Source organism: Burkholderia sp. ZZQ-2, from assembly GCF_050768715.1.
In the GTDB taxonomy this organism is placed as follows: domain Bacteria; phylum Pseudomonadota; class Gammaproteobacteria; order Burkholderiales; family Burkholderiaceae; genus Burkholderia; species Burkholderia cepacia.
On the sequence record NZ_LDVA01000177.1, the window covers coordinates 1 to 47164 of the forward strand.

Annotated in this window: 43 protein-coding genes and 1 tRNA gene; 25 read left to right on the forward strand and 19 right to left on the reverse strand. The window is 65.9% G+C overall.

The features are described 5' to 3' along the window. From ABY44_RS11420 to ABY44_RS11440, 5 genes are all read right to left on the reverse strand, one after another. On the reverse strand, nucleotides 1–522 hold a 522-nt coding region (locus tag ABY44_RS11420), incomplete at its 3' end, for a DUF1176 domain-containing protein (protein WP_431641203.1). Nucleotides 523–779: 257 nt separating this feature from the next. Next, entirely contained in the window at nucleotides 780–1592 is an 813-nt protein-coding gene (locus tag ABY44_RS11425; RefSeq protein WP_060173054.1) for a nucleotidyltransferase domain-containing protein, read from the reverse strand. A gap of 55 nt (nucleotides 1593–1647) precedes the next feature. Next, nucleotides 1648–2871 (reverse strand): RtcB family protein, encoded by a 1224-nt coding sequence (locus tag ABY44_RS11430; protein ID WP_060173055.1) that lies wholly within the window; start codon nucleotides 2869–2871, stop codon nucleotides 1648–1650. Nucleotides 2872–2933: 62 nt separating this feature from the next. Beyond that, a complete protein-coding gene (locus ABY44_RS11435; protein WP_060173056.1) occupies nucleotides 2934–4073 on the reverse strand; it encodes a slipin family protein in 1140 nt (379 codons plus the stop codon). Nucleotides 4074–4331: 258 nt separating this feature from the next. Further along, a tRNA-Cys gene (locus tag ABY44_RS11440) sits at nucleotides 4332–4404 on the reverse strand. Between the two features lie 335 nt (nucleotides 4405–4739). On the opposite strand from ABY44_RS11440, the gene rtcR reads away from it, so the two are divergent. Continuing rightward, nucleotides 4740–6359 (forward strand): RNA repair transcriptional activator RtcR, encoded by a 1620-nt coding sequence (gene rtcR / locus ABY44_RS11445; protein ID WP_060173057.1) that lies wholly within the window; start codon nucleotides 4740–4742, stop codon nucleotides 6357–6359. 5 nt (nucleotides 6360–6364) lie between these two features. Then, the gene (locus ABY44_RS11450) at nucleotides 6365–6952 is read left to right on the forward strand and encodes an SUKH-3 domain-containing protein (protein ID WP_230948803.1); all 588 of its coding nucleotides are present in this window, start codon (nucleotides 6365–6367) and stop codon (nucleotides 6950–6952) included. A gap of 25 nt (nucleotides 6953–6977) precedes the next feature. On the opposite strand, the gene ABY44_RS11455 is transcribed toward ABY44_RS11450, so the two are convergent. Next, entirely contained in the window at nucleotides 6978–7568 is a 591-nt protein-coding gene (locus ABY44_RS11455; protein ID WP_060173058.1) for a nuclear transport factor 2 family protein, read from the reverse strand. Nucleotides 7569–7696: 128 nt separating this feature from the next. On the opposite strand from ABY44_RS11455, the gene ABY44_RS11460 reads away from it, so the two are divergent. Beyond that, nucleotides 7697–8239, forward strand: a complete 543-nt coding sequence (locus ABY44_RS11460; protein WP_059484198.1) for a MarR family winged helix-turn-helix transcriptional regulator — start codon at nucleotides 7697–7699, stop codon at nucleotides 8237–8239. Between the two features lie 40 nt (nucleotides 8240–8279). Here ABY44_RS11460 and ABY44_RS11465 read toward each other — a convergent pair whose 3' ends face one another. After that, nucleotides 8280–9491: an IscS subfamily cysteine desulfurase gene (locus ABY44_RS11465; RefSeq protein WP_060173059.1), complete on the reverse strand. Its 1212-nt coding sequence runs from the start codon at nucleotides 9489–9491 to the stop codon at nucleotides 8280–8282. A gap of 255 nt (nucleotides 9492–9746) precedes the next feature. Between ABY44_RS11465 and ABY44_RS11470 the strand changes: the two genes are divergently transcribed. From ABY44_RS11470 to ABY44_RS11485, 4 genes are all read left to right on the forward strand, one after another. After that, complete coding sequence (locus ABY44_RS11470) at nucleotides 9747–10295, forward strand: flavin reductase family protein (RefSeq protein ID WP_081072743.1); 549 nt, start codon at nucleotides 9747–9749, stop codon at nucleotides 10293–10295. A 36-nt stretch (nucleotides 10296–10331) separates the two neighbouring features. Then, nucleotides 10332–11810, forward strand: a complete 1479-nt coding sequence (locus ABY44_RS11475) for a 4-hydroxyphenylacetate 3-hydroxylase family protein (protein ID WP_060173060.1) — start codon at nucleotides 10332–10334, stop codon at nucleotides 11808–11810. 48 nt (nucleotides 11811–11858) lie between these two features. Further along, complete coding sequence (locus ABY44_RS11480; RefSeq protein ID WP_060173061.1) at nucleotides 11859–12245, forward strand: hypothetical protein; 387 nt, start codon at nucleotides 11859–11861, stop codon at nucleotides 12243–12245. A gap of 71 nt (nucleotides 12246–12316) precedes the next feature. Continuing rightward, nucleotides 12317–13006 carry a DUF2848 domain-containing protein gene (locus ABY44_RS11485; protein WP_060173062.1) on the forward strand — a complete coding sequence of 230 codons (690 nt, stop codon included), beginning with the start codon at nucleotides 12317–12319 and terminating at the stop codon, nucleotides 13004–13006. Between the two features lie 19 nt (nucleotides 13007–13025). Here ABY44_RS11485 and ABY44_RS11490 read toward each other — a convergent pair whose 3' ends face one another. Together ABY44_RS11490 and ABY44_RS11495 are read right to left on the reverse strand one after the other, a co-directional pair. Next, on the reverse strand, nucleotides 13026–13790 hold the full coding sequence (locus tag ABY44_RS11490; protein ID WP_060173063.1) for a class I SAM-dependent methyltransferase: 765 nt from the start codon (nucleotides 13788–13790) through the stop codon (nucleotides 13026–13028). A 13-nt stretch (nucleotides 13791–13803) separates the two neighbouring features. Beyond that, a complete protein-coding gene (locus tag ABY44_RS11495) occupies nucleotides 13804–14430 on the reverse strand; it encodes a LysE family translocator (RefSeq protein WP_027790929.1) in 627 nt (208 codons plus the stop codon). 184 nt (nucleotides 14431–14614) lie between these two features. On the opposite strand from ABY44_RS11495, the gene ABY44_RS11500 reads away from it, so the two are divergent. From ABY44_RS11500 to ABY44_RS11510, 3 genes are all read left to right on the forward strand, one after another. Continuing rightward, nucleotides 14615–15415, forward strand: a complete 801-nt coding sequence (locus tag ABY44_RS11500; protein WP_027790930.1) for an AraC family transcriptional regulator — start codon at nucleotides 14615–14617, stop codon at nucleotides 15413–15415. A 122-nt stretch (nucleotides 15416–15537) separates the two neighbouring features. Continuing rightward, the gene (locus tag ABY44_RS11505; protein WP_060173064.1) at nucleotides 15538–15957 is read left to right on the forward strand and encodes a hypothetical protein; all 420 of its coding nucleotides are present in this window, start codon (nucleotides 15538–15540) and stop codon (nucleotides 15955–15957) included. 99 nt (nucleotides 15958–16056) lie between these two features. Next, nucleotides 16057–17049 (forward strand): LysR family transcriptional regulator, encoded by a 993-nt coding sequence (locus ABY44_RS11510; RefSeq protein ID WP_027790932.1) that lies wholly within the window; start codon nucleotides 16057–16059, stop codon nucleotides 17047–17049. 265 nt (nucleotides 17050–17314) lie between these two features. On the opposite strand, the gene ABY44_RS11515 is transcribed toward ABY44_RS11510, so the two are convergent. Continuing rightward, complete coding sequence (locus ABY44_RS11515) at nucleotides 17315–18247, reverse strand: LysR substrate-binding domain-containing protein (RefSeq protein WP_027790933.1); 933 nt, start codon at nucleotides 18245–18247, stop codon at nucleotides 17315–17317. Between the two features lie 108 nt (nucleotides 18248–18355). On the opposite strand from ABY44_RS11515, the gene ABY44_RS11520 reads away from it, so the two are divergent. Both ABY44_RS11520 and ABY44_RS11525 read left to right on the forward strand, forming a co-directional pair. After that, nucleotides 18356–19438, forward strand: coding sequence for a tartrate dehydrogenase (locus ABY44_RS11520; RefSeq protein ID WP_060173065.1), 1083 nt, complete (start codon nucleotides 18356–18358; stop codon nucleotides 19436–19438). Nucleotides 19439–19655: 217 nt separating this feature from the next. Continuing rightward, entirely contained in the window at nucleotides 19656–20966 is a 1311-nt protein-coding gene (locus ABY44_RS11525; protein WP_060173066.1) for an MFS transporter, read from the forward strand. Nucleotides 20967–21245: 279 nt separating this feature from the next. On the opposite strand, the gene argG is transcribed toward ABY44_RS11525, so the two are convergent. From argG to ABY44_RS11540, 3 genes are all read right to left on the reverse strand, one after another. Then, nucleotides 21246–22580 carry an argininosuccinate synthase gene (gene argG, locus ABY44_RS11530; RefSeq protein ID WP_021157353.1) on the reverse strand — a complete coding sequence of 445 codons (1335 nt, stop codon included), beginning with the start codon at nucleotides 22578–22580 and terminating at the stop codon, nucleotides 21246–21248. A gap of 328 nt (nucleotides 22581–22908) precedes the next feature. Then, entirely contained in the window at nucleotides 22909–23979 is a 1071-nt protein-coding gene (locus tag ABY44_RS11535; protein ID WP_060173067.1) for an FUSC family protein, read from the reverse strand. Between the two features lie 163 nt (nucleotides 23980–24142). Next, entirely contained in the window at nucleotides 24143–25675 is a 1533-nt protein-coding gene (locus ABY44_RS11540) for a sensor domain-containing diguanylate cyclase (RefSeq protein WP_060173068.1), read from the reverse strand. 600 nt (nucleotides 25676–26275) lie between these two features. On the opposite strand from ABY44_RS11540, the gene ABY44_RS11545 reads away from it, so the two are divergent. From ABY44_RS11545 to ABY44_RS11585, 9 genes are all read left to right on the forward strand, one after another. Continuing rightward, on the forward strand, nucleotides 26276–27811 hold the full coding sequence (locus ABY44_RS11545; RefSeq protein WP_027790938.1) for an amino acid permease: 1536 nt from the start codon (nucleotides 26276–26278) through the stop codon (nucleotides 27809–27811). A 264-nt stretch (nucleotides 27812–28075) separates the two neighbouring features. Further along, nucleotides 28076–28321: a DUF3717 domain-containing protein gene (locus tag ABY44_RS11550; RefSeq protein WP_042973317.1), complete on the forward strand. Its 246-nt coding sequence runs from the start codon at nucleotides 28076–28078 to the stop codon at nucleotides 28319–28321. 185 nt (nucleotides 28322–28506) lie between these two features. Continuing rightward, the gene (locus tag ABY44_RS11555; protein WP_021157347.1) at nucleotides 28507–29424 is read left to right on the forward strand and encodes a LysR family transcriptional regulator; all 918 of its coding nucleotides are present in this window, start codon (nucleotides 28507–28509) and stop codon (nucleotides 29422–29424) included. Nucleotides 29425–29533: 109 nt separating this feature from the next. Next, on the forward strand, nucleotides 29534–30379 hold the full coding sequence (locus ABY44_RS11560) for an alpha/beta fold hydrolase (protein ID WP_060173069.1): 846 nt from the start codon (nucleotides 29534–29536) through the stop codon (nucleotides 30377–30379). A gap of 443 nt (nucleotides 30380–30822) precedes the next feature. Next, complete coding sequence (locus ABY44_RS11565; protein ID WP_081072735.1) at nucleotides 30823–33717, forward strand: type VI secretion system Vgr family protein; 2895 nt, start codon at nucleotides 30823–30825, stop codon at nucleotides 33715–33717. Next, nucleotides 33717–34277, forward strand: a complete 561-nt coding sequence (locus ABY44_RS11570) for an NlpC/P60 family protein (protein ID WP_124534974.1) — start codon at nucleotides 33717–33719, stop codon at nucleotides 34275–34277. The genes ABY44_RS11565 and ABY44_RS11570 overlap by 1 nt, the downstream gene beginning before the upstream one ends. Next, nucleotides 34274–35176, forward strand: a complete 903-nt coding sequence (locus tag ABY44_RS11575) for a hypothetical protein (protein ID WP_060173071.1) — start codon at nucleotides 34274–34276, stop codon at nucleotides 35174–35176. Before ABY44_RS11570 ends, ABY44_RS11575 begins: the two co-directional genes overlap by 4 nt. A gap of 72 nt (nucleotides 35177–35248) precedes the next feature. After that, nucleotides 35249–35851, forward strand: a complete 603-nt coding sequence (locus ABY44_RS11580) for a hypothetical protein (RefSeq protein WP_155637932.1) — start codon at nucleotides 35249–35251, stop codon at nucleotides 35849–35851. Continuing rightward, nucleotides 35838–36809 (forward strand): sialidase family protein, encoded by a 972-nt coding sequence (locus tag ABY44_RS11585; RefSeq protein WP_060173072.1) that lies wholly within the window; start codon nucleotides 35838–35840, stop codon nucleotides 36807–36809. The genes ABY44_RS11580 and ABY44_RS11585 overlap by 14 nt, the downstream gene beginning before the upstream one ends. 106 nt (nucleotides 36810–36915) lie before the next feature. On the opposite strand, the gene ABY44_RS11590 is transcribed toward ABY44_RS11585, so the two are convergent. Further along, a complete protein-coding gene (locus ABY44_RS11590) occupies nucleotides 36916–37269 on the reverse strand; it encodes a hypothetical protein (protein WP_431641202.1) in 354 nt (117 codons plus the stop codon). 250 nt (nucleotides 37270–37519) lie between these two features. Continuing rightward, nucleotides 37520–38140, reverse strand: a complete 621-nt coding sequence (locus tag ABY44_RS11595; protein ID WP_027790942.1) for a TetR/AcrR family transcriptional regulator — start codon at nucleotides 38138–38140, stop codon at nucleotides 37520–37522. A 94-nt stretch (nucleotides 38141–38234) separates the two neighbouring features. Between ABY44_RS11595 and ABY44_RS11600 the strand changes: the two genes are divergently transcribed. Further along, complete coding sequence (locus ABY44_RS11600; protein ID WP_060173073.1) at nucleotides 38235–39476, forward strand: glycosyltransferase; 1242 nt, start codon at nucleotides 38235–38237, stop codon at nucleotides 39474–39476. 15 nt (nucleotides 39477–39491) lie between these two features. Here ABY44_RS11600 and hutC read toward each other — a convergent pair whose 3' ends face one another. The 4 genes from hutC to ABY44_RS11620 form a co-directional block, all read right to left on the reverse strand. Beyond that, nucleotides 39492–40187 (reverse strand): histidine utilization repressor, encoded by a 696-nt coding sequence (gene hutC / locus ABY44_RS11605; RefSeq protein ID WP_060065241.1) that lies wholly within the window; start codon nucleotides 40185–40187, stop codon nucleotides 39492–39494. A gap of 182 nt (nucleotides 40188–40369) precedes the next feature. Beyond that, the gene (locus ABY44_RS11610; RefSeq protein WP_060173074.1) at nucleotides 40370–41497 is read right to left on the reverse strand and encodes a porin; all 1128 of its coding nucleotides are present in this window, start codon (nucleotides 41495–41497) and stop codon (nucleotides 40370–40372) included. A 144-nt stretch (nucleotides 41498–41641) separates the two neighbouring features. Beyond that, nucleotides 41642–41956 carry a hypothetical protein gene (locus ABY44_RS11615; RefSeq protein ID WP_081072736.1) on the reverse strand — a complete coding sequence of 105 codons (315 nt, stop codon included), beginning with the start codon at nucleotides 41954–41956 and terminating at the stop codon, nucleotides 41642–41644. A gap of 208 nt (nucleotides 41957–42164) precedes the next feature. After that, complete coding sequence (locus ABY44_RS11620) at nucleotides 42165–42512, reverse strand: hypothetical protein (protein WP_230948805.1); 348 nt, start codon at nucleotides 42510–42512, stop codon at nucleotides 42165–42167. Between ABY44_RS11620 and kdpA the strand changes: the two genes are divergently transcribed. The 3 genes from kdpA to kdpB all read left to right on the forward strand — a co-directional run bounded on the left by kdpA (nucleotide 42511) and on the right by kdpB (nucleotide 47031). Next, on the forward strand, nucleotides 42511–44214 hold the full coding sequence (kdpA, locus tag ABY44_RS11625; protein ID WP_060173075.1) for a potassium-transporting ATPase subunit KdpA: 1704 nt from the start codon (nucleotides 42511–42513) through the stop codon (nucleotides 44212–44214). The two genes, ABY44_RS11620 and kdpA, sit on opposite strands and share 2 nt — an antisense overlap. Nucleotides 44215–44224: 10 nt before the next feature. Continuing rightward, complete coding sequence (kdpC, locus tag ABY44_RS11630; RefSeq protein ID WP_027790948.1) at nucleotides 44225–44923, forward strand: potassium-transporting ATPase subunit KdpC; 699 nt, start codon at nucleotides 44225–44227, stop codon at nucleotides 44921–44923. An 83-nt stretch (nucleotides 44924–45006) separates the two neighbouring features. Then, nucleotides 45007–47031: a potassium-transporting ATPase subunit KdpB gene (gene kdpB, locus ABY44_RS11635; protein ID WP_060173224.1), complete on the forward strand. Its 2025-nt coding sequence runs from the start codon at nucleotides 45007–45009 to the stop codon at nucleotides 47029–47031. Nucleotides 47032–47164 lie beyond the last annotated feature (133 nt).

Genomic DNA, 47164 nt, shown 5'->3' on the forward strand with positions numbered 1-47164 from the left:
GCCTTGCGTGTCGTCGATCAGCAGCAGCGCGGCGTTCAACCCCGTCAACGGCGTCCGGGCGGTTTGCGCCGACGCCGGATCGCCGAAGCTCAGCAGTTGCGCGTTGCGCGCCGCGGTGAGCCATGCGGCAACCGTTGCCGGATCGTCGGTGCGGATCCGGAACGGGTGTGCTTCGTCGTCGTCCGGTTTGCCGCCGAACGCATGCCACTGGGCCGCCATCGCATCGAACGGGCGGCCGTCCGCGCGTGCGGTGCGCAGGTCCAGCGGCGCCGACGCATAGAGGGCGAGCGAGGCTTGCGCGTCCGGGCCGGCATCGCGCGTCACGCGCAGGATGAGGCTGGTGCGCGAGTCGTCGATGTCGTCGGCATGGCTTTCGGCAATGCAACGATTGACGTTGTCGCAGACGACCGACCAGTTCTTGAAGTCGCGCTCGACCGGCGGCCGCGTGAGCGGACGGGCCTGGGCAACGATCGGGGAAACGGCGAGGAGGGCGGCGATGGCGAGCGAAAGGCGGTGCGACATGACGGTTCGTATCGACTGTGGATGGGCGGGCGCAAGACGTCGGACTGCAAGCGCATCGTCAGCAAGCGGGGCGGTCGAAGGCAGCGGCGCATGCAGGGGCGCGCTTTGCGGAACGGTTTCGAGTATACCGCCGCAATGGGCGCCGATCGCGGCGGCGGCGCGTCGTGTGCGGGCACGTACGTTGCTGGCCGGCACGGGGCGCACGTGCACGGATGCGCAAATGGCGCGATGCCCGCAGGCATCGCGCCGTTCGCTTTTCATCGTGCGTCGACCACGTCGCGCAGGAACGCGTCGAGCATCGCCACGTCGCCCCACGGCCGCTTGTATTCGCGATCGTGTTCGGCATCGGCGAGCATCGTTTCGACGAGCGCGTGGATCGCCGGCCGGCGCGGCCCGAATTCGCTTTCGTTCGCGCTCATCTTCAGCGCGAGCAGCGCGTCGAGCTCCGCGCGCACCGACGGCTCGTGCACGGTGCCGTCGACGAGCGCCGCGAAACGCATCGGCGGCATTCCGAGCCCCGCGTCGATCCAGCGCACCGCGAGCAGCGGCCGCAGCACGTACAGGTATTTCTTGTAACGCACCGTGTCGCCTTGCAGATAGCCGCGAAAGTTCTTCTTCGCCATCGCGAGGTAGTGATGACGCCCGCGCACCGGCGAGAAGAACGCCGACGCCAGCGACCTGAGCCGCGGCGCCCAGCGCGCGTCTTCGCGATACACGACGGGCGAGTCGAGCCATTCGAGCAGCGTCGGGTTCGAGCGGCGCAGCAGTTGCAGCGCCTTGCGCAGTTCCCAGCCGCTGACGTCCAGCTCGTCGTCGAGCGGCCGCTCGATCACGTCGCGTTGCGCTTCGACGCTCAGGTACCAGTCGCGCCGGTGCACATATACGAAGCGCACGTCGTAGTCGCTGTCCGGCGAGGCGAATCCCCAGCCGCGGCTGCCCGATTCGCACGCGAACAGCACGCTCACGTCGTGGCGGCGCTCGACTTCCGCGAGCTCCGCCATCACGCGCGCCCGCACGGCCGGGTCGACCGGGTGCGCACTGCGCACGGCAGTCAGTTGTTCCGTTTTCATGATTGTCGTTTCTCTCTCGTTGCGCGCGGCCGCCGGCCATCGGCCGCGCACCGCGCTATCCTTTCACGCACACCACCTGGCGCAGCGTATGCACCACTTCGACGAGGCTGCGCTGGGCCGCCATCACCGCGTCGATGTCCTTGTAGGCCATCGGGATTTCGTCGACGACGCCCGAATCCTTCCGGCATTCGACGCCCTGGGTCGCCTTCACCTGGTCGTCGACCGTGAAGCGGCGCTTCGCTTCGGTGCGGCTCATCGTCCGGCCCGCGCCGTGGCTGCACGAGCAGAAGCTTTCCGGGTTGCCGAGCCCGCGCACGATGAAGCTTTTCGCACCCATCGAGCCCGGAATGATCCCGAGCTGCCCCTTCTGCGCGGACACCGCACCCTTGCGCGTCACGAGCACGTCTTCGCCGAAATGGCGTTCGCGCTGCACGTAGTTGTGGTGGCAGTTCACCGCGTGTTCGTCGACCGAGAACGGCTTCGCGATCATGCCGCGCGCCGCGCCGATCACCGCATCCATCATCGCCTGCCGGTTGCGCCGCGCGTAGTCCTGCGCCCAGCCGACCGCCTCGACGTAGTCGTCGAAGTGGCGGCTGCCCTCGGTGAAATACGCGAGGTTGCGATCCGGCAGGTTCGCGATGTGCTGCCGCATGTCGGCCTGCGCGAGTTCGATGAACAGGCTGCCGATCGCATTGCCGACGCCGCGCGAGCCGCTGTGCAGCATGAACCACACGTGGTCCGCTTCGTCGACGCACACTTCGATGAAGTGGTTGCCGGTGCCGAGCGTGCCGAGATGCGCGTAGTGGTTCGTCTTTTCCAGCTTCGGATACTTGTCGACGATCCGCTGGAAGCCCGGTTGCAGCGACTTCCACGATTCGGTCACGGCGGCCGGCGTGCGGTCGCCCCACGCGCCCGGATCACGGCGGCCCGGCGCGCGGCCGTGCGGCACCGCGCGTTCGATCGCACTGCGCAGGCCCGCGAGCGAGTCCGGCAGGTCGGACGCCGTCAGCGTCGTGCGCGCGGCCATCATCCCGCAGCCGATGTCGACGCCGACCGCGGCCGGAATGATCGCGCCCTTCGTCGGGATCACGCTGCCGATCGTCGAGCCCTTGCCGAGGTGGACGTCCGGCATCACCGCGACGTGGCTGAAGATGAACGGCATCTGCGCGGTGTTGCGCAGCTGCGCGCGCGCTTCGTCCTCGACGGCGACGCCTTGCGTCCACATCTTCACCGGCTTGCCGTTCGCCAGTTCCATCACCTGGTAATCCATTGCACTCATTTGCTTCACCCGATTCCTTCATTCATGCGGCGCGGCACACTTGCGCCGCGCCGTTGCGCCCGTCAGGCGCCCTTGATGCTGACGAGTCCGTTCAGCACCTGGTCGAGACCGCCGAACACCGAGATGCGGTCGATCCGTTCCGCGACGCGCTCGAGCGTTTCCAGCTCCTTGAGCCGCAGCGCGGTCGGGTTTTCTTCCATCACCTTCGCGGTGTTCAGCAGCGAACGCGTGGCCGCCGTTTCCTCGCGGCGGCGAATCACGTTCGCCTGCGCGGACTTCTCCGCCTCGACCACCTGCGCGAGGATCGTCTTCATGTCGCCCGGCAGCACGATATCCTTCACGCCGACGCTGCGCACGTCCACGCCCGAGTTGCCCAGGCGTGCACGCACCTGCGTGATCACGACGTCGTCGATCGACTGCTTGTCTTCCAGCAGTTCGTCGAGCGAGCGTGTGCCGACGGCCGAACGCAGGGCGAACTGCAGCTCGCGATACAGGTGCTCGACCGGCTTTTGCAGCTGGCCGAACGCATGCAGCACGTCCGCATAACACCACGTCGCCGACAGGTTCAACCGCAGCGCGACCTTGTCGCGCGTCAGGATTTCCTGTCCGCCGACTTCGAGCGCCTGCACGCGCAGGTCGACGAGTTCGACCGCGATGTCGCGGTTGAAGCGCCAGAACGCCGAGACGCCCGCGTCCAGCAGCCGCTCGATCTTGCCGTCGATCTTCAGCACGCCGACGTGGTACGCCGGCACCTGCGCCAGCAGTACACCCGCCAGGCCCGCCACGCCGCGCGCCCGCAGCGCCGGTTGCGCGATGCGCTTCACGAGCGCGGCCGGCAGCATGCTGTCCTGCGCGAGATCGACGCGCTCGAGACGGTGCGCGGTCAGGCCGCGCCAGTACAGCCGGCGCGTGCCCGGCACCAGGATCTCGACGAGCACGTCGTCTTCGTAGCGCAGGCCGGCTTCGTCGTCGGCGAGATCCATCGCGACGAAGTGCCGGGCGAGCACGTCCTGTGCGTCGTGACGCAGGTAATCGGCCAGTGCCGCGTCGGCGAGCGGCGCGTCGAGACGCGCGGTCTGCACCGACAGGCGCTTGAACGGATCGAAGGCCTTGAACACGCCCGGTTCGAGCACCTTCACGAAATCGCCCTCGTTCATCAGCAGCGCGCGTTCGTTCTTTTTCACTACATGTCGCATCCACATATTCTTGTCCTTTTCTTCGATGACCGCCGGGTGACGCGCATCGTGCGGATCGCGGGGCGACGCAACCGGGCGGGCGGCGCGCAGGCCCGGCGCCGAAGTGCGCGGCGACGCATCCTGCTTCGCGTCGTCGTGCGCCTTCGCGCGGGCCGTGCGGCCGTCCGGCCGATCGCGCGGAACCGCAACCGGTCCGACGCGCGGCGGGCCTTGCGGCCCGCACCGGCGGGTACTGCTTTCATTACAAGGCTGTCCTTGCGGACAGCGTTCGAGCGGGATTCGAACCCGCTACACACCGGCTTGCGCCGGCTGCTCTACCCGAATGAGCTACCGAACGGAGGGCGCCCCGGGATTCGAACCCGGGCGAAGTTCCAGTACGCGCCCGTTTGCCTTCGTCTGCCCATGGCGGCATGCGCGACCGCGACGAACCAGGTTCGGCGGCGGCGCACCAGCAGGGCTTTGTGAACCCTGGCTCGCGGGCCAGCGGGACATCCGGCGCTTTCTATTTAGCGAGGAGCGTGCCAGCGGGCGGCGCAATGCACGAAATAAATCTCAAGTCATTGAAATGGAAGGGGAAATTATTTGTCGTGACGGGCGGCGCATGAAAATCCGGCCACGGCTCGATCCGAATATTCGATACAATCCGATCGTCTCTTATCTTGTGGGATAAACATGCGCAAGACCGTCGCGATCGGTTTTCTCGGTACCGTGCTCGACCAGGGTGGCGGCTCGCAGCGTCGCTGGCGCAACTGGCGGCCGACGATTTCGCTGTGCGAGCAGCGCGACATGCCGGTCGACCGGCTCGAACTGCTGCACGCGCCGAGCTACGCGCGTCTCGCGAACCGCGTGAAGCAGGACCTGGAGCGCGTGTCGCCGCACACCGACGTGCGGCTCGTTCCGATGGAGATTCGCGATCCGTGGGATTTCGAGGAGGTCTACGCGACGCTGCACGATTTCGCGCGCGCCTACCCGTTCGATCTCGACCGCGAGGACTACCTGATCCACATCACCACCGGCACGCACGTCGCGCAGATCTGCTGGTTCCTGCTGGCGGAGGCGCGTTACCTGCCGGCGCGTCTCGCCCAGACGGCACCGCCGCAGAAGACCGACGAGGGGCCGAGCGGGCCCGGCACGATGTCGGTGATCGATCTCGACCTGTCGCGCTACAACCGGATCGCGCAGCGCTTCACGCGCGAGCGCGACGAGACGGTGTCGTTCCTGAAGGCGGGCATCGCGACGCGCAACGCGCGCTTCAATGCGCTGATCGAGCAACTGGAGCGCGTGGCCGTGCGTTCGCGCGCGCCGATGCTGCTGGTCGGGCCGACGGGCGCCGGCAAGTCGTTTCTCGCGAAGCGCGTGTACGAGCTGAAGCGCGGCCGCCATCGGCTCGCGGGGCCGTTCATCGAGATCAACTGCGCGACGCTGCGCGGCGACGCGGCGATGTCGACGCTGTTCGGCCACGTGAAGGGCGCGTTCACGGGCGCGCAGTCGGCGCGGGCCGGGCTGCTGCGCGCGGCGGACGGCGGCCTGCTGTTTCTCGACGAGATCGGCGAACTCGGGCTCGACGAACAGGCGATGCTGCTGAAGGCGATCGAGGAGAAGCGTTTCCTGCCGGTCGGCGCTGACGTCGAGGCGACCAGCGATTTCGAACTGATCGCGGGCACGCACCGCGACCTGCGGCAGATGGTGGCGGCCGGCACCTTCCGCGAGGATCTCTATGCGCGGATCAACCTGTGGACGTACGAACTGCCGGGGCTGGCCGAGCGCCGCGAGGACATCGAGCCGAACCTCGAATTCGAACTCGACCGGTTCGGCCGCGAGCAGGGCGAGCAGGTGCGTTTCAATGTCGAGGCGAAGCGGCGCTACCTCGCGTTCGCCGCGTCGCCGCGTGCGGCGTGGGCCGGCAACTTCCGCGAGCTGTCAGCGTCGGTCACGCGGATGGCGACGCTGGCCGACGCGGGACGGATTACCGAAGCGCTTGCCGAACAGGAAGTCGAACGGCTGACGCGCACGTGGTCGCAGCCGGGCGGCGCGGGATCGTCCGAGGCATGCGTCGACGCGGTGTTCGGCGCGCGCGCGGCGGAACTCGACCTGTTCGACCGTGCGCAGCTCGAACGCGTGCTCGACGTGTGCCGCGTGTCGGCAAGCCTGTCGGAAGCGGGGCGCACGCTGTTCGCGGTGTCGCGGCAGAGCAAGAAGCAGCCGAACGATGCGGACAGGTTGCGCAAGTATCTCGCGCGGTTCGGGCTGGATTGGGAGGGGGTGAGGGGCGCGCTCGATGCGTCGAGGTGACGGGCATGCGCGATGCATTCCCTGCGTCGCGCATGGCGGATAGCGCGTGCGGTATCGTGCACGCAAACGTCGGGAGGGTGGTGGTGGTCGTGATTCCTTCGTCGGTCAAAGCGCTGTTTGCAGATTCGGGGTGGCGTGGCGATTCCGGTTGCCGTGTGTCATCCGGCGACGGCGAGCATCCGGGAGATGCAATCCTGCGCGAATTCGGCGGGCTGATCGTGGGCGCCTCTGCCAGCGGGCAAACCTGCGCGCGAATGGGGCTCGTCTTTCATGCGCTGGCGCGCAAGGATCACCAGATCGACGCGTGGGAACAGGCGCTCGGGACGACGATGATCGGCTTCGCCGAAGACGATCTCGGGTACGCCGAGTTTTATGTCGATGCGCAGGGCCGAGTGTTCTCGACCAATTGCGTGGTCGACGGTGTGTATCTGTGCGGATTCACGTTCGGCGAAGCGGTCGAGCGGACGCTGCTCGGGCGCGTCTCGATTCCGCTGTTGCTCGACCGCCGTGCAACGATTGCCCATTACGGCGAGGTTCTGACGATCGACGATCCGCGTGTGATGACGGTCCGTCAGCTCCTTGCCCGCGCGTGATGCGGCGACGCGCTTCGGCCGTGTTTCAACCGGCCGCCGCAGCCGCCGCTTCGTGAAACGGCGCCAGGAATGCCCATTCCGGCTGCGCGGCCGCGACATCCGCCAGCCCGCGCGCGAACGCGTGCGCCGGCAGCCACGGATACCCGAACGCCGCATGCAGCGCGTCGAGTTTCGTCGACTTCGGATCGTCGATCGTATCCATGCGCGCGATGTGAATGTGCAGCGCGGCGATCCGCGCACCGCCTTCGCTGTCGGGTGTGAACTGCCAGCGGTACGTGCCGTGCCCGATCCGCAACGCGCCCTTGTCCTTCTGCCGCATTACGACGAGCCACGACATCCTGCTGACGCCGTGTGGGTCGACTTCGGGTTCCGTGCAAACGTAATAGGTCCGGCACCGCTCGAACCGCTCGCCGAATTCCTCGACCAGGGTGCGTGCGATCGCGGCCGCGCCCGTCACGCGCGGCGGAAAATCGATGTCGTCGTTCGCGAGCGAAAAGCTCAGCTCGGCATCGGCCGCGAAGCAGTCGGCGATCAGCGCGGGCCGGTTCAGGTCCTTTGCGCGCAGATAGCATTCGAGCAGCGCGCGAACCGACGCGGGATGAAGCGGGAAGGGCATGGACGAGCCTCCTGTAGCGGGAAATGGGGCCACGCGCACCGGCCGGACCTGGCCAGGGGCGTATGTGCCTTTGCCGTATAATTTCGTTTCAAAGCTAAATTCGCATGACCGTACGGAGCGTCGAAGTCATGGCCAAGCAGCAAGAGGAGTCCGTTCTGACCATCACCAACCCGGCCTGCCTGATCGACGGCACGGACACGGAATTTCGCCACCTGATCAACGGGCTGCTGCCGTTTGCGGCCCGCCTGCTGTCGGTACGCGACGGCTTCGGCTCGCTGGTCGGCCTCACCGGCATCCAGTATTCGCTGCTCGTATCGGTTTCGCATCTTTCGCACGACGACGTCGTGACCGTCAACCGCCTCGCCGATCACCTGCACCTGAGCGGCGCATTCGTCACGATCGAGACGGGCAAGCTGAAGAAGCTCGGCCTGATCGACAAGCGCCCGGACCCCGACGACAAGCGCAAGATGCGTCTCACGGTCACGCCGGCCGGCTCGAAGCTGCTGAAGGCGCTCACCGATACGCAGCAGCGCATCAACAACGTGCTGTTCGAGGGCGTGACGAAGACCGAATTCAAGGCGCTCTGCTCGGTAATCGACCGCCTCGTCACCAACGGCGACCGCGCGACGCTCGATCTCGCGCACCTGATCGCGCGCCAGGAAAAAGGCTGACGCGTACGCGCCGCCAGCCCGCCTGACGCTTCGACCGCATTCAGTGCGCGGCCCACTCGATCGTATTCAGGTCGACCCCTTCGAGATGCATGTCCCACAGCGGGCTCAGCGCGCGCAGCTTGCCGACCGTGTCGCGCACCTGCGCAATCACGCTGTCCACTTCGGCTTCGGTCGTGAAGCGGCCGAGCGTGAAGCGGATCGAGCTGTGCGCGAGCTCGTCGCTGCGGCCCAGCGCGCGCAGCACGTACGACGGCTCCAGCGATGCCGACGTGCACGCGGAGCCTGACGATACCGCGACACCCTTGATCCCCATGATCAGCGATTCGCCTTCGACGAAGTTGAAGCTGACGTTCAGGTTGTGCGGAATCCGGCGGGCGAGATCGCCGTTCACGTAAACCTCGTCGAGCGTCGACAGGCCGGCCAGCAACCGGTCGCGCAATGCGCCGACCCGGCGGCTTTCCTCCGCCATCTCTTCCTTCGCGAGCCGGAACGCCTCGCCCATCCCGACGATCTGGTGGGTGGGCAGCGTGCCCGAGCGCATCCCGCGCTCATGGCCGCCGCCGTGCATCTGCGCTTCGATCCGCACGCGCGGCTTGCGGCGCACGTACAGCGCGCCGATCCCCTTCGGGCCGTAGACCTTGTGCGCGGTCACCGTCAGCAGGTCGACGTTCAACGCATTCACGTCGATCGGGATCTTGCCGGCCGCCTGCACGGCGTCGCAGTGGAACACGATGCCGTGCGCGCGGCACAGCGCGCCGATCTCCGTCACCGGCTGGATCACGCCCGTTTCATTGTTCGCGAGCATCACCGACACCAGGATCGTGTCGGCGCGCAGCGCCTGCCGCACCGTGTCGAGATCGAGCAGGCCGTCTTCCCGCACGTCGAGGTACGTGACGTCGAAGCCCTGGCGTTCGAGCTCGCGGCACGTATCGAGCACGGCCTTGTGCTCGGTCTTCACCGTGACGAGATGCCTGCCCTTGCCCTGGTAGAAGTGCGCGGCGCCCTTGATCGCGAGGTTGTTGCCCTCGGTCGCGCCGGAGGTCCACACGATTTCGCGCGGATCGGCGCCGAGCAGCGCGGCGACGTGGGCGCGCGCCTCCTCGACCGCCTGCTCGGCATCCCAGCCGTAGCTGTGGCTGCGTGAAGCCGGGTTGCCGAACTGCTCGTGCAGGAACGGCACCATTTTGTCGACCACGCGCGGATCGACGGGCGTCGTCGCGCTGTAGTCCATATAGATCGGACGGGATTGCATCGATGCGGCTCCGGAAAGCGGTGTCTCCCGCGGTGCGCGAAAGCACCGCGGAACAGGGTAGCCGCAGTGTACGTGGACATTCTCGGGCGCCGCGCAACACCCATCCCGCCAGTAGGGTTGTCTTTCAAACAAAGCTTTCTAGGTCAGGGTTTACGACAACTTGAACCCGCCTTTGTGTTTACATTTAATAAAAGCTAAATAACAAAGCTAAGTAACGATGCTTTGTTGGGCCGGATTCCGCAGCGGAATCCGGCGATGCAACCCAAGGAGGACGAGATGAGCGAGAACCATGCCGGAACCGGTGCGGGTGCCGACGCGCAGCGGCGCTTTCGCACCGCGCTGTCGATGTTCGCGACGGGCGTTGCGGTGATTACCGCCCCGCGCAAGGAGGGGGCGCCAATCGGTATCACGGTCGCGTCGTTCAATTCGGTGTCGCTGGACCCGCCGCTGATCCTGTTTTCGGTCGACCGTCGGAGCCTGAGCCTCGGCGACCTGGCCGGCGCGGGCGGCTATGCGGTCAACGTGCTCGACGAGACGCAACAGCACCTGTCGAACTGCTTCGCGAAAGCGAACGGCGACAAGTGGGGCTGGCGTACCGGCGCGGCCGATGACGACGGCGCGGTGCTGCTGCCCGACGCGCTCGCGACGTTCGAATGCGAGCCCTACGCGCAGTACGACGGCGGCGATCACGTGATCTTCGTCGGCCGCGTGACGCGGCACCGCGCGCGCTCCGAAGGGCGCCCGCTGATCTTCTTCGGCGGCCGCTATCGCACGCTCGACGGCATGCACGCGCCGTCTGCCTGAATGCAATCCACGTTTCATTCCACCCACGAGGACATCATGATCAAGAACGGAACCCAGCACATCGCGTCGCTGCGCGACGGGCGGCAGGTCTACCTGAACGGCCAGCCGGTCGGCGACGTGACCGCGCATGCGGCATTCCGCAATTCGATCCGCAGCTACGCGAGCCTGTACGACTACCAGGCGCGCGACGAGAACGTCGAGAAGATGACGTTCGTGTCGCCCGACTCGGGCAACCGCGTCAGCCGGATCTGGCAACTGCCGACCTCCTACGACGAACTCGTCGAACGCCGTGCCGCGCTGGAAGCGTGGTCGGAACTGCATTACGGCTTCATGGGCCGCTCGCCGGATCACGTCGCGTCCTGTCTTGCCGGCATGGTGATGGGCGCCGACGTGTTCGAGCAATACGATCCGGCTCGGGCGGGCGCGCTGCGCGACTACTACCGCTACGCACGCGACAACGACCTGTTCCTGACCTACGTGATCGTGAATCCGCAGGCGAACCAGTCGAAGGCCGCGCACGAGCAGGAGGACAAGTACCTCGCGGTCGGCATCGTCGATCAGGATGCCGAAGGCATCACGGTGCGCGGCGCGAAGATGCTCGCGACGAGCGGAATCATGGCGAACGAGGTGTTCTGCAGTTGCATCCAGCCGCTGCGCGAGGGCGACGAGATGTATGCGCTGTCGTTCGCGGTGCCGATGAACGCGAAGGGGATGAAGATCCTGTCGCGCAAGTCGTACGAGGAGAACGCGACATCGGTGTTCGACAACCCGCTGTCGAGCCGCTTCGACGAGAACGACGCGGTGCTGTATTTCGACGACGTGAAGGTGCCGTGGGAACGGATCTTCGTTGCCGGCAACACGGCGATGTGCGCGAAGCAGTTCCACGCGACGCCCGCGCACGTGTACCAGAACTACCAATGCCAGGTGCGCCTGATGACGAAGCTGCGCTTCCTCGTCGGGCTCGGCCTGAAGATCTCCGAGGTCAACGGCACGAATGCGTTCCCGCAGGTGCGCGAAACGCTGGGCCAGCTCGCGGCCGAAGCGTCGATGGTCGAGGCGTGGGTCTACGGGATGGAAGCGAAGGGCACCGTCGTCAACGGCTTCTACGTGCCCGATCGCAACATGCTGTACGGCTCGCAGGTCGTCACGCAGCAGCTCTATTCGAAGGTGCTCAACACGCTGCGCGAGCTCGCCGGCGGCGGAATGATCATGCTGCCGTCCAGCGTGCGCGATTTCGAGAACCCCGACCTGCTGCGCATCATCGAGAAGACGCAGAAGTCGCCGGTGTGCTCGTCCGAGGAGCGCGTGAAGTTCTTCAAGCTCGCGTGGGATGCGGTCGGCTCCGAATTCGCGTCGCGCCACAACCAGTACGAACTGTTCTACGCCGGCGCGTCGTTCGTCACGAAGGGGCACGCGTATCGCACGTACGACTGGCAGCGCGCGTCGCATCTCGTCGATTCGATGCTCGGCAGCTATTCGCTGAACCAGGAACTGTCGACGCCGCGCGCCGCCTGACGCGCCGCATCGCGTTCGACTCATCCGCTATCGCCACAGGAGAGACAGATGGCCATCAACAAGCTTCACGACGAATTCCATACGCTGGACATGCAGCGCGACTGGCAACTGCCGGAAGGCTATGACCCGGCATCCGGCGCGCAGGAACTGATCCTGTCCGGCGCGCTCGACACCGAGCGGAAGCGCGGCAGCCGCACGCGCTTGCTGCGCCTGCCGGCCGGGCTGCATACGAAGAAGCCGTTCGTGCACGACTACTGGGAAGAGGTGTTTCTCGTCGAAGGCGATCTGACCGTCGGCAACGACGAACACGGCAACGGCGGCACGCCGTTCAAGGGCTACACGTATGCGGTGCGCCCGCCCGGCGCATGGCACGGCCCGTTCAAGTCGAACGGCGGCTGCGTGCTGCTGGAGATGCACTACTACGACCCGGCCTGAGCCCGGCCATTCACGACACATCGCGGGCGGCGCCGCATCGCGCGTGCGCTGCCCGCTACGAGGAGCATTCGATGAAAACCATCACGTTTGCGATCGACGGTCGCGACGGCCGCACCGAGCGCGCGATCGCGATCGACACGCTCGTGATCGCGGGCTGGACCGGCCGCGACACGGTCGCCATGGAGAACCACATCCGCGAGCTGGAGGAACTGGGCGTCAAGCCCCCGGCGACGACGCCCGTGTTCTACCGCGTCGCGGCCGACCGCCTCGATCCGTCGCCCGCAATCCAGGTGTCGGGCGGGCAGAGCAGCGGCGAAGCGGAATTCGTGCTGGTGCGCGACGGCGGCGAGACGTTCGTCGGCATCGCGTCCGATCACACCGACCGCGAGGTCGAGACGTATGGGATCACGGTGTCGAAGCAGATGTGCGGCAAGCCGTGCGCGAACACGCTGTGGAAGCTCGACGACGTGGCCGGGCACTGGGATCAGCTCGTGCTGCGCGCCTACGCGACGATCGACGGCGAGCGCGTGCTGTACCAGGAAGGCAAGGTGAGCACGATGCGCGCACCGGACGACCTGCTAGCTCAGTTCGCGCGCCACGACGGCCGCTTCGTCGACGGCACCGCGATGCTGTGCGGCACGCTGGCGGCGATCGGCGGCATCCGGCCGGCCGAGCGGTTCGAGGTCGAGCTGGCCGACCCGGTGCTGGGCCGCACGCTGCGGCATGTGTATGCGGTGGACACGCTGCCGGTGGCGGGCTGACGCGGTCGGGAACGCGCACTCACGCGCGGCAGATCGCGATGATCTCCGCGCTGGTCGCAGCGTCGAACGGCGCGTGCTGCCAGTCGCCGTACCACTCGGCCGACGAGAATCCGGCCGCGATCACGCGCTCCCGCAAGTCGGGTTGAGTGATGAAGCGCAGCCGGCTCGTGTTCATCAGCACCGTGTCGTCGCGGCGGAAGCGGTAGTGCGTGTCGAACGTGACGATCGCGCCGTCCACGGAGCGCACCGCATGATGCAGGTCGACGATGCCCGATTCGCGCGATTCGACGCTGCGTGCCGAATTTGCCGGCGTCCATGCACGCCACGGCGCGATGCGCGGATTGCGGGTCTCGAACAGGAAGCGGCCGCCGTCGGCGAGCACGTACCGCGCACCGCGCAGCGTCGTATCGATTTCCGCGTCGGTCAGCAGGCACTGGAACGCATGCCCGGTCATCACGACCGCATCGAACGGCGGCGCGTCGGGCGGCAGGCCGTCGAGCCCGCACGCAAGCCAGTGGACCGCGTCGGCGCCCGGCTGGCGTCGGGCGTATTCGATCATCGCCGGCGCGGGATCGATCGCCACGACGTCGTGCCCGGCTGCCGCGAGCCGGCGCGCGAACGTGCCGGTGCCGCAGCCGAGGTCGAGGATGCGGCGGCGTGCGGCGCCGATCACGGACGCGTAGAACGCGAAATCCCGATCGCCCGCGTTGAACAGGTCGTAGACCGCGACGAGGCGCGGGTCGGTGTAGAGCGCTTCGCCGGCGGGCGTGGCGGCGGACGTCATGCGGCCGTGCGTGTCAGCGCTGCTGCACGGCCACGCGCAGCCCGAGCGCGATGAAGATCGAGCCGATGATCTTCCCCTGCCAGCGCGTGAGCCACGTGAGCCGCTTCACGATTCGGCCGAGCGGACGGATCGAGCAGGCGATCAGCGTCGTGTAGAGCGAGCTGAGCACGACGAAGATCAGCCCGAGCACCGCGAACTGCACGAACGTCGAGCCGCGTTCCGGATGCACGAATTGCGGCATGAACGCGAGGAAGAACAGCGCGGTCTTCGGATTCAGCACCTCGGCGGGAATCGCCTGCAGGTACGCCTTGAGCGGGGTGACGGGCGATACGCTCGGCAGCGACGGATCGGACGGCTTCTCCAGCAGCGCGCGCACGCCGAGATAGATCAGGTACGCGGCGCCGATCACCTTCACGACATTGAACGCGAGCGCCGACGTCATCAGCAGCGCCGACAGGCCGACGGCCGCGAACAGCGTATGCACGAAGTCGCCGCTGGCGACGCCGAGGCCGGTCAGGATGCCGGTCTTGCGGCCGCCCTGCACGGTGCGGCTCAGCACGAGCAGCACGGCGGGGCCGGGAATCAGGAACAGGCCCAGGACGACGGCCGTGAAGGTGGTCAGCGTGGTCAGGTCGAACATGACGGCTCCGGCAGGTGGGTGCGGCGGCGGCGAGGGATCGGGGCATTGTATTCGCATCGGCAGGCGGCTGCAGACGCCGCACGGGCATCCGTCCGGGCGGCAGGGCCGCGCCGGCGCCTTTCTGGTATAAGCACGAAAGGGCGCGCGGGCAGGGCGTCCGGCTTCCTCCATCGTCCACCGTTTCATGCGCCAGCTTCCTCCGACCACCGATCCCGCAGCGGATGACGAAGTCTTCCACGTGCCGCGTCCGCTCGTCGTGTTCGGCGGTTCGGTCGTCGAGCCTGAATGGCGGCTCGAACGGCACAGCCATCCGCAGGCGCAGTTGCTCTACACGTTGAGCGGCGTCATCTATTGCGAGATCGATGGCGGCGTGTGGAGCGCGCCGCCGCAATGCACGGTATGGATTCCGGGCGACGTTCCGCACGCGGCGCGCGGCTCGGCCGGCGCGACGTTCTACGCGGTGCTGGTCGAACCGGATGCCGCCCTCGACCTTCCCGCGCGCTGCTGCACGCTGTCGGTGTCGCCGCTACTGCGCGAACTGCTGCTGAAGGCGGCGAGCTTTCCGAACCTGTACGACGTCGACGGGCCGCAGGGGCGGCTGATGGCGACGCTGCTCGACGAACTCGTCGCCGCACCGGTCGAGGACCTGTACCTCCCGATGCCCGCCGATCGCCGGCTGCGCAAGCTGATCGACCATCTGCTCGCCGATCCGGCCGACAAGTCGCCGCTGGCCGAGCTCGCGCGGCGCGCGGGCATCAGCGAGCGCAGCCTGACGCGGCTCGCGGCGAAGGAGCTCGGGATGAGCCTCGGCGACTGGCGCCGGCGGCTGCACGTCGCGCTGTCGCTGCGGATGCTGACGACCGGCCGCCGCGTGCACCAGATCGCGATCGAGCTCGGCTACGAGAGCGCGAGCAGCTTCGTGACGATGTTCCGCAAGGCGACCGGCAAGTCGCCGACGCAATTCCTGACCGACCGGCAACGCTGAACCGCGCGATTCGCGCCATTCGGGCGCGATTGGCCGGATCGGGCAAGCGGTTGGCCGGGACGATAAATGACGCCGCGGGCCTCGATCCATAAAATGAGAATCGTTCTCATCTGGAGGCCGACATGCACATCACCACGACCGAATTCCCGTTTGTCTGGTTGCGTTACACCGGTTCGACGCACACCGACCCCGCCCGCCTGATCGCCGAACTCGACGCATTGCTCGCGCGTCGCGAACCGTTCGTTCTTCTGACCGACGATGCGCCGTCCGGCAATGAACGCGGCGCCGACGATCACGAGTTGCGCAAGCAGCTCGCGAAGTGGAGCAAGGCCAACCGCGCGCAGTCGCACGAATGGATCCCAGCGATGATCGCGATCGAGCCCGACGCCGCGCGGCGCGCGGCGCTCGACGCGTTCTCGGGCGCGTTCGAGAAGGTCTGGGGTTATCCGCTGAACGCGGCCGCCACCCGCGACGACGCACTCGCGCTGGCGCAACGGCTGCTCGACGACCCGGCGCGCGGCGCCGCGGCGGCGAACGGCTGAACCGTCTGCCGCGCCGGCGGCGCGGCGTTCCTCGATACGCATGCACGGCGGGCGCGCAAGCGTGCGCCGCGGCATGCGGCAAACATGCAGGGGTGTCCGGTGGACAATCCGATCCGCGCGATGCGCATCTTCACGCGCATCGTCGAAATGAACAGCTTTACGCGCGCGGCGCAGGCGCTCGGCATTTCGCGCGCCACCGCGACGCGGACCGTGCAGGAGCTCGAAACGGCGCTCGGCATGCCGTTGCTGGTGCGTACGACGCGCGCGCTGCGGGCGACGCCCGAAGGCGACGCGTATTACCGGCGCTGCGTGCGCATCACGGCCGACGTCGACGAGCTCGAGGCCAGCATTCGCGGCGCCGCGCTGCACCCGAGCGGGCCGCTGCGCGTCGAGTTGCCGGCGGCGGTCGCGGACGCGATCGTGCTGCCCGCGCTCGGCGAGTTCCATGCACGGCATCCCGATCTGGCGCTGACGCTGGGCGTATCCGGGCGCCCGGCCGATCGCATCGGCGACGCGATCGACTGCAGCGTCCAGCTTGGCGAACTGCCCGATTCGTCGCTCGTTGCGCGCCGGCTCGGCACGCTCGAGCGCGTGACATGCGCGAGCCCCGCGTATCTCGACCGCCACGGCGCACCGCGCACGCTCGACGATCTGGCCGTGCATCGTGCGGTCGGCACGTCGTCGGTTCCGGGGCAGCGTACGGCCGAACTCGATTTCCTCGTCGATGGCGCGGTGCGCAAGGTGCGGCTCGACGGGATCGTCAGTGTGGAGGACGAGCAGGCGTACCTGGCGTGCGGCGTGCATGGCCTCGGGCTGATCCAGCCGCCGCGCGTCGCCGCGCAGCCGCTGATCGACGCGGGGCGGTTGCGGGAAGTGCTGCCGCGCTGGCGGCCGGGTGCGATCGCGGTGTCGGCCGTGTACGTGAAGCGCCCGCATGTGTCGCCCGGCGTGCGCGCGTTCGTCGACTGGATCGTCGAGCGGTTTGAACGGGATCGGGAGGGCGTGGCCGTCGCGGGGGCCATGGCGCGACAGCTGGTGCCGGAAGTCGTCGAGATGAACGATCGCGAGGGGAGTCAGGTGGCAGTGGCGTGAACGAGGAGCGCTGAACGAAGGGCGGTCAATCGTTCGCCAGGCAAAATGCGGCGGCCATGTGCGCCTGCTCGGGGGCTGGTGCATCGAGATGCAAATATTCTGGCGATCGTGCGCCGTGTTTCGCCAGAATATTTGCCTTTTGATGCCGAGCCTGGCGAGACAAGCCCGTGTGCATGCGGAGCGAACCGTGGCCACGTGCGGGGCGATTCGGCCGTCGAGCGTCGTCGGTGCCGCACGCATATGGCGACGGCGGCTTGATCCGGCCTTACGGTTTTTCCTGCACCGTCCTCAACCGCCCCAGCTCCTCCGCCAGAAAATCCACGAACGCCCGAATCCGCGCGGACATCTGGTGACGCTGCGCATACACCGCATAAATGTCGGCGCCCGGCGTTTCGTGATCGGGCAGCACGACGACCAGGCGCCCGTCGGCGAGGTAGTCGCGCAGATCCCATTCCGCGCGCATCAGGATCCCGTGCCCGTCGAGCGCCCACTTCACGGCGATCTCGCCGTCGTTCGTCGTCAGGTTGCCGTTGATCCGCACGGCTTCCGTATAACGCGCCGTGCCGCGCCCGCTCGTCAGGCGCCAGACGCCGTAACCCTCGTCCCCCTGGCGGATGCCGATGCAGTTGTGCCGCGTCAGGTCGTGCGGCGTGCCCGGGGTGCCGTGCCGCGCGAGATACGCGGGCGCCGCGCACAGCAGCCGGCGGTTCGGTGCGAGCCGCCGCGCGACGACGCGCGAATCGGGCGGCTCGCCGAAGCGGATGCACACGTCGAACGCGTCGTCGGTGAGCGGCGGCGGCATCACCGACAACTGCAGTTGCACCGACACTTCCGGATACCGCGCGACGAAGCGTGAAATCGCCGGGCCGACGTGGCTGCGGCCGAAACCGAGCGTCGCATTCACGCGCAGCAACCCCTTCGGGCGCTGCTTCGCGCTGCCGAGCAACTCGCCGAGTTCGTCCATCTGGTCGAGGATCCGGCGCGCGTAGTCGAGATACACGTCGCCTTCCGGCGTCAGCATCATCCGCCGCGTCGTGCGGTTCACCAGCGTGACGCCCGCGCGCCGTTCCATCTGCGTGAGCCGCTTGCTGACGGCCGCCGCGGTCAGCCCGAGTTCGCGGGCGGCCGCGCTGAGGCTGCCGGAGGCGGCGAGCGTCGAGAAGAAGCCGAGATCGGCCGGCTGGACGGTATCCGCCATGACGGGATTCATGAATTCAAGTTAAAGATGCTTTGAGTCTAGCACCGGTTCCTGCACTCCTGGTTCGGTAAAGTGCCTCCACGCTGATGATCAACCGAGGATGTGCGCATGAAGACCTACCGTATCGCAACGATTCCCGGCGACGGGATCGGCAAGGAAGTGGTGCCGGCCGGCAAGCAGGTGCTGGAGGCGCTGGCCCGCGGCAGCGACCGCTTCGCGTTCGAGTTCGAGGATTTCGACTGGGGCGCCGATTACTACCGCGAGCACGGCGCGATGATGCCGGCCGACGGCCTCGACGCGCTGCGCGGCAAGGACGCGATCCTGTTCGGCTCGGCGGGTGACCCCGACGTGCCCGATCACGTGACGCTGTGGGGGCTGCGCCTGAAGATCTGCCAGGGCTTCGACCAGTATGCGAACGTGCGACCGACGCGCATCCTGCCCGGTATCGACGCGCCGCTGAAGCGCTGCGGGCCCGGCGACCTGAACTGGGTGATCGTCCGCGAGAACTCCGAGGGCGAATATGCGGGCGTCGGCGGCCGCGTGCACCAGGGCCATCCGATCGAGGCCGCGACCGACGTGTCGATCCTCACGCGCGCCGGCGTCGAACGCATCATGCGCTTCGCGTTCCGGCTCGCGCAGTCGCGTCCGCGCAAGCTGCTGACCGTGATCACGAAGAGCAACGCGCAGCGGCACGCGATGGTGATGTGGGACGAGATCGCGAAGCAGGTCGCGCAGGAGTTCCCCGACGTGACGTGGGACAAGGAGCTTGTCGACGCGGCGACCGCGCGCATGGTCAACCGGCCGGCGTCGCTCGACACGATCGTCGCGACCAACCTGCACGCGGACATCCTCAGCGATCTCGCGGCCGCGCTCGCCGGCAGCCTCGGCATCGCGCCGACCGGCAACATCGATCCCGAGCGCCGATATCCGTCGATGTTCGAGCCGATCCATGGCTCCGCGTTCGACATCATGGGCAAGGGGCTCGCGAATCCGGTCGGCACGTTCTGGTCGGTCGTGATGCTGCTCGACCACCTCGGCGAAGCGGAGGCCGCCGCAAGCGTGATGCGGGCGATCGAGGCGGTGACGTCCGACCCGTCGCTGCACACGCGCGATCTCGGCGGCAGCGCGACGACCGCGCAGGTGACGGCGGCTGTCTGCGAGCGTGTCGCGAACGCAGCGATCGCCGCCTGATGACACGGGCGGCGATGGGCGGGCGGGCCGCGACGTAGCGGCGGCGCGCGTGCGCAACCGGTCACCGGCTGTCGCCCGTTCATCGTCTCCCCGTTTTCCTGCCCGCGACTCGCGCATCCGACGCGAGCCGGGCGCCCGGGCGCCCCGGCGCCCGTTTCGCGGCGGCGCCGGCGAGCATTCATGGCAGAGCACGGCTCGACCTCGAAGGAGGAGACACATGCAAGCGGATCTGGAAACCCGCGTCGCGCGGAAACTGATGTGGCGCATCATTCCGTTCGTGATGCTGCTTTATTTCGTCAGCTTTCTCGATCGCGTCAACGTCGGCTTTGCCGCGATGACGATGAACAAGGCGATCGGCCTGTCGCCGACCGCGTTCGGGTTCGGCGGCGGCCTGTTCTTCATCGGCTACTTCCTGTTCGAAGTGCCGTCCAACCTGATTCTGCATCGCGTCGGCGCGCGCATCTGGATCGCACGCGTGATGATCACGTGGGGGATCGTGTCGGCCGTGTCCGCATTCGCGGCCGGGCCGACGAGCTTCTACGTGCTGCGCTTCCTGCTAGGCATGGCCGAGGCGGGATTCTTCCCCGGCATCATCCTGTACCTGAGCCTGTGGTTTCCCGCGAAGCAGCGCGCGGTGGCCGCCGCGTGGTTCATGGCGGCCGCGCCGATCTCGACCGCGATCGGTTCGCCGCTGTCGGGCGCGATCATGCAGATGCCGCCGATGTTCGGGCTCGCCGACTGGCAGATGCTGTACATCGTCGAAGCGCTGCCGGCGGTCGTGCTCGGCTTCGTCGTGCTCAGGTGCCTGACCGATTCGCCGTCGAAGGCCGCATGGCTGCGGGCGGACGAGCGCGACTGGCTGGTCGCGAAGCTGAAAGCCGAAGCCGATGCGCGCCACACGCATGCCGGGCATACCGCGGGCGCGTGGCAGGCGCTGCGCGATCCGCGCGTGCTGGCGCTTGCGCTGATCTATTTCGGCACGTCGGCGGGGCTGTACACGCTCGGCCTGTGGGCGCCGTTGATGGTCAAGCAGTTCGGCTTCACCGCGCTGCAGACGGGCCTGCTCACCGGCATCCCGAGCATCGCCGCGGTCGTCGCGATGATCGCCTGGGCGCGGCATTCGGATCGCGGCGGCGAGCGCACCTGGCACGTCGTGATTCCGTGCGTGCTCGCGTGCATCGGCTTCGTGTTTGCGGGGCAGGCGGGCACCGCGCTGCTCACCGTGCTCGCGCTGGTCGTCGTCAACATCGGGATCAGTGCCGCGAAGGCGCCGCTGTGGGCGATGCCGAGCGCGTTCCTGTCAGGTGCCGGCGCGGCGGCCGGCATCGCGATGATCAACTCGATCGGCAACCTCGGCGGGTTCGTCGGGCCGTTCGCGATCGGCTGGCTGAAGCACGTGACGGGCGGCTATGCCGCAGGGCTCTACGTGGTGGCGGGCACGCTCGCGGTGTCGGCGGTCGTCACGCTGATGCTGAGCCGCAAGGGTGCGAGGGAAGCGGCCGTGCCGAGCGTGCGGCATCACTCGTAGGCGCGGCCGGTGCGCCGGGACGCCGGGCCGCCGGGCCGGCGCGTATCGCGAGCACGCCCGGCTTCATGCATCGAGATGACTCGCAGCTTGCCATGACTGGCGCGGCGGTGCCGTGCCGCCGGTGCGCTACGCGGCGTGATGCAATTGCGGAAGGGGAAGCGGAAAGGCGGGGGAGAGGGAGGGAGCGGCAGGCTGCGTGCGTGAAGAAGAGGATCAATCCGCGCAGCCTGCCTGACCGTGCCGCATCCAGCGATGCGGCACGGCGTCGAGCGAGGCGACTTACTTGTCGTCGCCCTTGATCTGCGGCAGCGCCGATGCTTCGCCCGGCGTCAGCAGCCCGACTTGCGAATACACGCGCAGCTTGTCGCGCGTATCGGTGATGTCGAGGTTGCGCATCGTCAGCTGGCCGATCCGGTCGCGCGGCGAGAACGTCGATGCCACCTTCTCCATCGACAGGCGTTCCGGCTGGTACGTGAGGTTCGGCGACTTCGTGCTCAGGATCGAGTAGTCGTTGCCGCGGCGCAGTTCGATCTTCACTTCGCCGGTGATCGCGCGCGCGACCCAGCGCTGGGCCGTTTCACGCAGCATGATCGCCTGCGGGTCGAACCAGCGGCCCTGGTACAGCAGGCGGCCGAGACGGCGGCCGTTCTCGCGATACTGCTCGATCGTGTCTTCGTTGTGGATGCCGGTGACGAGACGCTCGTACGCGATGTACAGCAGCGCGAGGCCCGGGGCTTCGTAGATGCCGCGGCTCTTCGCCTCGATGATCCGGTTTTCGATCTGGTCGCTCATGCCGAGGCCGTGACGGCCGCCGATGCGGTTCGCTTCCAGCAGCAGCTCGACCGGGTCGGTGAACTCGACGCCGTTCAGCGCGACCGGCTGGCCGGCTTCGAAGCGCACCGTCACTTCTTCCGCGGCGATCTTCACGTCGTCGCGCCAGAACGCGACGCCCATGATCGGGTTCACGATCTTGATGCCGCTCTCGAGGCTTTCGAGATCCTTCGCTTCGTGCGTCGCGCCGAGCAGGTTCGAATCGGTCGAGTAGGCCTTCTCGGCCGACATCTTGTACGCGAAGCCGGCCTGGTTCATGAATTCGGACATTTCGGCACGGCCGCCGAGCTCGTCGATGAACGTCTGGTCGAGCCACGGCTTGTAGATCTTCAGATCCGGGTTCACGAGCAGGCCGTAGCGGTAGAAGCGCTCGATGTCGTTGCCCTTGTACGTGCTGCCGTCGCCCCAGATGTTGACGCCGTCTTCCTTCATCGCGGCGACGAGCATCGTGCCCGTCACGGCGCGGCCGATCGGCGTGGTGTTGAAGTACGTGACGCCGGCCGTCGTGATGTGGAACGCGCCGCTTTGCAGCGCCGCGATGCCTTCTGCGACGAGCTGCGCGCGGCAGTCGATCAGGCGGGCGCCGGCTGCGCCGTATTCGATCGCGCGTTTCGGGATCGCGTCGTAATCGTCTTCGTCGGGCTGGCCGAGGTTCGCCGTGTATGCGTACGGGACGGCGCCCTTGAGTTTCATCCAGTGCAGTGCTGCGCTGGTGTCCAGGCCGCCGGAGAAGGCGATACCGACCTTCTGGCCGGTCGGGAGGCTTTCGAGAATCGTGCTCATAGGAATTACCGTGGATTGAAGCCGGTGGGATCGTATTTCGCGGAATATGCGAGTATCGGCTGTCCGGGAGGTTGGGGCAAGGGTTGATTTTCGTCCGGAACCGTCGCCGGGCCTGTCGCGGCGGGCCTGACGGGCGGTTAACCGGGTGGAGAACGCCGCCCGGGGCGGCGCGAAATCACGGCAAATCAGGCGCCGATGAGCCCGGACGCCGGCCGTGTTTCCGGGGCCGGATCGGCCGAATGGTGGGGCTGCAGCGGTCAGGATGCCGGTGCGCCGATCCGAAAGGAATATGAAAGGTGTTGGCGTGAAGCCCGGATGCCCGCGAGCGTCAGATATTCCACGACTGCGCGGTGTCGAGCAGCTTCTCGCGCAACTGGTCGACTTCCACGGCCAGCTTGGCCGTGATCGACACGTAGCCCGACAGCTGCGGCGGCGGTGCGCCGTGCGGTGGGTCGGCCGGCCGGCGGCGCGGCGCGAGCCGGCTCGGCGTGCCGAACTTGAGCGCGCGGCTCGCGCCGACCAGCGTATCGCGGATGCGCCGGTTCACGGCCTTCATGTCGACGCGCATGTATTCGCGGGCCGCGACGTCGTCGCGGGCCGGCACCGCGCTCGACAGGATCTCCAGATAGCCGATGCACAGGCGCAGGCTGCGCTGGATCGCCTCGAGCTGCGTCATCGACGTCTCGCATTCCTTCGACACCGACGGCATCAGCGAACGCAGCTGCACGAGCAGCGCGCTCAGCGCGGCCATTTCCTTCAGGTGCGCGTCGTCGCTCACCTGGCGGTCGCCCGCGAGCCGCGCATGCACGGCCGCGCACGCGCGCAGCGCGTCGGCGAGCTTGTAGCGCCACGAGTAGGTCGCATAGAGCGGCAGCGCGAACGAGAACGCCAGCGCGATCGCGATGCCGATCAGCACGTTCACCGCGCGCCACAGGCCGTCGACGATCTCGTTGTCGCCGTGCCCGGCGACGATCACCATCGTGATCGCCGACAGCAGCGCGATATAGCCGGCCTTGCCGATCGCGTGATACGCGCAGATGCCGCACGCGAGCGCCATCAGCAGGTAGATCGCGATCGGTGCGTGCGCGGCGGAATACAGCAGGATCAGCCCGAGCCCCGCGAGCGCGCCGATCGACGTGCCGAGCGCGCGCTCGGCTGCCTTCTTGCGGATGTTGCCGTGATGCTGCAGCCCGCCGACGACGATCAGCACGGTAATCGTCGACCATTCGCCGTGCGGCACGTTCAGGCCGGTGGACAGCGCGATCGACACGAGAATCGCGAGCGCGACGCGCGCCGCATGGATCAGCTTCGCGTGCCGGTAGCGGCGGTACGGGTCGAGCAGCGGGCGGAGCGCGTTGCGCAGGAGCGGCGGCAGCCGGGCAGGGAACGGGGTGGTCATGACGGAGCTGGAGTGGCCGGAACGCGCATCGCGGCCTGCGCGGGCCGGCGCCGCGCCGCATGCGCAGCAGACGTAACGCTAGCCGAACGCGGCGGGGCTGTCCACGGCGCGGTCGTCCGGCGGGGCCGGCCGCCGCGCGGCTTCGCGTCACGTCAGCGCGATGTCATGCGTCCGCGATGCCCGGCTGCGCTTCCAGCACGCGGTTGCGTCCGCCGGACTTCGCGCGGTACAGCGCCTCGTCGGCACGCCGCAGCAGCGTCGCGGCGTTCAGGCGGCCGTCGGCGGCGGTCGCCGCGCCGATGCTCGCCGTGACACGCCCGTACGGGCTTTTCACGTGCTCGATGCCGAGCTCCGCGATCGCGCGCCGGATGCCTTCGGCGACGGTCAGCGCGCCTTGCGCATCGGTGTCGGGCAGCGTGACGACGAATTCCTCGCCGCCGTAGCGCGCGACGTGATCGCCGTCGCGACGCAGGCAGCGCGACGCGGTTTGCGCGACGCGCCGCAGCACGTCGTCGCCGGCCGGGTGGCCGTAGTAGTCGTTGAACGCCTTGAAGTGATCGACGTCGACGAACAGCACCGACAGCGGGCGGCCGCTGCGTGACGCACGCTGCGCCTCCTTCGCGAGCACCGTGTCGAACGTGCCGCGGTTGTCGAGGCCCGTCAGCGCATCGGTGTGCGCGAGCCGATACAGCTTCGATTCGGCGACCTGCCGGCGCGTCAGTTCGCGCGACAGCGCCAGCGATCCCCACGCGATGAACCCGGTGAACAGGCACATCAGCACGACGGTCCAGATCGCGCGGTGGTGCCACGACGCGTAGATGTCGACCTCGGCGGGTGCGACGTCGACGATCAGCGGCAGGCCGGCGAGATGCTTGTAAACATAGACGCGCCGCACGCCGTCGATGCTGCCGACGCCCGACAGCACGCCTTCCCGCCTGCGCAGCGCCTCGATGAACAGCGGCGACCTGCGCAGGTCGATGCCGACCACGCGCGCGTCGTAGGGCAGGCGGCTCACGAGCGTGCCGTTGAGCTCGGCGATTGCCGCGCTGCCGTGCTTGCCGACCGCGAGGCCGTCGAGCAGCGCGCGGAAGTAGTCGATGCTGAGCGTGCCGACGACGATGCCGCCGAACGAGCCGTCGGGCAGCGTGATCCGGCGGCTGAGCGCGATCGTCAGCGCGCCGCCGCGCAGCCGGGATGCGTACGGCCGGCTGATATAGAGGCCCTGCGCGATATCGTTGCGGTGCACGGTGAAATAGTCTCGATCCGCAAAGTTGCCTTGCCGCGCGGGCGACGCGCTCGAATCGATCACGATATTGCCGTGCGCATCCATCACGAACAGCGACCCGAGATATTCGCCGGTGGCGGCGCGGTCGAACAGCAGCCGATGGCGCTGGCGGGGCGGCAATGTCGTCAGTTCCGGATCGGCCACGCCGTCGAGGACGTTCTGCAGCGACAAATCGTAGAGCTCGATATTGCGCGCGATATCGCGTTCGATCAGCAGCATCAGGTTGCGTGCATTTTCGACCGCATGGTCATATGCATCACGCCGCGCCTCGATTAAAAGCGCCGTGGAAAGCCCCCAGCTGAACATCAGCAGCAAAATCCCCGCAACGAGTACGCCGCGGGGCGACAGAATGCGTGCCACGATCGACGCCGTATGGCGGCGCAGCGTGGCGGGCAGCGTGAATGACTTCATCCTCGAGGGTGGCGGGCGGCGGATTTCGCGTCGTTGGCGATTCCGCTCGCTGTTGATTTCGAATCGGGCCGCATTATCTCGCGAATTCCAGACATTCGTGTGCGCATGCAAAACATGCATGCCGGGGCGGTGATTCAAAACGGTTACGCATCGTTACCGCTTTAGGTGCGAGTGATTTGATTTGAATCAATTGCCGATACCGGTCATTTTGTCTGAATAATCCCGTGATTACCCGGCGATTATGTATGCCGGCGTGGTAGCTGGCGGATTGCGACAAGCCAATGGAGAAACTCCGTGGCAGCGGAAAACCGGATGACCACCCGGAACGCATGGTTTTTTGCGCCGGCGCGCGGCGGCGGCCCGGCCTGACCCGGTCGCGACGCGGCCAACCCCTTGATTCTGTGAAATCTCCGGAGCGGCCGCGGGCGGCGGCACCCGAGCTGTCCCCGTGACGAATCAGGTAGAATCCGCGCTTCGCCGCAGGCGCCCGCCGCGCAACGCGTATCGGGGCCGCATCGAATGCATCGCAGGACGCGCCCCGCGCTCCGATTCCGCATGCGCCGGCTACGGATGCCGGCCCGCTCAACGTTCGTCTCGTTTATGTCCGCACTTCCGAAATCCGACCAACCCGGTTCGTCCGCGAACCCACCCAAGCTTCATCGCGCGCTGAAGGCGCGCCACCTGACGATGATCGCCATCGGCGGCTCGATCGGCACGGGCCTGTTCGTCGCGTCCGGCGCGTCGATCTCGCAGGCCGGCCCCGGCGGCGCGATGGTCGCGTACATGCTGATCGGCCTGATGGTCTACTTCCTGATGACGAGCCTCGGCGAAATGGCCGCGTTCATGCCGGTGTCGGGCTCGTTCGCGACCTACGGCGCGAAATACGTGGACGAGGGCTTCGGTTTCGCGCTCGGCTGGAACTACTGGTACAACTGGGCTGTGACGATCGCGGTGGAGCTCGTCGCCGCGCAGCTCGTGATGCATTACTGGTTTCCGGACGTCCCGGGCGTGTGGTGGAGCGCGGCGTTCCTCGGCGTGATGTTCCTGCTCAACGCGCTGACCGTGCGCGGCTTCGGCGAGGCCGAATACTGGTTCGCGCTGATCAAGGTCGTCACCGTGGTCGCGTTCATCGGCGTCGGCCTGCTGATGATCTTCGGCATTCTGAAGGGCGCGCCGGGCAACGGCTGGGGCAACCTGACGATCGGCGACGCCCCGTTCGCGGGCGGCCTGCCGGCGTTGATGGGCGTCGCGATGATCGCCGGCTTCTCGTTCCAGGGCACCGAGCTGATCGGCGTCGCGGCCGGCGAATCGGAAAACCCGCGCACGACGATCCCGCGCGCGGTGCGCCAGGTGTTCTGGCGGATCCTGCTGTTCTACGTGTTCGCGATCTTCGTGATCGGCGTGCTGATTCCCTATACCGACCCGAACCTGCTCAAGACGGACGTGACCGACATCGGCGTGAGCCCGTTCACGCTCGTGTTCCGCCACGCGGGCCTCGCATTCGCGGCCGGCGTGATGAACGCGGTGATCCTGACGGCCGTGCTGTCGGCCGGCAACTCGGGCATGTACGCGTCCACGCGGATGCTCTACAACCTCGCGACCGAAGGCCGTGCGCCGAGGATCTTCGCGAAGCTGTCGCGCGGCGGCGTGCCGCGCAACGCGCTGTACGCGACGACGGCCGTCGGCGCGCTGTGCTTCTTCACGTCGCTGTACGGCGACAAGACCGTGTACCTGTGGCTGCTGAACACGTCGGGGATGACGGGCTTCATCGCATGGCTCGGCATCGCGGTCAGCCACTACCGGTTCCGCAAGGGGTACGTGAAGCAGGGCTACGCGCTCGACCAGCTGCCGTACCAGTCGAAGTGGTTCCCGTTCGGCCCGCTGTTCGCATTCGTGCTGTGCCTCGTGATCGCGCTCGGGCAGGACTATCAGGCGTTCCTCGCGAACCGGATCGACTGGGCCGGCGTGGCCGCGACCTATATCGGCATTCCGCTGTTCCTCGTCGTGTGGCTCGGCTTCCGGTTCCTGAAGAAGAGCCGTTTCGTGCGCTACGAGGACATGGAAATCGCGCCGTGGATCGCCGCGAGCCGCGGCGCGCAGCGGCAGCCGGTGGCGAACCGCGAAACCGCGGGCTGACGCGGGCGCGGCGTACAGCCGCTCGGCATGCGACGAAACGGGAAGCCGCGCGCTTCCCGTTTTTTTTGCCCGGCTTTTGCCTGCACGGGGTCAAAGCCGGTTATATTGCCCGACCCTACCGGGCCACGGCCCGGCCGGCGCGAGGCGCGCAGCGCGGATCGGCATCCGGCGCGCGCGCGGTGCGGCGGCCGGCGAGATGCCCGGCGTTTTCATCGTTCCATCGGGGCCGATACGGCCCGCGGAGCGCGCAACCCAGAGGAATCCATGAGCGCATCACCCGCCGAGCGGAAGGCCGGACCCGTTTCCATCGTGCGAATCGAAGCCGCGATCAACGCGTGGCGCGAAGTGTACCCGCCGGCGCCTGACGGCGAGGACGGCTACGCGCTCGACGCCGGCAGCAATTGCCTCGCGGAGCTGTACGGCACGATGATCTGCTACCAGCTGCCGGACGTGCCGCTCGACTCGCTGAGCGACGCGCAGCGCGACGCGCTCTACGCGACCGAGGTGTGACGGACGGCGCGTGACGCCGCCGTGCCGCGGCGCCGATCAGGCAACGGGAAGCTCGCGGGCTTCCCGTTTTGCTTTGGGCGGCACGGCGCCGGGGCCGCGCGTGGCGGATTGCGCCGCCTGCGGTATCGTGACGACATCGTCCGGCCAGGGTTGACCGCCGGATCGCTGTCCGGGAGACATCGAACATGGAGTTGAGACACCTCCGCTACTTCGTCGCGGTTGCCGAAGAGCGGAATTTCACGCGGGCGGCCGAACGGCTGCATATCGCGCAGCCGCCGCTGAGCCGGCAGATCCAGCAGCTCGAGGAAGCGCTCGGCGTGCCGCTGTTCGAGCGCAACGCGCGGCCGCTGAAGCTGACCGACGCGGGGCGCTTCTTCTATTCGCACGCGGTGCAGCTGCTCGCACAGACGACCGAGCTCGAATCGATGACGAAGCGGGTCGGCAAGATCGAACGCAGCATGTCGGTCGGCTTCGTCGGCTCGACGCTGTACGGAATGCTGCCGAAGATCATCCGGCGCTTTCGCAGCGAGTATCCGGCCGTCGAGCTGAGCCTGCACGAGATGTCGACGATGGACCAGATCAAGGCGCTGAAGGAAGGGCGCATCGACGTCGGGTTCGGACGCATCCGCCACGAGGACCCGAGCGTGCGGCGCGTCGTGCTGCGCGAGGAGCGGATGATCGTCGCGTTGCCGGTCGGCCATGTGCTCGACAGCGCGAAGCCCGTGCTGTCGCTGCACGATCTCGTGAACGACACGCTGATCATCTTTCCGAAGGCGCCGCGCCCGAGCTATGCGGACCAGGTGCTCGCGGCCTTTCACGATCGCGCGCTGCAGCCGCGCAAGATCTACGAGACGCGCGAACTGCAGATCGCGCTCGGTCTCGTCGCGATGGGCGAGGGCGTGTCGGTGGTGCCGCACAGCGTGTACGGGCTGAAGCGCGACGACATCAGCTACAAGCCGCTCGACGATCCGAACCTCGTGTCGCCGATCATCATGAGCATGCGGATGCTCGACGAATCGGAGGACATCCGCGCGATGCAGGCGCTGATCTACCGGCTGTACGACGAGGCGCAGATGGAGTATCTGCCGCCGCAGCCCGAATGAACGCGCGGGCGGTGGGGGCTTGCTTGACGCTGGGCGCGGGCGCGGGCCAACATCGCCGGATCCGGCAAGGCCGCCGAGGTGCGGCCGCTTTCATGCAGACGACAGGCACATGACCGACATTCCGATCGAGGAGACAACCGTCGAGACGCCGCAAGGGCGCCTCTTTGCGAAACGCTGGCGCGGCGGCCCGGCGCAACGGGCAGCGGGTGCGCCCGAGCCGGCCGCCTCCGAGCCGGCCGCACCTAAGCCGGCCGCACCGATCGTGCTGCTGCACGATTCGCTCGGCTGCGTCGACCTGTGGCGCGACTTCCCCGCGCAGCTCTCGAGCGCCACGCAGCGCGACGTGATCGCCTACGACCGCCTCGGTTTCGGCCGTTCGGATCGGCACCCGGGGAAGCTCGGCACGACGTTCGTGCGCGACGAGGCCGATCATGCATTCGCGGCATTGCTCGACCAACTCGATATCGATGCGTTCGTCGCGTTAGGGCACAGCGTCGGCGGCGGGATGGCGGTCGGGTGTGCCGCCGCCTATCCGGCGCGTTGCCGTGCGCTCGTGACGATCGCCGCGCAGGCGTTCGTCGAGGATCGCACGCTGGCCGGCATTCGCGACGCGGGGCAGCAGTTCGACGAGCCGGGCCAGCTCGACCGACTCGCGCGCTATCACGGCAACAAGGCCGAATGGGTGCTGCGCGCGTGGGTCGACACGTGGCTGTCGCCCGCGTTTCGCCACTGGAGTCTCGACGACGATCTGCCGCGCGTGCAATGCGCGACGCTCGCGATTCACGGCGAAGACGACGAATACGGATCCGACGTGCATCCGAAGCGGATCGCCGCGCGCGTCGCGGGGCCGTCGTCGTATCTGTTGCTCGGCCGATGCGGGCACATGCCGCACCGCGAGCGGACCGACGACGTGCTCGACGCGGTGAAGGATTTCCTGATGCGGCATGGGGTGTGAGCGCAGGATGGTCGTGCGATGAGTTGTTGATCCGCCGTTCTGGCCTGAAAACTGAGGAATCGTTCGCGCCTGCGCAGCGTATATTGACCCGCGCGAGACCGACGAGGGGGACTGCATAAGACGACAACCATCGGGTTGAAACAAGAAATGGCGACCTCACGGACGCCGAGTTGAGTATGTGACCGCACTGTGTCGGTATTTTTTCTGAATCGATATTGAGCGGATGGTGTTTTTACCTGGCTGTGAGCAGTTAGGGCTAGATCTCTAATGGAAATGGGCCGGAGATGTCGCTCGAGCGTTTCTTTAAGAATCAACATGTAGTAAATTCCCAGTCTTTCCGGGGTGGTTCTGTGGCGGCACGTGAGGTCGGGGAACCATTTGTTCGCAGCAAAGTGCGGGCATGGGCGCGGGCGTATCCAATAAGAATGTCGAACGAGTGACGCATGAACATGATCGAACTGGCACAGGCCATTCGCGGTGGCCTGATTCAGCAAGACCGGCTGCTGAAATCTGAAATTCCGAGTCTACCCAGCAATACGTTATTACCCCGCAGGGCGGTTACCCATGTCGAATTAGGCCGGGATTTCGCCGTCGAGCTTGACATGGTATCAACGGCTGGCGACATCGAACTGAAGACGCTTATCGCACAACAGATGACGTTGTGGATTCAGCAAGAGGACAAATCTTATCTGCCGATCAACGGCTATATCCATACGGCCCGCCGATTGGGCGCCGATGGCGGCTTGACTGCCTATCAGTTGAGTTTCGCGTCGTGGATGCATTTCCTGAAGTTCCGCAGTGATATGCGGCATTGGCAGGACAAACCGGTCGACGAGATCGTCACGGATGTGTTCAACGCGCATCCTCAGGCGCAAGGGCAATTCCAGTTCGTGTTGTCCAAGCCGCTGCCATCGCGCTCATATTGCCGGCAAAGCGAAACGGACTGGAATTTTGTGCATCGGCTGCTGGAGTCCGAGGGGTTGTACGGCTTCTGGCGACAGGCGAACGACGGCAAGTCGCATACGTTCGTGATCGTCGACGATATCCACAATCTGGACAAGATGTTGCCGGAGACCGTGCGGTTCTACCGCTCAGGCGCGAATAGCGAGGCCAACGCGTTCACCCAGTGGTCCGGATCGCGCACGCTGCAAAGCGTGACCTACACGACCCGAACATTCGACTACAAGGCCCCCGCGTCGTCGTTCAGCCCGAAAGGCACGTCGTTGCCGTCGCGGCTGGATCAAGGGGACTTGCCCAGCCAGCTCGAGATCTATTCGTACACGGGCGCGTACACCTATTCGGATCAGGATCGTGGCGATCATTTGACCCAAATCCATCTTGAAGAATGGGAATCGCGCGCAAAGCGCTTCCATGGCGCGGGCGGTGTCCGTGGAATTGATGCCGGGCTTCGTTTCCGTCTGGAGAATCACCCCGAGCACGACAGCGATTCGGAGAGCCAACGGGAATTCGTTGCGATCAAGGTTTCCCGGTATATCGAGAATAATCTGCCGCTTTCCGAACAAGAAAAGAACTTCCCGCATAGCCTGAAGGGGCGGGTCGATGAAGCCATGGCCGGCTACTCGGGCGACGCGTCGCTCACGATTCGCCATTCCGACGGCAGCGAAGGTTTCTTCCTGGTACAGGTCGAAGCGCAGCGTGTCACGGTCCCGTACCGCAGTCCGTTTGAGCACACGAAGCCGGTGATGCATCTGGAGACGGCGATGGTGGTTGGACCAAAGGGTGAAGAGGTTTATACGGATGCGCTCAACCGAATCAAGATCCAGTTCATTTGGGATCGTCTCAACCCTGGCGACGAGAAGGCCTCTTGCTGGGTGCGCGTTGCGCAATCGGATACGGGCGGAGGGTACGGCGGTATTCACGTTCCGCGTGTCGGCGAAGAGGTCATCGTAGGGCATGTCGGGGGGGACTGTGATCGCCCAATTGTTTTGCATCGCGTATTCAATGGCGCCGTCCGGCCTCAGTGGCACAGCAACGGCATTCTGTCGGGTTACCGGACTAAGGAATACGCCGGGACCGGCTTTAACGAACTAGCGTTGGACGACGCTACTGGACAAAACCGTGTTCGGCTGATGAGCAGCACCGGCAACAGCCTGTTGCATCTCGGGTACCTAGTTGAGCAGAGCGGCAATATGCGCGGCTCGTATCTCGGCAGCGGCTTTGACTTGAAGACGGACCATTACGGTGCTGTGCGAGCGAATCGTGGGCTTTACGTGAGCACGCACTCGAAGGAAATGAGCAGCCAGGCATTGGATGCAGGCGAATCGCGAGGACAACTCGTGAACGCCGAGAGTCTGATGGAGACTTTATCGGATGCCAGTGTCCAGGCTCGCGCGGAAGGCACGAAAGAGGGATATGGTGCGCTCAAGGCCTTCAGTGCTGCGATGGAGCAGAATACCGCCGGCGCTTCGACGGGCGGTCGAACTGCGGGTGGCGGAATGGGCAATGCAAATGGATTCTCGAAGCCGATATTGCTGATGGCGAGCCCGGCGGGCATTGCGTTGTCCACTCAACAGTCAACGCAAGTTGCAGCAGATCAGCACGTTAACCTCGTCAGCGGCGAAAGTACGCACGTTGTGGCCGGCAAATCCCTGCTTGCGACCATCGGTGAAAAGCTCAGTATCTTTGTTCAGAACGCTGGCATGAAGCTGTTTGCGGCCCACGGGAAGGTGGAACTCCAGGCGCAAGGAAATGCCATGGCACTCGCCGCCCTCAAGGACGTCACAATCACAAGCAGCAATGGAAGAGTAGTGCTGTCAGCTGAAAAGGAGATCTGGGTCGGAGCGGGCGGCTCATACATCAAGATCAGCGGTAGCGGGATCGAAAACGGCACGCCCGGGCAGATCCTGGAGAAGTGTGCATCGTGGGAAAAGACTGGCGCAGCAAGCGCAACGGTGCCCCTGCCCGTCATGCCAATAACGAAGCAGGAATCCGGCGACCAGCACTTTGTGCTTCGATCGCATGACGGTAAGCCAGTCCCGAATCAGAAATACCGAATGTCGATCGGCGATGACGTAATCGAAGGCACGACCGATGCGAGCGGAAAAACGCAAGTCGTGGAAGGCTACGTCGGACAGCCCGTCCACTTTGAAATCGTGGATGACGTCTACGACGAGCATTTCGTCGTGCGAGATGCTTTTGGCGAGCCGATCGCGAACATGCCCTATCAGATACGTGCGGAGGACGGTCGCCTCATCGAGGGCATGACCGATGACGAAGGCAAAACCTCATTGTTTACCAGCGAAAAGATCGTAAAAGTGGATTTGCTCTATAGGCCTGGCAATCATGATGACTATCCCGCAGATACCGGAGTGAACTAATGGATCCAGTTACATTGAGCTCATCCGCGACGAGTGATACGACCATCACAGCGGGCAAGGATTGCACGGCCGGCAGATTCATCACCGAAGATGAAGGTTGGAAGGTCGTGAACGTGGCGGCCACATGGGAAGGTACGCCATATCGCATGGTTGGCGCTGCGTCGGAAAAGTCCGTTCTCGGAGACTGTTCGGGGTCGACGAACAAGATTTATGTGGAGGCCGGATTTCCCTATCCATATCAGACGACTGCGTCATTTGCGGCTTTTGCGCGAACCACGAATCGCTTTCGTAAAATTGATCCGGCGAAACAGAAGTTGCAGGCGGGAGACGTGTTGCTCTGGGATGGCCATATGGCAATCTATGCGCCGTTTACGCCCGACAACCCGAAATATGACGGAAACCTGTACAAGCGCGGGCAGAAAAAGTACAACAACATGTACACTGCGTTCAATGGCCGGACTCACCACCCATACGGGCCGTACAACATCGAAGTATTTCGGAGCGATCCGTACACGGTGTATCGATACTACATCCTACCGTCTGCCGACGATTGCAAATGATGAAGAGTGCGAAGCGATTTTTGATCGGGGCGGTTATGACGATGGCGGCCACATGCACACAGGCCTTCGAGTTCGAAGATGCGGTGCCGCTGACGATCGGCGCGATACAGGGCAACGCCCGGCCATCTGATGTCCAGGTGTCGCTGGATGGGAAAACAGTCACCGTTTCCGCACGATTGAGTAATGAAACGCATGCTTTGGTGAAGAGGGGGTATTACGCATACACACCGCTGTTTCACCGTCTTGGCGCTGGTGAGGAGAATTATGACAAAAGCTTTTCTGATTTGAAGGTGACCTTCGACGGAAAAGCGATTCCGCTCGTCACCGGGCGGCGCGCGTTTTTTCTCGGCAAGGACGTGACCGGCGAGGTAAGGGCGGCAGGCCTGGATCCGCTTCCGAGTGAAGAGAGCGATCTCGCGAAAGTTGCTCGAATTAAACCTCAGTTGGGAATGAAACTGAGCGATGGCCGCGATTGGGAAGGTTTCGTGTCGTACTCCTGGGTCATTCCAGTGCCGGCTCATTCGACGGGCGTATTGACCATCCGCTATCAGGCGCTGCCGCAGTTCAGTCTCGATGAGGTGACGAGTGCGCGTTTTGCCCGTCTCGTCGAGCAGCACTGCGGCGACGTCGCGCAAGTGACACAAAGGTTGTACGCGATGGATGCGGGATCCGGACAGATTCTGGTTCAGCGATACGTGGTGCCCGTTTCCTTCATAAACAGGGCGCCGGTCAAAGTGAGCCTGTCGCAGCCAAGCTCCGACTGGATGGGCGGACGACCGTTGTTGTCGCTCACGTGCGGCTTGACCCCGCGCGACGGTGCGTCGCTTCCTGCAACAGGCCGGATCGACGATTCGGATGCGAATTTATCGATTCTGGTTATTTCGAGCCCGGCCCGTTAACTATCGCTGCAAATCAAAAAATCGTACGACGAACGGCTTACAGTTCTGCAAGTGCATCAGGAGAAACAGGCAATGGCCCAGGCACAAGGAAAGGTCACCCCTAAAAATGATTCGGCAGGCGTTGAGGTCAATATTTGTCAACCCCAATGGATCGATGAGCAAGAAACGTTCAAGATCGCCAACAGTCCTCCGCGTACTGCAAATCTGACGTTCTCTGGGGCAGACCTTAATTACCTGGCCCGGGTGTTGTATGCGGAGTCGAGCGGAGCAGGGATACTGCCCGATGAAAGCGATCGCCGGATTGAGAAAGAGGCTCTGTTGAACGTTTTCTATTTCAGATTGAATCGAAAGGGATATCCAAGAAACGATTACATTGCTAAGACGTTTTCCATGGTTTGCAATGCTACTGGTCAATTTGACTCGTTGCAGCCGAAGCCGAGGCCGAAATTCATTAATTCCGGAAATCCGAAGTATAAGACGTTGGGAAAGAACGAGTGTTCTGATTTGCAGGAATCGATCGACGCAGTGAAGGCTTTCATTGCAGGTGGGCCGAACTCGAAATATATATACGATAACTTCAGATCCCGCTCCTCGCGTCATAGTGGCACGATTATCGGCAACTCAAAGTTTTGGCTTTCGGAATTGGGTAAGGAAGAATCCGATGCAGTGCGCTAAATGGATCAAGACTACGCTCGCTGCAGCCTTGTTTGCATTCGGGGGCGCGGCAAGCGTCGCTGATGCGGCGAATTCAGGCGCAGACAATCCGGTACACAAGCTGGAGATCGGTCGGCTGACGATTTTCCAGAAGTACTCGGAGTACCTGCGGTTCGTCTTGGCTGATGACAGGCAAATCGCCGTGACCGATACGGCGGGCTTCTATTGGCCATTGGTGAGCGCCGACACGCAGGGGCGCTTCTACATCGGCAACAGGGTCATCGATAGCGCCAATGGTCGTGTGGTAAAAACCGACGCAGATCGACGAGCCATCGTCCTCGGCGCTCATTACACCGTGTCTGCTGACGATGTTCATCGTTCGGTGAAGGTCCGGCGTGGTGGGCACGAGTGCGAAGTCAATGTCAGGAAACTGGGCCTTGATCCGGCAGACGGAAGTGCCAGCGAGTTTCTGCGCGGTGTCGTCCGCTTCGTTGATGCGGACGGGCCGCTGGTCGGCCTGGTAACGTTGGGCGGCAATCAGGCCGGCGATACCCGTTATCTTGCCGTCAGTATTTCGCCCGAGACATGCGCCGTAAAATCGACCGATCTCGGCAACCCGGATTATCTGTTTGAACTGGGTTGGACACCGAACGGACATTGGTGGATAACGGGTACGACTGAGGGAACGTTGATCCGTTCCGATGATGGCATCACGTGGGTCACGACCCAATTGCCTGATACGATTTCCCAGGCTGTCAGTGCGTACGTTGCCGATCCGAACCATGTCTGGCTCGCAGCCAATTATGCGCATATGGCGGACAAGGACAATCCCGAGATCGTGTATTCGGAGGATGGTGGCAAGACATGGATGCCGCTCACGTGGCAGAGCAGCTTGATGTCCCGTATCCCGCCATACTGGCTGGAAGGGCAAATGCGTTCTAGAAGCAAGCCTGTCATTAACGAGTCCAAGACTCGCTGACACAAGTCATCGAGCGACGATGCGGGCGGACGGTCGACGTGCTCGCCGCGGTCTGCGAACTCCTGCACCGCTCGGGCGCCTGAGCCCCCGAGCGGGCAGCGGGCATTCAGAACGCGAGCTGGATCGCGAGATCGATCGCCAGCAGCGCAATCGAGAGACCGATCCCGAGGATCACGTTCGGCAGCCGGTGCTCGAAGTCGCGATTGTCGCGGCGCATCGCGGCGCCGAGCAGGAAGATCGCCTCGACGAGGGTCTGCAGTCCGACGAACAGCAGCATCAGCAGATACTCGTAACCCATCTGCTTGAACGCGCCGAACTGCATCCCGTGATCGCGGATCCATTGGCCGACGCGCAGCAGCTCGTAGACGAACAGCAAGGCGGGAAACAGGTAGCTGATGAAATAGGTCGGCGCGGTGGCGTGCCGTAGTTCGAGGTGGAAGTGCTGATGCGTGGTTGCCATCACGAATCCCTCCTTGCAACGCATGATTGCGGTCGCGACGGCCGCGCGACGATGTGCCGATACAGGGATTACCCGAGGCGTCGTGCGCAGCCGTACGTCGCCAGCATACTGCCGCGCGGGAAATTTGGCATGCGATGCATGCGTTCGTCGTAAAAATGCGTATGCGCCGCGCGACTCGGCTATCGCACCGTATTCACCGGAGGCGCCGCACTGGCCGGTTCTGCGTCGCTCGATGCATCACCGGTACCGTTCAGCGTTTCGCTTCCGCGCCTTCGACAAACAGCTTCGCGACCGCCTGGAACTCCCGTTTCAGCGACAGGCCCGGCACGGTCAGCCAGCGCAGCATCGCCGCGAGATACAGGTGATGGAACCACGTCGCGAGCTGGTCGGCCCGCAGCGTGCCGTTCAGTTCGCCTGATTGCTGCCCGGCTGCGATCAGCTGCTGCCACACGAGCGCGATATCGCTGCCGCTCTCGTTGCCGCTTTCCGGTTCGGCCACGCCGATGCTCAGGAAGCGATGGCGCAGATACGCGAGCAGGTACGCGGGATGCTGCTCGCACCACGCGGCCGATGCATCGAGCACGCAGCCGATGCGCGACACGAACGTCTTGCGCCGCGCGACGTCGCGCTGCAGATGGGCGAGATCGCGCGCGAGTTCGCCTTCGAGCCAGTGCGCGAGCACGGCTTCCTTCGTCGCAAAGTGGTTGTACAGCGTGCGCTTCGCGACATCGGCCTGCGCGGCGATCTGCTCCATCGTGACGGCATCGTAACCGTGCGCGTCGAACAGGCGTGCGCCGGTGGCGGCGAGGTGCGCGAGCATCTGGATGCGCTTGCGCGCGCGGCGGCCCGGATCGTCGGTCGGAGTCGGCATGGCGAGGGATCGGATGAAAGTGTACGAATTGCATTAGTATACGACGTGCACTTTTATGAATCCACCTGCCACCGTCGGGTGCAAGGAGTCACGCATGAAACTCGTCATCGCCACCTACGGCACCGAAGGCGACACGCGCCCGCTCGCGGCGCTCGGCCGTGCGCTGATCGATGCCGGCCATGACGTCCGGCTGCTGGCCGACGCAGCAACGCTCGGCTCGGCCGCCATGCTCGGCGTGCCGTCGGCGGCGTTGTCCGGCGATATCCGCCGCGCGATTGCGCCGGAGGGCGCATTGGCCGATGCGGTGCGCGGGCGCGGTGGCTTCAACGACACGTCGAAGGCGCTCGCGGCGATCGCCAATGCGAACACGGCCGCGTGGATGCGGCAGGTTGCGGAGGCATCAGCCGGGTGCGATGCGATCCTCGTGTCGGGGCTCGTATCGTTCGTCGGCTTGTCGGTTGCCGAGTATCGCGGCGTGCCGGCGATCGGCGCCGGCATGATCCCGATTACGCCCACCGTGGCATTCGCATCGCCGTTCCTGCCGCCGGGGAAGGTGCCGCGCTGGCTGAACCGCGCGAGCCACCGGTTCGTGAACGCGCTGCTGTGGCAGGCGTTCAGGAAGTCGACGAACGCGGCGCGAGCGAGCGTGTGCGGGTTGCCGCCGCGCAGGCGGGTGTGGACCGATCATCCGATGCTGTACGGCGTGTCGCCGGCACTGCTGTCGGGCCCGGCCGACTGGCCGTCGCAGGCGCTGGCCTGCGGCCAGTGGCGAATCGATGCACGTGCATGGGAACCGCCGCCTGATCTCGCGGCGTTTCTCGACGCGGGCGATCCTCCCGTGTACATCGGTTTCGGCAGCATGGCCGGCTTCGATCGTGCCGGGATGGCCGATGCACTCGTGCGTGCGCTCGCCGGCCGGCGTGCGCTGTTCCATCCGGGCTGGAGCGGTATCGACGCGTCGATGCTGCCCGCGCACGTTCACGTGATCGGCGATACGCCGCATGACCGGCTGTTCCCGCGTGTGTCGATGGCGATCCATCATGGCGGGTCGGGCACCACGCATTCGGCTGCGCGGGCCGGCATTCCGTCCGTCGTCGTGCCGTTCGCGGGCGATCAGTTCTTCTGGGCGAACCGGCTGCAGCGGCTTGGCGTCGCGGATGCGCCGGTCGCGGGGCGGCGCGTGGACGCCGCCGCGCTTGCGCGGGCCATTGCGTTCGCGGAGCGCGGCGACACGAAGGCGCGCGCAACGGAACTCGGCGCGCGCATCGCACAGGACGAAGGCCTGACGCTGGCCGTCAGTGCGATCGAGCGCTGGGGACGGCCGGGCGCGCGGTGAGCCCGCGTGTCGACGTCAGAAATGCCCGGTGAAGCGATAGCGGCTGCCCGGGTGCCACAGGTTGGCGACCGACGCGACCATCCCTTGCGACCACGTGCGCCGATGCAGCAGCAGGCACGGCTCGCGGTCGTCCATCGTCAGGTGGCGGCGTGTTTCGGCGTCGGGCATCGCGGCCTCGATCCGGTATTCGACGCGCTGCAGCGGCGCGACGCGCGTCAGGTACTGGTTCGGCGTCGTCGTCGTGAAGTCCTGCAATGCGTATTCGGGCGCGCAGGCCGGATTGACCCAGCGTTCCTCGAGCTGCACGGGCGTGTCGTTCTCGAAGTGCAGCACGCGCGAATGGAAGATCGGGCTGCCGGTGTCGAGCTGCAGTTCGTCGGCGAGCTTCGCGTCGGCAACGGCCGCGCCGACCAGCAGCACCTGCGCGCGATAGCCGTGGCCGCGCGCGGCGACTTCGTCCGAGATGCTGCGGATCGCGACGAGCGTCGATTCATACTTCGGCGACGCGACGTACGTGCCGGAGCCGCGCGTGCGCGTGAGCACCTGCTCGGCGGTCAGTTCGCGCAGTGCGCGGTTCACGGTCATCCGCGCGACGTTGAATTCGCGCGCGAGTTCGTTCTCCGACGGCACCTGGTCGCCTTCCGCCCATTCGCCGGCATGAATGCGCGCGAGGATGAAGTCCTTGATTTCCTGATAGATCGGTGTGGTCATGGGATCACGGTTCCAGAGTCGGCGGCGGCCCGCCGCCGAATGCCGATCCGGCGCGCGCCCGGCGCCGAGTGTACCGGTTTCGCGGGCATGCGGGCCCGGATTTCCCGAATGATCCCTGTTCGGCCGGCGCGCGTCCATGCGGGATTGCACAGAGCGGCCGGCCCGCGGCAGTCCGCGCGCGGTCAGAACCGATGCCGGATGCCGACCGTCGCGACTACCTGCGTGCTGGTCGACGAAGCCGCGAGCCCCGTCACGTTCGCGAAGCCGAGCGTCGCGCCCGACGGCACGCCGAACTGGTGCTGGTAGACCGTCTCCGCATACACGTCGGTGCGCTTGCTCAGCGCGTAGTCGGCCATCAGCGTCACCTGGTGCCATTTCGGCCGGTGGCTGCCGGTGGCGTCGTCGTAGCGGCCGTCGGTGAACGTATAGGCGCCCGCGAACGAGACGGCCGGCGTCAGCGTGTAGCGCGCGTTGACTTCGAAGTTGTCGAAGCGCAGCGCGTTCAGCGCGCCGGGCAGCGACGACGCGGCCGTTTCGTCGAACATCGAGTGCGTCCACAGCGCGCCGACCGTCAGCCGGTCGAAGGCGTAGCTGCCGCCCGCGCCCATCACGCGCTGGCGCACGGCCGGGAAGTTCGGGCCGTCGTTCGTCGACAGCGCGCCGCCGGCCGTCAGCCCGCCGCGGTTGAGTTGCAGGTACGCGGCGCCGAGGCTGACCGGCCCGTTCGCATACGACACGCCCGCGCTGTACGCGCGGTTGTTCGCGAAGCCGCCGGCCGCGTTGCTGAACCCGTACAGGCCGCCGAACTGCCAGCCGGCGAGCGTCGGGCTCGTGTATTTCACCGCGTTGTCGATGTAGAACGAATCGTCGATGTTGTCGTTGTCGAACGGATGCGACGCGAGATTGTTGCCGTCGCCGTTGTTCGCCATCGCGAGCGGGCCGAGGTAGTCGACCACGGCATCGTATTGGCGGCCGAGCGTCACCGCACCGTACCGGTCGCTCTGCAGGCCGACGTACGCGCGGCGGCCGAACATCGTGTTCCGGTAGGACTGCGTGCCGTTGTTCAGGTTGAAGCCGTTCTCGAGGCGGAACAGCGCATGCAGGCCGCCGCCGAGATCCTCGTTGCCGCTCAGGCCGAAGACCGTATTCGACAGCAGGCCGCTGCCTTGCTGCCACGCGCTTTTGCCCGACTGGTTGTTCGTATAGGCGATGCCCGCATCCAGCATCCCGTAGAGCGTGACGCTGCTTTGCGCATGCGCGGCGGCGCCGAAGAATGCGAGGGAAAGGGTACCGACGACTGCTTTTTTCATTGCGAGTGCTTCCTGGAAAGGCCCGTCGCGACGGGAACGATGATTCGTCGCGCGTTCGCGCCGGAACACGCGTTCGAATCGATGAATCGTTGAAAAGGGGAGGCGGCGCGTGACGCGTGTCACGCGCGGCCGCGGCGAACGCCGCTAGTGCTGCAACAGGCGGATCGTGCCGAACTCGGCGGCCGGCAGCAGGCGGAGGATCGACAGGATGGCCGGCGATGCCTGCGACCGTGCGACCTCGAGCTCGATGCAGGCGCGCCCGGTGCGCTTGTCGATCGCGGCCGTGTAGAAATTGAGCGCGGCGCCGACCGCCTGGTGCAGCAGGCGCCGCACGACGGCGAGGTTGTCGGATTCGACGCGGATCGACAGCAGCACGCGTTCGTCGGCAGGGTACCGGCGCCGCGAACGAGCGGGCGACAGAGCGCGTGAAGCGGCGATTTCGGTTCTGGTCGGTTTCATGCTGGCACCCCGGTCGCATCGTGCTCCGCACCGCGGAGATCTCGTCTTTGACATGCCGCCCATTCTAGGAATCGCGGTGACGATACGGTGTATAGACTCGCGCGGGCCCTGAAAAGAACGCATAAAAATGCCACGCCGGCCGGCTTTCGTCTTTACGGCTTTTTTATTCCTTGTAAAGAAATTGAACACCGCTTTGATACGCGGATTTCTACACTGTCGCATCCCATTCGCCAGACGAGCATGGGGGCGTCACACGGGCCTGCGCCGGCAAGGCAAGGCCCGCCACGCCGACGATCGCGCGGTGTCGCCGCGCATATGAAAAAAGGGGAAAGCCATGTTGTGGATCACCGGCGCGCTGTCGCTCGCGCTCTTTATCTATCTGTTTCATGCCTTGATCAAACCCGAGCGGTATTGATCGGTGCGATTCAACAGGAATTCGAAAAATATCGGTGGATGTCATGAGCGATCTGCTTTTCATTCTGTTCACGCTCGCGTTCTTTGCCTTGACGGCCGGTTTCATCACCGGCCTTGACCGGATCTGAGCGAGCGTCGACATGTTCAACAATCTCATTCAATTCGCGATCGTTCTCGCGATCATGCTGGCGCTGGTGCCCGTCGTCGGGAAATGGCTCGCGCACGCCTTTACGAGCCCGCGCCACGCGTGGGTCGAACGCCGTACCTATGCGCTGCTCGGCGTGAATCCCGACGAAGCGATGTCGTGGCAGCGCTACGGCATGGTGCTGCTGCTCGGCAATGCCGGGATGATGCTGCTCGGCTATCTGCTGCTGCGCATCCAGGACACGCTGCCGTTCGATGCACTGCAGCGCGCCGCGCAAAGCCCGGACCTCGCGTTCAACACCGCCGCGTCGTTCATCACGAACACGAACTGGCAGGCGTATGCGGGCGAGAGCAGCCTGTCGAACTTTTCGCAGATGGCCGTCATCACGTTCCTGATGGTGGCCAGCGCGGCGACCGGCGTCGCGGCCGCGGGCGGCTTCATCCGCGGGCTGAGCCGCAAGAGCGCGGCGGACATCGGCAATTACTGGGTCGACTTCACGCGCGTGACCTATCGTGTGCTGCTGCCGCTCAGCTTCGCGATGGCGCTCGTGTACGTGTGGCAGGGCATGCCGCAGACGCTCGCGTCCAATGCGTGGGCGACCACGCTCGAAGGCGCGCGCCAGCAGATCGTGACGGGGCCCGTTGCCAGCCTCGAATCGATCAAGCACATCGGCACGAACGGCGGCGGCTTCTTCAGCATGAACGCCGCCCATCCGTTCGAGAACCCGACGCCGCTCACCAACACGCTGCACATGCTGTCGATGCTGCTGATTCCGTCCGCGCTGACATACACGCTCGGCACGATGATCGGCCGGCGCCGCCAGGGCTGGGTGATCCTCGGTGCGTTCGTCGTGATGTTCGTCGGCTTCCTCGCCGTGATCTATTCGGCCGAGCAGCACGGCAATCCGCTCGTGGCCGGGCTCGGCGTCGACCAGCAGATGAGCGCCGCGCAGCCGGGCGGCAACATGGAAGGCAAGGAGATGCGCTTCGGCATCGCGCAGACGAGCCTGTTCGCCACCGTCACGACCGCCGCCACCACCGGCTCGGTCGACGCGATGCACGACTCGCTGACGCCGCTCGGCGGCCTCGTGCCGATCGCGCAGATGATGCTGAACAACGTGTTCGGCGGCGACGGCGTCGGGCTGATCAACCTGTTCACGTTCGCGATCCTCACGGTGTTCCTGGTCGGGATGATGATCGGCCGCACGCCGGAATTCCTCGGCAAGAAGATCGAGGCGCGCGAGATGAAGCTCGTGATGCTCGCGGTGCTCGCGCATCCGTTCAGCATCCTCGGCTTCACCGCGCTGGCCGCGATGCTGCACTCGACGATGGACAGCCTCGCGAACCTCGGCCCGCACGGCTTCAGCGAGGTGCTGTACGCGTACACGTCGGGCACCGCCAACAACGGCTCCGCGTTCGCGGGCCTGAACGCGAACACGCCGTTCTTCAACACGACGATCGGCTTCGCGATGCTGATCGGCCGCTATCTGACGCTGCTGCCGATGCTCGCGGTCGCGGGCAGCCTCGCCGCGAAGAAGAGCGTGCCGGAAAGCGCGGGCACGCTGTCGACGTCGACGGGCCTGTTCGCCGGCCTGCTGGTCTTCGTGATCCTGGTCGTCGGCGGCCTCACGTTCCTGCCCGCGCTCGCGCTCGGCCCGGTCGTCGAGCACCTGCTGATGTCGGGCGGCCAACTGTTCTGAGGAAAACATCATGATGCAAGGCAATCGCCAGGCAGCGGCCGCGGCCGCGCCGGCACCCGGTTCTTCGTTCGGCGCGGCGACGCGCGGCCTCGTGCGGCCCGTGATCGCATCGTCGGTGCTGTTCATGCTCGTCACGGGCATCGCGTATCCGCTGCTCACCACGGGCGTCGCGAACGTGCTGTTCCCGTCGCAGGCGCGCGGCAGTCTCGTGGAGCGCAACGGCACGACGATCGGCTCGACGGTGATCGGGCAGTCCTTCACGCGCGCGGGCTACTTCCACGGGCGGCCAAGCGCGACGACCGGCACCGATCCGGCCGATCCGTCGAAGACGGTCGAACAGCCGTACAACGCGGCCGGCAGCGGCGCCAGCAACCAGGGGGCAACCAGCAGGAAGCTCCTCGCGGATATCGCGCAGCGGGTACGCGCGTACCGGCAGGAGAACGCGCTCGCCGCCGGCACGCCGGTGCCGGCGGATGCCGTGACCGCGTCGGCATCGGGGCTCGATCCCGAGATCTCGGTGGCGAACGCGCGGCTGCAGGCGGCACGCGTCGCGCAGGCGCGCGGCGTCGATGCCGCACAGGTCGCGGCGCTGGTCGAACGCATCGCATCGCCGCGCCAGCTCGGCGTGCTCGGCGAACCGCGCGTGCGCGTGCTCGACCTGAACCTCGCGCTGGATCGCGCATTCGGCCAGGCGGCCGGCGCGAAGTAATGGCAGGAACCACGGAGTCACTCATGTCCCATATCGAAACCCCGATCAATCCGGCGGCGCTCCCGGTCGGCGCCGTGCCGCCGATGCGCCGGACGGCCGTGCTGCGCGAGGCCTTCCGCAAGCTCGCGCCGCGCGTGCAGTTGAAGAATCCCGTGATGTTCGTCGTCTATCTCGGCAGCATCGTCACGACCGTGCTGTGGCTGCAGGCGCTGACCGGCGCGGGCGATGCGCCGGCCGGCTTCATCTTCGCGGTCGCGTGCTGGCTGTGGTTCACCGTGCTGTTCGCGAACGCGGCCGAGGCGCTGGCCGAAGGGCGCGGCAAGGCGCAGGCCGACGCGCTGCGCGCGGCGCGCAAGCGCGTGTATGCGAAGGTGCTCGACGAGCCGAAGCGGTACGGCAGCACCAGCCATCGCGTGCCGAGCGACGAACTCGCCGCCGGCAGCATCGTGCTTGTCGAGGCCGGCGACACGATTCCCGCCGACGGCGAAGTGATCGACGGCGTCGCGTCGGTCGACGAATCGGCGATCACCGGCGAATCCGCGCCCGTGATCCGCGAGTCGGGCGGCGATTTCTCGTCGGTGACGGGCGGCACGCGCGTGCTGTCCGACTGGATCGTCGTGAAGATCACCGCGCAGCCGGGCGAGGCTTTTCTCGACCGGATGATCGCGATGGTCGAGGGCGCGAAGCGCGGCAAGACGCCGAACGAAGTCGCGCTGACGATCCTGCTCGTCGCGCTGACGATCATCTTCCTGCTCGTGTGCGCGACGTTGCTGCCGTTCTCGCAGTTCAGCGTGCTGCTGAACGCGTCGGGTTCGGCGGTGAGCCTGACCGTGCTGATCGCGCTGCTCGTCTGCCTGATCCCGACGACGATCGGCGCGCTGCTGTCGGCGATCGGCATCGCGGGGATGAGCCGCATGATGCGCGCGAACGTGCTCGCGACGTCGGGCCGCGCGATCGAGGCGGCCGGCGACGTCGACGTGCTGCTGCTCGACAAGACCGGCACGATCACGCTCGGCAACCGCGAGGCCGTGCAGTTCCGGCCGGCGCCCGGCGTGGACGAGCGTGCGCTGGCCGAGGCCGCGCAGCTGTCGTCGCTTGCCGACGAGACGCCCGAGGGGCGTTCGATCGTCGCGCTCGCGAAACAGCGGTTCTCGCTGGAGGGCAAGACGATCGACGGCGGTTTTGCCGTGCCGTTTAGCGCACGCACGCGGATGAGCGGCCTCGATATCGGCGGGCGGCAGGTGCGCAAGGGCGCGGCGTCGGCGATCCGCGCGCACGTCGATGCGCTCGGCGGTGCGTTTCCGCAGGCGGTCGAGACGGCCGTCAACGAAATCGCGCGGCGCGGCGGCACGCCGCTCGTCGTCGCCGACGGCGCCCGCGTGCTCGGCGCGATCGAGCTGAAGGACATCGTCAAGCACGGGATCGCCGCGCGCTTCGCCGAGTTGCGCAAGGTCGGCGTGAAGACCGTGATGATCACCGGCGACAACCGGCTCACTGCGGCCGCGATCGCGGCGGAAGCCGGCGTCGACGACTACCTGGCCGAAGCGACGCCCGAGGACAAGCTGCGGCTGATCCGCGAGCACCAGGCAAAGGGCCATCTCGTCGCGATGACGGGCGACGGCACCAACGACGCGCCCGCACTCGCGCAGGCCGACGTGGCCGTCGCGATGCACAGCGGCACGCAGGCGGCGAAGGAGGCGGCCAACATGGTCGACCTCGACAGCAACCCGACGAAGCTGATGCAGGTGGTCGAGGTCGGCAAGCAGATGATCATGACGCGCGGTGCGCTGACCACGTTCAGCGTCGCCAACGATCTCGCGAAGTATTTCGCGATCATCCCGGCCGCGTTCGTCGCGACCTATCCGGCGCTCGGCGCGCTGAACGTGATGGGCCTGCACAGCCCGACGTCGGCGATCCTGTCGGCGGTGATCTTCAATGCGCTGATCATCGTCGCGCTGATCCCGCTCGCGCTGAAGGGCGTGAAGTATCGCGCGGAACCGGCCGGGAAGCTGCTGGGGCGCAACCTGCTGATCTACGGCGTGGGCGGAATCGTCGCACCGTTCATCGGCATCAAGCTGATCGACATGCTGTTGACGCCGTTTATCTGACCGAACGCGCCGTCGCGGCCCCGCTCACGCCTTCGCGGCGTGCGCGGGGCCGTTCGGCGTTTCAATTGCCGGAAGCGATCATGGATGTGAATGTGAACGTGAAGGATGCGAATCGACGGGCAACGAGGCGGCG

Bases quoted from the DNA above. Each gene is read 5' to 3' on its own strand.
- hutC (WP_060065241.1), bottom strand. From the start codon at position 40,187: ATGACCACACCGATCTATCAGGAAATCAAGGACTTCATCCTCGCGCGC.
- ABY44_RS11620 (WP_230948805.1), bottom strand. From the start codon at position 42,512: ATGTCGACGCTCGCTCAGATCCGGTCAAGGCCGGTGATGAAACCGGCC.
- ABY44_RS11600 (WP_060173073.1), top strand. From the start codon at position 38,235: ATGAAACTCGTCATCGCCACCTACGGCACCGAAGGCGACACGCGCCCG.
- ABY44_RS11485 (WP_060173062.1), top strand. From the start codon at position 12,317: ATGAAAACCATCACGTTTGCGATCGACGGTCGCGACGGCCGCACCGAG.
- ABY44_RS11490 (WP_060173063.1), bottom strand. From the start codon at position 13,790: ATGACGTCCGCCGCCACGCCCGCCGGCGAAGCGCTCTACACCGACCCG.
- ABY44_RS11540 (WP_060173068.1), bottom strand. From the start codon at position 25,675: ATGAAGTCATTCACGCTGCCCGCCACGCTGCGCCGCCATACGGCGTCG.
- ABY44_RS11455 (WP_060173058.1), bottom strand. From the start codon at position 7,568: ATGCCCTTCCCGCTTCATCCCGCGTCGGTTCGCGCGCTGCTCGAATGC.
- ABY44_RS11475 (WP_060173060.1), top strand. From the start codon at position 10,332: ATGATCAAGAACGGAACCCAGCACATCGCGTCGCTGCGCGACGGGCGG.
- ABY44_RS11495 (WP_027790929.1), bottom strand. From the start codon at position 14,430: ATGTTCGACCTGACCACGCTGACCACCTTCACGGCCGTCGTCCTGGGC.
- ABY44_RS11615 (WP_081072736.1), bottom strand. From the start codon at position 41,956: ATGAAACCGACCAGAACCGAAATCGCCGCTTCACGCGCTCTGTCGCCC.
- ABY44_RS11580 (WP_155637932.1), top strand. From the start codon at position 35,249: ATGGCCCAGGCACAAGGAAAGGTCACCCCTAAAAATGATTCGGCAGGC.
- kdpB (WP_060173224.1), top strand. From the start codon at position 45,007: ATGCGCCGGACGGCCGTGCTGCGCGAGGCCTTCCGCAAGCTCGCGCCG.
- ABY44_RS11520 (WP_060173065.1), top strand. From the start codon at position 18,356: ATGAAGACCTACCGTATCGCAACGATTCCCGGCGACGGGATCGGCAAG.
- ABY44_RS11525 (WP_060173066.1), top strand. From the start codon at position 19,656: ATGCAAGCGGATCTGGAAACCCGCGTCGCGCGGAAACTGATGTGGCGC.
- ABY44_RS11500 (WP_027790930.1), top strand. From the start codon at position 14,615: ATGCGCCAGCTTCCTCCGACCACCGATCCCGCAGCGGATGACGAAGTC.
- ABY44_RS11575 (WP_060173071.1), top strand. From the start codon at position 34,274: ATGATGAAGAGTGCGAAGCGATTTTTGATCGGGGCGGTTATGACGATG.
- ABY44_RS11550 (WP_042973317.1), top strand. From the start codon at position 28,076: ATGAGCGCATCACCCGCCGAGCGGAAGGCCGGACCCGTTTCCATCGTG.
- ABY44_RS11430 (WP_060173055.1), bottom strand. From the start codon at position 2,871: ATGAGTGCAATGGATTACCAGGTGATGGAACTGGCGAACGGCAAGCCG.
- ABY44_RS11590 (WP_431641202.1), bottom strand. From the start codon at position 37,269: ATGGCAACCACGCATCAGCACTTCCACCTCGAACTACGGCACGCCACC.
- ABY44_RS11545 (WP_027790938.1), top strand. From the start codon at position 26,276: ATGTCCGCACTTCCGAAATCCGACCAACCCGGTTCGTCCGCGAACCCA.
- argG (WP_021157353.1), bottom strand. From the start codon at position 22,580: ATGAGCACGATTCTCGAAAGCCTCCCGACCGGCCAGAAGGTCGGTATC.
- ABY44_RS11610 (WP_060173074.1), bottom strand. From the start codon at position 41,497: ATGAAAAAAGCAGTCGTCGGTACCCTTTCCCTCGCATTCTTCGGCGCC.
- ABY44_RS11505 (WP_060173064.1), top strand. From the start codon at position 15,538: ATGCACATCACCACGACCGAATTCCCGTTTGTCTGGTTGCGTTACACC.
- ABY44_RS11425 (WP_060173054.1), bottom strand. From the start codon at position 1,592: ATGAAAACGGAACAACTGACTGCCGTGCGCAGTGCGCACCCGGTCGAC.
- ABY44_RS11460 (WP_059484198.1), top strand. From the start codon at position 7,697: ATGGCCAAGCAGCAAGAGGAGTCCGTTCTGACCATCACCAACCCGGCC.
- ABY44_RS11515 (WP_027790933.1), bottom strand. From the start codon at position 18,247: ATGGCGGATACCGTCCAGCCGGCCGATCTCGGCTTCTTCTCGACGCTC.
- ABY44_RS11585 (WP_060173072.1), top strand. From the start codon at position 35,838: ATGCAGTGCGCTAAATGGATCAAGACTACGCTCGCTGCAGCCTTGTTT.
- ABY44_RS11595 (WP_027790942.1), bottom strand. From the start codon at position 38,140: ATGCCGACTCCGACCGACGATCCGGGCCGCCGCGCGCGCAAGCGCATC.
- ABY44_RS11465 (WP_060173059.1), bottom strand. From the start codon at position 9,491: ATGCAATCCCGTCCGATCTATATGGACTACAGCGCGACGACGCCCGTC.
- ABY44_RS11535 (WP_060173067.1), bottom strand. From the start codon at position 23,979: ATGACCACCCCGTTCCCTGCCCGGCTGCCGCCGCTCCTGCGCAACGCG.
- ABY44_RS11480 (WP_060173061.1), top strand. From the start codon at position 11,859: ATGGCCATCAACAAGCTTCACGACGAATTCCATACGCTGGACATGCAG.
- rtcR (WP_060173057.1), top strand. From the start codon at position 4,740: ATGCGCAAGACCGTCGCGATCGGTTTTCTCGGTACCGTGCTCGACCAG.
- ABY44_RS11565 (WP_081072735.1), top strand. From the start codon at position 30,823: ATGAACATGATCGAACTGGCACAGGCCATTCGCGGTGGCCTGATTCAG.
- kdpA (WP_060173075.1), top strand. From the start codon at position 42,511: ATGTTCAACAATCTCATTCAATTCGCGATCGTTCTCGCGATCATGCTG.
- ABY44_RS11450 (WP_230948803.1), top strand. From the start codon at position 6,365: ATGCGCGATGCATTCCCTGCGTCGCGCATGGCGGATAGCGCGTGCGGT.
- ABY44_RS11470 (WP_081072743.1), top strand. From the start codon at position 9,747: ATGCAACCCAAGGAGGACGAGATGAGCGAGAACCATGCCGGAACCGGT.
- ABY44_RS11570 (WP_124534974.1), top strand. From the start codon at position 33,717: ATGGATCCAGTTACATTGAGCTCATCCGCGACGAGTGATACGACCATC.
- ABY44_RS11555 (WP_021157347.1), top strand. From the start codon at position 28,507: ATGGAGTTGAGACACCTCCGCTACTTCGTCGCGGTTGCCGAAGAGCGG.
- kdpC (WP_027790948.1), top strand. From the start codon at position 44,225: ATGATGCAAGGCAATCGCCAGGCAGCGGCCGCGGCCGCGCCGGCACCC.
- ABY44_RS11435 (WP_060173056.1), bottom strand. From the start codon at position 4,073: ATGTGGATGCGACATGTAGTGAAAAAGAACGAACGCGCGCTGCTGATG.
- ABY44_RS11560 (WP_060173069.1), top strand. From the start codon at position 29,534: ATGACCGACATTCCGATCGAGGAGACAACCGTCGAGACGCCGCAAGGG.